A 57,077-nucleotide genomic window follows, 5' to 3' on the forward strand; every position below is an offset into this window, starting at 1 on the left:
GGGCACGGTGATCTCGAAGTCGTCGCGCATCGAGGCGTGCGAGGCGGTCAGCAGGGGGCCGGTGTCGCGTACCCGGCCGGCGCGTAGCAGCTCGACGGCGTCGAGCACCCGCTGGTTCTCGGTGACCACGTGCCGGACCCGCCGTCGGGTCTCGCCGTCGGGCAGTTTCCCCAGCGCCGCGTCGAGCTCGGCGACGGTCACGTCGCGCAGGGCGGGCACGCCGAGGATCCGCGCCGCCTCCTCGCAGGACGCGCGGCGGGCGGCGTACTCGCCGTCGGCGTGCCGGTGCGGGGCGCGGCTGTCGACGACCAGCACGGCCAGCCCGGCGCTGTCCAGGTCGAACGGGATCTGCTCGACCTCCTCGCTGCGGCAGTCGAGGAAGAGGGCGTGCCCCGCCCGCCCACGGATCACCGCGGACTGGTCCATGATCCCGGTGGGCGCGCCGACGTAGCCGTTCTCGGCGCGTTGGGCGAGCCGGGGCCACCGGTCGGTGGGCAGGTCCAGCCCGCCCAGCTCGACCAGGGCGGCGAGCACCGCCGCCTCGACGGCCGCCGATGAGGAGAGCCCGGAGCCGACCGGCACGTCGGAGGCGACGGCCAGCCGGGCGCCGGGGACGGCCTGCCCGGCGGCGCGCAGCGACCAGACCACCCCGGCCACGTAGGCGGCCCAGCCGGTGACCCGACCGGGCTCGTCGACCTCGGCCGGGCCGAACTCGACCGGGTCGCTGGATAGCTCCGACCAGACCGTCCAGCGTTCGTCGTCCCGCGGTGCCGCGGCGACCACGGTACGCAGTGGCAGCGCGAAGGGCAGCACGAAGCCGTCGTTGTAGTCGGTGTGCTCGCCGATCAGGTTGACCCGGCCGGGAGCCGCCCAGCGGCCCGCCGGCTGCACGCCGTACCGCTGCCGGAAGCCGGCGGTGGCGCGGGCCGCGACGTCGCCCGGCGTCGCGGTCGGCGTCGCGGTGGCCGCGGTCCGGCCGGTCACCGTTGCCCCAGCACGTGCTCGCGGTAGAAGGCCCAGGCGTCGCCGACCATGTCGTGCAGGGTGGGCTTCTCCGGCACCCAGCCCAGCTCCTTTCGGGCCAGCGCCGAGGAGGCGACCAGCTCGGCCGGGTCGCCCTCGCGGCGGGGGGCCACCTCGACCGGTACGGGGTGGCCGGTGACCTCGCGGACCACCTCGATCACCTGCCGGTTGGTGAAGCCGTTGCCGTTGCCGAGGTTGTAGATCCGGTGCCGGCCGGGTGTCGCGGTGGTGAGCGCCAGCAGGTGCGCCCGGGCCAGGTCCGCGACGTGGATGTAGTCGCGGACGCAGGTGCCGTCGACGGTCGGGTAGTCGTCGCCGAAGAGTTGGAGCTTGTCGCGCCGGCCGGCCGCCACGTCGAGGGCGAGCGGGATGAGGTGGGTCTCCGGGTCGTGCCGTTCGCCGATGGCCCGCCCGTCGTGCAGGTACGCCCCGGCGACGTTGAAGTAGCGCAGCGAGACGGCCGCGAGGTCGTGCGCGATCGCCTCGGAGGTGAGCGCCATGTCGACGGCCAGCTTGGTCGCCCCGTAGGTGTTGGTGGGGGCCTTGACGGCGGTCTCCGGGATGGGCACCTCGGTGGGGTTGCCGTAGACGGCGGCGGTGGAGGAGAAGACCAGCCGGGGCACCCGGGCGGCGCGTACCGCGTCGAGCAGGGCGAGTGAGCCGACGGTGTTGTTCTGCCAGTAGAGCTCCGGCTTGACCATCGACTCGCCGGCGGCGATCAGCGCGGCGAAGTGCAGCACGCCGTCGAAGCCGGCGTCGGGGGTGAGGACGCGGGCGGCCTCGTGCACCGGCAGGTCGACGTGGGTCGCCTCGGGGGCGAGGGCCGCGCGGTGGCCGGTGCGCAGGTCGTCCAGGACAATCACCTCGTGGCCGTGGTCCAGCAGCATCCGGGTCACCACGCTGCCGATGTAGCCGGCGCCGCCGGTGACGAGCAGTCTCACGTCGGATTCCTCCTGCCTGGCCGCGTCCTGCGGCGGCCGTCCGTGATCACCCTACGGCCGCCGGCTGTGCCGCGGCTGGCCATGACCCTCGGCGATTCAATCACGATCCATCATGACCGAACAGATGCGAACATGGGCCGGAGCGCTCGGCGTCCGCTGTCTACCATCCATTCATGGAGGCAGGCGGTCCCCGACTCCGGCGACGCCCGTCGGGGCGGCCGCGACGCGAACCGGGGCCGCTCGCCCGGACCGTGGCCCGGCTCGTGGTCCGCGCCGCCGACGGCGCCACCCGGCTGGTCACCGATCTGCTCGGCGCCAGCCCGGCGGCCGGCCGGGAGCGGATCAGCGAAGCCGAGCTGCGGGACCTGGTCGCGGCCAACACGGTGCTCGACCCGGACGAGCGGCGGATCATCGACGAGGTGCTGGCGGCCGGGGCACGCCTGGTCCGCGAGGTGATGGTGCCGCGTACCGAGGTGGTGTTCCTCTCCGCGGGGCTGACCGTCGTCGAGGCGGAGCGGCTGGTCCGGGCCGAGCCGCACACCCGCTATCCGGTCGTCGACGGCACCCACGACGACGTGGTCGGCTTCGTCCACCTGCGCGACGTGCTGCTCCGCCCCGAGCAGGAGAGCCGCGTCGGCGTCTGGGAGCTGACCCGCGAGGTGAAGCGGCTGCCCGGCAGCAAGCGGGTGCTGGCCGCGCTCACCGAGATGCGCCGGGAGGGGCACCACCTGGCGGTGGTGGTCGACGAGTACGGCGGCACCGCCGGCATCGTCACCTGCGAGGACCTGGTCGAGGAGCTGGTCGGGGAGATCCACGACGAGTACCACGCCCCGCCCGACCCGGCGCACGCCGGCCTGCCCGCCGTCGTCGACGGCCGGCTCAACCTGGTCGACTTCGCCGACCGCACCGGGGTGCCGCTGCCCGCCGGACCGTACGAGACGGTCGGCGGCTTCGTGATGGCCGCCCTGGGCCGGCTCCCGGTCGCCGGGGACGAGGTGCCGGTGACCCCCGCCCCGGAGGGCCCGGGCGGACCCGATCCGGATGACCCGCCGGGCGGCTGGCTGCTGCGGGTGCTCGCCCTGGAGGGGCGGCGGGTGTCCCGGCTTGCGGTCTCCGCCGCGCGCCTGCCTGAGCAGCGGCGCGAGGTCACCGCCCGGGTCACGGTCGCCGAGAACGGATCCACCGGCCCGTCATGACTTATCCGGGGCCGTGCTGACAGAATTGCCGGCATGTCAGACGTACCCGCCCGCCCCCGCGTCTTCTCCGGCATCCAGCCGACCGCCGACTCGTTCCACCTCGGCAACTATCTGGGCGCGGTACGGCACTGGGTGGCCCTCCAGGAGAGCCACGACGCGTTCTACTGCGTGGTCGATCTGCACGCGATCACCGCCGGCCACGACCCGAAGGTGCTCAAGCAGCGTTCCCGGGTCGCCGCCGCGCAGCTCCTCGCGGTCGGCATCGACCCGGAGCGCAGCACCCTCTTCGTCCAGTCCCAGGTGGCCGAGCACGCCCAGCTGGCCTGGGTGCTCGGCTGCATCACCGGCTTCGGCGAGGCCAGCCGGATGACCCAGTTCAAGGACAAGGCGCAGAAGCAGGGCAGTGAGCGGGCCAGCGTCGGCCTCTTCACCTACCCGGTCCTCATGGCCGCCGACATCCTCCTCTACCAGGCCAACGCGGTGCCGGTCGGCGAGGACCAGCGCCAGCACCTGGAGCTTTCCCGCGATCTGGCCCAGCGGTTCAACACGATTTTCGGGCCGACCTTCACCATGCCCGCGCCGCACATCGTCAAGGACACCGCGAAGATCACCGACCTGCAGGACCCGACCGCCAAGATGTCGAAGTCGTCCTCCTCGCCGGCCGGCATCATCGACCTGCTGGACGACCCGGCCCGCTCGGCCAAGAAGATCCGCTCCGCGGTCACCGACACCGGGCGCGAGATCGTCTTCGACGCGGTGGGCAAGCCGGGCATCGCCAACCTGCTGAGCATCTACTCGGCGCTCTCCGGCCGCGGCATCGACGACCTTGTCGCCGCCTACGACGGCAAGGGCTACGGCGATCTGAAGAAGGACCTCGCCGAGGTGGTCCGGGAGGCACTCACCCCGATCCAGGAGCGCACCCGCGTCTACCTGGACGACCCGGCCCAGCTCGACAAGCTGCTCGCGCAGGGCGCGGAAAAGGCCCGGGTGGTCGCCGCGGCGACGGTGCGGACCACGTACGACCGGATCGGCTTCTTCCCTCCGCTGCGGTCCGAGTAACGGCCCGGGCACGTCGGGAGAGGGTGTACACAGCCGGTGGCGGGAGGGGTGGCGGGGAGCGTGGATCGCAGGGACGGGGTGCCGGACACCGGCGACACCATCGAGATCGGGATCGCGGTGGACATCCCCGAGCCGTGGGGCGGGATGCTCACCCGTCGCCGGGTCGAGGCCGGTGACCCGCAGGTCGTCCCGGCCCACGTCACCCTGCTCGGGCCCACCGAGATCCCGCTGCGGGCGCTGCCCGCCGTCGAGGAGCACCTGGCCCGGGTGGCCGCCGCGCACCTGCCGTTCACCCTGCACCTGCGGGGCACCGGCACGTTCCGCCCGGTCACCCAGGTGGTCTTCGTGGCGGTGGCGGCCGGGATCAGCGAGTGCGAGCTGCTCGCCGCCGCGATCAACTCGGCGCCCGAGCTGCACCGGGAGGCCCGTTTCCCGTACCACCCGCATGTCACGGTGGCCCAGGACGTCCCGCCCGAGGCGCTCGACAAGGCGTACGAGGACCTGGCCGACTTCTCGGCGCTGTTCGAGGTCGAGGCGTTCACCCTCTTCTCGCACAGCGGCGCGACCCGGTGGCAGCCGCGCCGCGACTTCCGGTTGGGCGGTTGAGCTGAGTGCGCGACCGGCCTGCCCGGGTCCGGGCGGGGGAGCGGTGAGGACGACGTGCTGAACGTGTTCGGCCGGGTCGAGGCCGCGCTGGGCCGCCGGATCGACGCGGCCCGGGACCGGCTGCCGGTCTTCGACCACCTGTGGCGGGCCGGGACGCTCTACGCCGGGGTGCTCGGCGGCCGGCTCGCGGCGGCGATCGCCTACTACGGCTTCTTCGCGGTCTTCGCGCTCGCCCTGGTCGTGTACGCCGTCTTCGGCGCGGTCCTGGAGGACAACGACGAGGTCAGCCGGGCCGCCGCCGACTTCCTCGAGAAGAACCTGCCGTTCCTCGATCCGCAGCAGATCGCGCAGAGCAGCAACACCGTCGGGGTGGTCGGCCTGGTCATCCTGGTCTTCACCGGGATCGGCTGGGTGGAGGCGATCCGCTCCTCGCAGCGGCTGATGTACGGCCTCAACCAGCAGCCCGGCAATCTGGTGCTCCGTCGCCTGGTCGACCTGGGGGTGCTGGTCGCGGTCTTCCTGCTGCTCGGCGTCTCGGTGGCCGCCGTCGACGCGCTGGGGTCGGTGCTGCGGTTCCTGCTGCGCAGCACCGGGTCGGTCGGCCTGACCACGGTCAGCGCGCTGCTCAGCGTCCTGATCAACGTGGTGCTGGCCGCGGCGTTGCTGGTGGCGGTGCCCCGGCTGCGGATGAGCCGTCGCCGGCTGCGCCCGGTCGTGCTCGTGGTCGCGATCGGCATCACCCTGCTCAACACGGTGGGGCGCTACTACGTGGTCCGCACCGAGCGGAACCCGGCGTACGCGGTGGTCACCACCGCGGTCGGGCTGCTGCTCTACCTCTACCTGCTCAACCAACTGGTGCTGTTCGGGGCGGCGCTCTGCGCGACCAGCCGGTACGGCCGGGTGGTCGACCTGGCCGAGGGCGGCGCGGCCCGGGAGGTGGACGTGGAGGCCGACGAGGTGATCGAACCGGGCACGCCGGGCGGCGCGGGCTGACCACTCAGGTCAACGCCGTGGCCGGCGGACCACTCTTTCCGTGCAACAGTGCGGATCATGGGTACGGCCCGCGGCGGTGGTGACGATGATGAGCCGGTGGGCGCGCTTGTGACACTGGACCTGCCGGACGACTCGCCGATGCTCGGCCTGCCGTGGATCATCACCTTCGGCCCGCTCGGCGACGACGACGAGTGGGAACCGGTGGTCTGCGGCCCGTACGAGCGGCCGCACGCGCTCGCCCTGGCCGAGGCGGTGGTCGCCGAGGAGCAGTTGATGGCGGTGGTCGAGCCGCTGCTGCCGGCGCTGACGCCGGAGGAGATCCGTGGCGAGATCGCCGCGGCGCAGCTTGCCGCCGAGGACGAGGCGGCCCAAGTCGACCAGGCGGACCTCTACGGCGACTTCGAGGACACCATCGACGAGGAGCTGGAACTGGCCGCCGAGCGGGAGCCGGTGGCGGCGCCGAGGACCGCGCCGAGCCGGGACGAGGTGCGGGCGGGGTTCGCCCGGATCGCCGGACTGCTCACCAGCCGGGGCGCCTGAGCGGCCGTCCCAGATGGACGCCGGCACCTCGGGAAGCGGACTCCCCGAGGTGCCGGCGCCACCTCACCCCCCACCACAAGGGGTCGGTAGCCCAGCCGCCCGTCGGCGCGGGGCACAACGGACGACCAGGTCAATGGGTGGTTACCCGGCTCACCGCCGTTCGAACCACGCAGCTGAGTCCACCGGCAGGACGTGTCCGTCGCCCCGCTCGGTGAGGTCGGTGCTGGCGGCGATCGGCCGGCCGTGGCCGGCGATCGTGACCTCGGCGCCGCTGAGGTTGACCACGCAGGTCAGCTCGACGCCCTCGGCGGTGCGGCGGAAGGCCAGCACCCCGGGCTCGGTCTCCAACCAGGTGATGCCGGCGAGGCCGGCCAGCGCCGGGTGCTCGTGCCGGATCCGCAGGGCGGTCCGGTAGAGCTCCAGCGTCGAGCCGGGCACGCCGGTCTGGGCGGCCACCGAGAGGGCCCGCCAGGTCGCCGGGGCCGGCAGCCAGCTCAGCTCGCTGCCGGCCGGGCCGAACCCGTACGGGGGCAGCTCGCCGCCCCACGGGATCGGCACCCGGCAGCCGTCCCGGCTCTCGCCGGTGCGCAGGAACGCCGGGTCCTGGCGCAGTTCGTCGGGGAGGTCCAGCACCTCCGGCAGGCCCAGTTCCTCGCCCTGGTAGACGTACGCGCAGCCGGGCAGAGAGAGCATCAGCAGGGCGGCGGCCCGGGCGCGGCGCAGGCCGACCTCGCCGTCGCCGTACCGGGTGACGTGCCGCTGCCGGTCGTGGTTGGAGAGCACCCAGGTGGTCGGGGCGCCGACGATGGTCGACTCGGCGAGCGCGGTGTCGATCACCTTGCGGAACGAGTCGGCCGACCAGGTGGCGTCGAGGAAGTCGAAGCTGAACGCCTGGTGCAGCTCGTCCGGGCCGATGTAGCGGGCCAGCCGCTGCGGGGTCTCCGCCCACGCCTCGGCCACCGCCATCCGGCCGCCCGGGTAGCTGTCCAGGATCGGCCGCCAGGCGCGGTAGATGTCGTGCACCTCGTCCTGGTCGAAGTACGGCAACTGGCCCTTGCCCAGCAGCTCGGACTGGCGCCGCCCGGTGGTCATCGAGTTGAAGCCGACGTCCGGCAGCCCCTCGGCCTTGATCATTCCGTGCGCCACGTCGATCCGGAAGCCGTCCACGCCCCGGTCCAGCCAGAACCGCAGGACGTCCTCGAACTCGGCGCGTACCTCGGGGTGGCGCCAGTTCAGGTCGGGCTGGGCCGGGTCGAACAGGTGCAGGTACCACTGGCCGTCGGCGGTCCGCGTCCAGGCGGGGCCGCCGAAGATGCTCTCCCAGTCGTTCGGCGGCAGCTCACCCGCCTCGCCCTTGCCGTCGGCGAACAGGTAACGCTCGCGTTCGGGCGAGCCGGGTCCGGCGGCGAGGGCCGCCTGGAACCAGGGGTGCCGGCTGGACGTGTGGTTGGGGACCAGGTCCACGATGATGCGCAGGCCCAGGGCGTGCGCGTCGGTGATCATCGCGTCGAAGTCGGCGAGGTCGCCGAAGAGGGGGTCCACGTCCCGGTAGTCGGCCACGTCGTAGCCGGCGTCGACCTGGGGCGAGGTGTAGAAGGGGGTCAGCCAGAGGGCGTCCACCCCGAGGTCGCGCAGGTGGGGCAGGCGTTCCCGGATGCCCTGGAGGTCACCGACACCGTCGCCGTTCGCGTCCGCGAAGCTGCGGACGTAGACCTGGTAGACGACTGCGGATCGCCACCAGTCGTCGTCGGAGGTCAGCGGCGTGGGATGGGTGGCGGCGGTCATCGGTGACGATCCCCGTTTCTTCGGCGCGGGACGGCGGCACCCACGCCGGTGCGACGCGCGGGGGTGTCTGAGCAGAATGCCGCTGGAACGCTGCAAGAGTCAAGCAAACCTTGCGCAAGGAATGGTACCGACCAAGTCCGGTCGGGCCTCGCCCGCCTCCGGTTCGTCGATGTGGCGGTGTCGGAGCCGGGTGGATACCGCGACGTCGGCAATGTGGTCGTGCCCGGCGGTCAGGCCGGGACGGCGAACGAGGAGGGGGCCGGGCGCTGGGGCTTGGCGCCGGTGCCGCCCTGCCGGACCACCGCGGTGGAGCCGCGTACCACCAGCTCCGGCCGGAACAGGTACTCCGAGTGCGGGGCGGGGTGGCCGTTGATCTCGTCGACCAGGGCCCGGACCGCGGCCACCGCCATGGCGGTCACCGGCTGGCGCATCGTGGTCAGCGGCGGGTCGGTGAAGGCCATCAGCGGGGAGTCGTCGTAACCGACAACCGAGACGTCGCCGGGTACGGAGAGACCGCGCTGGCGGGCGGCCCGGATCGCGCCGAGCGCCATCAGGTCGGAGCCGCAGACGACGCCGGTGACCCCGCGTTCGATCAGCCGGCCGGCGGCGGCCTCGCCGCCCTCGACGCCGAACAGGGACAGCTCGGCCAGTTCCCCGACCTCCGCCTCGGTCGTGCCGACCAGCCGGGTCATCGCGGTCCGGAAGCCGGCCACCCGGCGCTGCACCGGTACGAACCGGTCCGGGCCGGTGATCAGGCCGATCCGCCGGTGGCCCAGGGCAACCAGGTGCGCGACGGCCAGTTCGGTGGCCTCGCCGTCGTCGCAGGAGACGAAGGGCGCGGCGATGCCGGGCGCGTACCCGTTGATCATGACGATCGGCAGCGGGCGGCCGATCAGCGCCCGGTACCGGTCGTGGTTGGCGGCGGTGTCGGCGTGCAGGCCGGAGACGAAGACGATCCCGGAGACCTGCCGGTCCAGCAGCATCTCGACGTACTCGTCCTCGGTGACCCCGCCGGGGGTCTGGGTGCACAGCACGGGGGTGAAGCCGCTCTGCGCCAGCGTCGACTCGATGACCTGGGCGAAGGCCGGGAAGATCGGGTTGTCCAACTCAGGCACCACCAGGCCGACCAGCCCGGCGCTGCGCTTGCGCAGCCGGGCGGGGCGCTCGTACCCGAGCACGTCGAGGGCGGTCAGGACGGCCTGCCGGGTCTCCGGGGCCACTCCGGGGCGGTCGTTGAGCACCCGCGACACCGTGGCCTCGCTGACTTCGGCCTGTTGGGCGATGTCGGACAGTCGAGCGCGCATGGCGGCACTTTAGCTCACGGGAAAGTTCTTGCGTACACTTCTGCAATACCTTCCATTCTCTGCAACGCCTTGCTAACGTCCCCGCAACACGCGAGAGCAGCGGCGCAACACCCAGCGCCGGTCAGCAAGAAATTTCAGAGGTTTCCACTGGCGGGCCGTCCCTCCCCCGGCGGGCCGCCATGACGACAGGAGTACCGATGCGCATCCGTACCGCGGGTGTGGTCGCTGTCCTCGGCCTGGCGCTCGCCGCCTCCGGCTGCGGTGGCAGTGGCAGCGACAAGCCGGCAGCCAAGGAATCCAGCAAGGCGACCGGCGGCAAGCTGGTCATCTGGGCCGACGACAAGCGGACCGCGGCCCTCAAGCCGTTCGCCGAGGCGTTCGGCAAGGAGAACGGCGTCACCGTCGAGGTCCAGGCCGTCTCCAAGGACCTGCAGACGAACTTCGTCACCGCCTCGCAGCAGGGCAGCGGGCCGGACGTCGTGGTCGGCGCGCACGACTGGATCGGCAACCTGGTCCAGAACGGCGCCATCGACCCGGTGCAGCTCGCCGCCGACCAGAAGAGCGCGTTCAACGAGGTCGCGATCAAGGCGGTGACCTTCAACGGCCAGCTCTACGGCGTCCCCTACGCCACCGAGAACGTCGCGCTGATCCGCAACACCGAGCTGGCCCCCGAGGCGCCGAAGACCATCGAGGAGCTGGTCGAGACCGGCAAGAAGCTCAAGGCCGAGAAGAAGGCCAGCGAGATCCTCTGCCTCCAGTCCGGCCAGAACGGCGACGCCTACCACATCTACCCGCTGTACACCTCCGGCGGCGGCTACCTGTTCGGCACCGCGGCCAACGGCGACTACGACCCGAAGGACCTGGGCGTGGGCAAGCCGGAGTCGATCGCGGCCTTCCAGAAGATCGCGAAGCTCGGTGAGAAGGGCGACGGCGCGCTGAAGCGCTCCATCACCGGCGAGAACTCCATCGCCACCTTCACCGGCAAGAAGTGCGCCTTCCTGGTCTCCGGCCCGTGGGCCATCGCCGACGCCAAGAAGGCCGACATCAAGTACGACATCTCCCCGGTCCCCGGTTTCGCCGGTGGCAAGGAGGCCCAGCCGTTCGTGGGCGTCCAGGCGTTCTACGTCGCCGCCAAGGGCCAGAACAAGGCGCTGGCCCAGGAGTTCGTCACCAACTACGTGACCAAGCCCGACCTGGCCGTCGCGCTCTACCAGGCCGAGCCGCGCCCGCCGGCGCTGACCGCCGCCTTTGACCAGGTGAAGGGCGAGGACCCGGACCTGGCCAAGTTCCAGGAGGCCGGCAAGAACGGCCAGGTGCTCCCGGCGATCCCGGCCATGGCCGCGATCTGGGACCCGTTCGGCAAGGCGGAGGCCGCCATCATCGGTGGCGCCGACCCGGCCACCACCATCACCGCCGCCGGCAAGACCATCGCCGGCCAGATCAAGTAATGAGCACGCCGCTGCCCGGCCCGGGGTCTGCCACGCAGACCCCGGGCCGGGAGCCCGTTCGGAGCGGGCTCCCGGGCAAGTCCCGTACCGCGCGGCACCACGCGCCGATCACCGCGACCGGTCTGGTCGTCAAGGTGGTCCTGCTCGGCCTGGCGGCCGGGATCGCGATCTGGGCGGCGTTCCCGCTCGTCGAGGCCGGGCACTGGATCGGGCTGGCCATCCTGGCGGCCACCACCGCCGGCCTGTTCTACCTCTATCTCACCCGCCGGCACATCCCGGCCAAGTACCTGGTCCCCGGCACGCTCTTCCTGATCGCCTTCCAGGTCTTTCCGGTGCTCTACACCGCGAGCACCGCCTTCACGAACTTCGGCGACGGCCACCGCGGCAGCAAGGACGACGCGATCGTCGCCATCCAGACCTCCTCGGTCAAGCAGGTCCCCGGCTCGACCGAGTACTCCCTCTCCATCGCCACCAAGGGCGACCCGGCCACCGGCCCGCTGGTCTTCCTGCTCAGCGACCCGAAGACCCGGGAGGTCTCCGCCGGTGACGCGGACGGGCTGCACCGGCTCGACCCCGGTCAGGTCACGGTCAGCCCGACCGGCAAGGTCACCGCCGCCGACGGCTACACCGTGCTCAACTTCGGCGAGGCCAGCGTACGGAGCAAGGAGATCACCGACCTGATCGTGCCGACCTCCGGCGGTGCCATCCGGTCCAACGGCCTGTCCCGCGCCTACGAGGGCACGGCCCTCCGGGCGTACGACGCGGGCTGCGACTGCGTCAAGGACAGCGAGACCGGCAAGACCTGGACCGCCGACGCCACGACCGGCTCCTTCGTCGCCGCCGACGGCGAACGGCTCGCCCAGGGCTGGAAGGTCAACGTCGGGCTGAAGAACTTCAGCCGGGTGTTGACCGATCCGGACATCTCCGGCCCGTTCTTCGGCACGCTGCTCTGGAACTTCGCCTTCGCGATCGGCTCGACCGGGCTCACCTTCCTGCTCGGCATGGCCATCGCGCTCGCCCTGCACTCGCCCCGGATGCGGGGCACCAACTTCTACCGGGTGCTGCTGATCCTGCCGTACGCCATGCCGTCGTTCGCGATGCTGCTGGTCTGGCGGGACATGTTCAACACCGACTTCGGCCTGGTCAACAACCTGTTCGGGCTGGGCGTCGACTGGTTCGGCCAGACCTGGTCCGCCCGGGCCGCGGTGCTGCTGGTGCAGCTCTGGCTCGGCTACCCGTACATGTTCCTGGTGGCCACCGGCGCGCTCCAGGCGATCCCGAGCGAGCTGACCGAGGCCACCTCGGTCGACGGGGCGACGCCGTGGCAGTCGTTCCGGGCGGTCACCCTGCCGCTGCTGCTGGTCGCGCTCTCGCCGCTGCTGATCGCGTCGTTCGCGTACAACTTCAACAACGTCAACGCGATCCTGTTCACCACCGAGGGTGGCCCGTTCGCGCCCGACAACCCGACCAACGGCGCGACCGACCTGCTGATCACCTACACCTACCGGCTCGCCTTCGGCGCCCAGGGCGCCGAGTACGGCATGGCCGCCGCGGTCTCGATCTTCATCTTCGCGATCGTGGCCACGGTGTCGGCGATCAGCTTCTCGCGGACCCGCAAGCAGGAGGAGGTGTACTCGTGACCACCTACGCGGACGCCCCGGTCGCCAACCGCAACTCCGCCAGGAAGTCGAGGAGCCGCTGGTTTGCCCAGGTGGGCTGGCGGCATGTCGTCGGGGTGCTGGCCGTCGCGTTCAGCCTCTTCCCGATCCTGTTCGTGATCTCGGCGGCGCTGAACCCGCTCGGCACGCTCTCCTCGACCGAGCTGCTGCCCACCGGCGCCTCGCTGGAGAACTTCAGCAACCTCTTCCGCAAGACCGCCTTCGCCCACTGGTTCCTCAACTCGCTGCTGCTGGCGGGGGTGGCCAGCTTCGCGTCGATCTTCCTGTCGTCGCTCGCGGCGTACGCGTTCTCCCGGATGCGCTTCGCCGGCCGGCGGGTCGGCCTGCTCGCGCTGCTGCTGATCCAGATGTTCCCGCAGTTCCTGGCCATCGTGGCGATCTTCCTGATCTTCACGACGATCACCGACCTGTACCCGGCGATCGGCTTCAACACCCCGTGGGGCCTGTTCCTGCTCTACATGGGTGGTGCGCTGGGCGCGAACACCTGGCTGATGAAGGGCTTCTTCGACACCCTGCCCAAGGAGCTGGACGAGTCGGCCACCATGGACGGCGCCTCGCACGCGCAGGTCTTCTTCCGGATCATGCTGCCACTGGTGGCGCCGATCCTGGCGGTGACCGGGCTGCTCGCCTTCATCGGCTCGATCAACGAGTTCATCATCGCCAACGTGTTCCTCACCAACACCGAGTCGAAGACCCTCGCGGTCGGCATGTTCGGCCTGGTGGCCGGTGAGCGGAACAACAACTTCGGGATGTTCGCGGCGGGCACGCTGCTCACCGCGATCCCCACGGTGCTGGTGTTCCAACTGCTCCAGCGCTACATCGTCTCCGGCCTCACGGCGGGAGCGGTCAAGGGATAGGTCCCGGAAATCACGCTGCGGCAAGGGCGTCGGGTCGACGTACACCGGAGCAGTCACGGGCTGACCGCCGCGGCCGGGAGACCGGCCGCGGCGGGCGACCCCTCCTCTCCTCGTCCGATCGACGAAAGGTTCCCCATGTCCCTGCAGCCGCACCACGACGGATCCGCCACCTACGTGCCCGAACAGGAGCCCGCGCTCGGGCAGCGGGTCCCGGTCTTCGTCCGGGTGCCGGCCGGCGCCGACGTACGCCAGGTGCACGTGCGCACCACCGGCGACGGCGAGCCGCGCTTCGCCGAGGCCGTGGTCGACCGCACCGAGGGCGGTGACGTGTGGTGGCGGGCCGACGTCGAGGTCCGCAACCCGGTCAGCAACTACCGCTTCATGCTCGACGGGCGTGCGGGCTGCCGCTGGCTCAACGCCGCCGGCCTGGTCGACCACGACGTGCCCGACCACGGGGACTTCAAGCTGGTCAGCTACGCCCCGCCGCCGGCCTGGGCCCGGGACGCGGTGATCTACCAGATCTTCCCGGACCGGTTCGCCCGCTCCGCCGCCGCCGACGGCCGGACCGCGCCGGACTGGGCCATCCCCTGCGACTGGGACACGCCGGTGATCGGGCGCGGCCCGGAGACGCCGCACCAGTTCTACGGCGGCGACCTGGACGGCGTCACCGAGCACCTGGACCACCTGGACCGGCTCGGGGTGAACACCGTCTACCTCACCCCGGTCTTCCCGGCCCGGTCCAACCACCGGTACGACGCGGCCAGCTTCGACACCGTCGACCCGCTGCTGGGCGGGGACGCCGCCCTCGCCCGGCTGGCCGACGCGGTGCACGCCCGGGGCTGGCGGCTGCTCGGCGACATCACCAGCAACCACACCGGCGACGCCCACCAGTGGTTCACCGCTGCCGCCTCCGACGTCACCGCACCCGAGCGGGACCTGTACTACTTCGACCTGGCCGGCGGGGAGTACGAGTCCTGGAACGGCGTCAAGTCGCTGCCCAAGCTCAACTGGGGCAGCGCCGAGCTGCGCCGTCGCTTCGCCACCGCCGAGGACTCGCTGCTGCGCCGCTGGCTGCGCCCGCCGTACGGGTTGGACGGCTGGCGGGTGGACGTGGCGAACATGACCGGCCGGCGGGGCGCGGACGCGTACACCCACGAGGTGGCGCGGCTGCTGCGCGAGGTGGTCGCCGACACCCGCGCCGACGGGCTGCTGCTCGCCGAGCACGGCCACGACCACACCGGTGACCTGGACCGGGACGGCTGGCACGGGACCATGAACTACGTCGGCTTCACCGATCCGGTCTGGTCCTGGCTGCGCCACGGCGACGACCCGCTGCCCAACTTCCTCGGCACCCCGGGCGGGGCGCGCCGGCGGGACGCGGGCGCGGTGCTCGCCACCATGAACACCTACCGGTCGCTGATCTCGTGGCGGTCGTACGTGCACTCGTGGCAGCTCCTCGGCTCGCACGACTCGGCCCGGATCCGCACCGTGGTCGGCGACGCCGCCCGGCAGGAGGTGGCCGCCGGCCTGCTCGCCACCATGCCGGGGACCCCGGTGGTCTTCGCCGGGGACGAGCTGGGGCTGACCGGCACGAACGGGGAGGGGTCGCGTACCCCGATGCCGTGGCACCGGCCGGAGAGCTGGGACCGGCGCATGTTCGAGGCGTACCGGTCGCTGCTGGCGCTGCGCCGCGCGGAGCCGGCGCTGCGGCACGGCGGCCTGCGCTGGGTGCACGCGGACACGGACACGCTGGTCTTCCTGCGCGAGGCGCCGACCGGCACGGTGCTGGTGCTGGCCCGCCGCGCGCCCGGCACCCCGGTCCGGTTCGCCGGTCTGCCGGCGGGCGAGAACCTGTACGGCGGCGCCCCGGCGCTGCGCCCCGACGCCGACGGCGCGGTGACCCTCCCCGCCGCCGGCCCCACCTTCCAGGTCTGGCGGATGTGAGGTAGGCAGGGCCCCCTGTCAACGGATTCGATTGCGCAGGGGGCCTCGCCGACCGGTCACCCGGCGAGCAGCGTGCGGACGCCCGCGAGGTAGCTGGCGCGGTTGGGGGAGCCGGTCAGGATGCGTTGCATGAAATAGCCGGGGACCAGGCCGAACAGGGCCGTCCCGACCGCCGCCGGGTCGGCCTCCGGGGGCAGCTCACCGGCGTCGCGGGCGCGCCGGGCCATCGCCACGAAGTGCTCCCGGAAACCGGTGTACGTCGTCCGGACGAACTCGGCGAGCGCGGGATCGCGCAGCGACTCGCTCCAGACCTGGATCGCCAGCCGGAGTACGCCGTCCTCGCCGGTCTGGCTGTCCACGTAGGTCAGGGCCCGCTCCAGCACCTCGCTGAGGGGTAGCGGTGGCTCGTGCCGGGCCAGCTCGGCGAAGATCTCGTCCGCGCCGCCGATCACCGTCTGGGCGATCGAGGTGATCAGGTCGTTCTTGCTCGGGAAGTAGCGGTAGACCGCGCCCACCGACAGCCCCGCCTCGGCGATCACGTCCTGCATCGAGGTGTTGTGGAAGCCGTCGCGCAGGAAGCATCGCCGGGCCGCGTCGAGGATCTGCTGACGGCGGGCCGCGAGGTGTTCGTCCGATACGCGCGGCATGACGCCCAGCATAAAACGAGCGTTCGTTCTTGACCGGGGGCCGGTCCGGGGCGCACTCTCACCCTAAGAGAACGAACGTTCGTTTTAGGAGGCGGAGATGTCCGCTCACCCGTTCCGGGTCCGCTCGCCCTGGCTGCTCGCCGTCCTGCTCGCCGCCCTGGCGGTGGCGGTGCAGGCGCTGCTCGTACCGCTCTTCGCCGCGCCGGCGGCGAACCTGGCACCGCGCGACCTGCCGGTCGCCGTGGCCGGGCCGCCGCCCGCGGCGACCGAACTGGCCGATCGGCTCGCCGCCGCCCGGCCCGGCGCGTTCGAGGTGACCACGCTGCCCGACGCGGCGGCCGCCGACCGGGCGCTGCGCGACCGGAAGGTGTACGCGGCCTTCGTCGCCGGCCCGGACGGGATCGCCCTGCACACCGCCCCGGCCGCCAGCCCCACCGTCGCCGCGCTGCTCGCCGAGGCCGCCGCCCAGCTCTCCGCCGGCCGTCCGGTGCCCGTGGTGCAGGTCGTGCCGGCCGCCCCGGACGACCCGCGCGGCGCCGGTTTCGCCGCCGGCTTCCTGCCGTTGGCGCTGACCAGCATGCTGGCCGGGGCGCTGCTCACCTTCCTGGTCGCCGGTCGCGGCGCCCGGCTGCTGGGGCTGCTCGGCTACGCGGTCCTGGCCGGCCTGGCCGGGGCGGCGGTGCTGCACGGGTGGCTCGGCGTCCTGACCGGCGACCCCGTACGCGAGGCGGGCGCGATCGCCCTCTTCGCGCTGGCCGCCGCCGGCCTCGTGGCCGGGCTCGGGGCGTTGCTCGGCGCCCCCGGCGTCGGCCTCGGCGCGCTGCTGGTGTTCCTGGTCGGCAACCCGCTCTCGGCGGTGAGCGCCGCCCCCGAACTGCTGCCGCAGCCGTGGGGGCTGGTCGGGCAGTTCCTCCCGGTCGGGGCCGGCGGCACGCTGCTGCGCTCGACGGCGTACTTCGACGGCGCGGGCGCGTACCGGCCCCTCGCCGTGCTGGCCGGCTACGCCCTGCTCGGCCTGCTGCTGGTGCTGGCCGGTCGGTTCCGCACGGGCGGGGCCGCCGCCCCGGTGGCGGACCCGGGCCGACCTGCGGAGATCACGATATGACGGCAGCTCGGCGCGCGGGCTACTACGAGTCGTCGTTGATGAGGGAGGATGGGCCCCGTGGAAGCTCTTCGGCTGGTACTTCTCTACGTCCATCTGATCGGGTTCGCGATGCTGCTCGGCGGCTCGATCGCCCAGTACGTCAGTGGCCGGCTGCGGATCAACGCGGCGATGCTCTGGGGCTCGGTGATCGGGCTGCTGACCGGCTTCGGTCTGGCCGCGCCGCTGCGTAACGGGCACGAGCCGGACCCGGCGAAACTTGTTACCAAGTTGGTGCTCGCGCTGCTGATCTTCGTCATGGTCTTCTTCTCCCGGAAACGGGAGTCGGTCAACCGTGGTCACTTCCTCGCCATCATCGGGTTGACCCTGGTCAACGCGGCCGTGGCGGTCTTCTGGCGGTAGCACCGGCAGCAGCGGAAACGCCACGGGAAACGGACGTTCGCGACACCGGAGCGGAAGCGTACCGGCGGCCAAAGTGATTTGCCCCACGCAACGGTTACGTAGGGGTAACGGACGCTCAACAGTCGTGCACGATTGTCGGCCGGTGGGTGGGCGCGGGCGTACGCTCCCGTCCGTAACGTGGGACGCCGGCGGCACACCGCAGGCCGGCGCAAGGGCTGCCACCGCGCACGACGCGGTGTGCAATGGGAAGGAGACGTCTTGCGCTCTGTGCGTGGGATGCGGATCGCCTCCGCCTTCGTGGCGGGTGGCCTCGTGCTTGGCGCCGCCGCGTGTGGTGAGGCCCCCAAGGACGACAACGCCGGTGGCACCGGCGCCAAGAAGTACAGCGCCTGCATGGTGACCGACGTCGGCGGCATCGACGACAAGTCGTTCAACACCTCTGCCTGGGCCGGCCTCCAGGAGGCCAAGAAGGCCAACGACAACATCGACATCAAGTACGTCGCGTCGAAGGCCGAGGCGGACTACGAGGTCAACCTGACCGGTTTCGTCAACCAGAAGTGCGACTTCATCCTGGCCGTCGGTGGCCTGATGTCCGACGCCACCAAGAAGGCCGCCGAGGCGAACCCGAAGCAGCAGTTCGGCATCGTGGACGCCAACCCGGGTGTTGACAACATCTACCCGATGCAGTTCGACACCGCTCAGGCCGCCTTCCAGGCCGGTTACCTGGCCGCCGGGATGAGCAAGAACGGCAAGGTGGGCACCTACGGCGCGATTCCGATCCCGCCGGTGACCATCTTCATGGACGGCTTCGCCGACGGCGTGGCCTACTACAACCAGGCCAAGGGCAAGAGCGTCCAGCTCCTCGGTTGGGACAAGGCGACCCAGAAGGGCTCCTTCTCCAACTCCTTCGACAAGCAGGACGACGGCAAGAAGGTCTCCGACGCGCTGGTCGCCCAGGGTGCGGACATCATCATGCCGGTCGCCGGTGGCGCGGGCCTCGGCACCACCGCCGCCGCCCAGGCCTCCGGTGGCAAGTACTCGGCGATCTGGGTCGACTCGGACGGCTGCGAGAGCACCCCGAACTGCCCGGCGCTGCTGACCACGGTCGTCAAGAACATCCGGGACGCCGTCAAGGAGGCCGTGCTCAAGGCCGCCGGTGGCGAGCAGCTCCCGGCGACGCCGGGCTTCGTCGGCACCCTGGCCAACAACGGCGTGTCGCTCGCCCCGTACCACGACTTCGACAGCAAGGTCCCGGCCGAGCTGAAGGGCGAGGTCGACAAGATCAAGGCGGACATCGCCGCCGGCACCATCAAGGTCACCTCGAAGGCCCAGCCGACCACGGAGTGACCGGTCCGCCGGCCGCCGTACCGAGGGCATCGGTGGCGGAGGCCGGCGGCCCACCAGCACCACAGACCGGCCGCCTCGACGTACGCGGGCAGATGACCCACGGCGTCGGGGCGGCCGGTGACCTTACCCCGAGGAACCGCTCCGGCTCGATGGCCGGCGCGGCAGCAGCTACGCTGCACCATCGCTCGCACTCCAGGAGGTTGCGCTGAGACTCGAACTGCGCGGCATCACCAAACGGTTCGGTGATCTGGTCGCCAACGACCACATCGACCTGACGGTGGAGCCTGGAGAGATCCACGCCCTGCTCGGTGAGAACGGCGCCGGCAAGTCGACCCTGATGAACGTGCTCTACGGGCTCTATCAGCCCGACGAGGGCGAGATCCTGGTCGACGGTCAGCCGCTGAAGCTGAAGGGCCCGTCGGACGCCATCGCCGCCGGGATCGGCATGGTGCACCAGCACTTCATGCTGGTGCCGGTGTTCACCGTGGCCGAGAACGTCATGCTCGGCGCCGAGCAGGTCAAGGGTGGCTTCACCGGCTTCCTCGACCGCCGGCGTGCCCGCCGTGAGGTGGCCGAGGTCTCCGAGCGGTACAACCTCCGGGTCGACCCGGACGCGGTGATCGAGGACCTGCCGGTCGGCATCCAGCAGCGGGTGGAGATCGTCAAGGCGCTCACCCGCGACGTCGACCTGCTGATCCTCGACGAGCCGACCGCGGTGCTCACCCCGCAGGAGACCGAGGAACTGCTCGCCGTGATGCGGTCGCTCAAGGCCGCCGGCAAGTCGATCGTCTTCATCACCCACAAGCTGGGCGAGGTGAAGGCCATCGCGGACCGGATCACGGTCATCCGGCGCGGGAAGACGGTCGGCACCGCCGAGCCGAGTGCCAGCCGGGACGAGTTGGCCGCGCTGATGGTGGGCCGCAGCGTCCGGCTGACCGTCGACAAGCAGCCGGCCACCCCGGGCGAGCCGATCCTCGAGGTCTCCGGCCTGGTCGTCGACGACGACCGGCAGGTACGCGCGGTCGACGGCGTCGACCTGACCGTGCACGCCGGTGAGGTGCTCGGCATCGCGGGCGTGCAGGGCAACGGCCAGACCGAGCTGATCGAGGCGATCATGGGCCTGCGGCCCGCGCTCGCCGGCACCGTCACCCTCGACGGCGAGGCCGTGCACGGCTGGCCGACCAAGAAGGTGCTCCGCGCCGGCGTCGGCTACGTGCCGGAGGACCGCAGCGTCGACGGCCTGGTCAAGGAGTTCTCCGTCGCGGAGAACCTGGTGCTGGACATCTACGACCAGCCGCCCTTCGGCAAGGGTCTGTCGCTCAAGCCGGACGCCATCGCGAAGTCGGCGAAGGAGCGGATCGAGCAGTTCGACGTCCGTACCTCCTCGGCGGACACGCCGGTGGGCACCCTGTCCGGCGGTAACCAGCAGAAGGTGATCGTGGCCCGGGAGCTTTCCCGGCCGCTGAAGCTCTTCATCGCCGCGCAGCCCACCCGGGGCGTCGACGTCGGCTCGATCGAGTTCATCCACAGCCGGGTGATCCGCGAACGGGACATCGGCACCGCCGTCATGGTGGTCTCCAGCGAACTGGACGAGGTGATCGGCCTGGCCGACCGGATCGCGGTGATGTACCGCGGCCGGATCATCGGCGTGGTCGGCCCGGACACCCCACGCGAGGAGATCGGCCTGCTGATGGCCGGCATCACCCCGGACAGCGCCACGGCGACCGACGGCACCGGCGGCGCGGCGGCCCCCGCCCCCGACGGCCCTGGCAACGAGGAAAAGGCATGAGCAACCCCAACCCGGTGTCGGGCTCCCCGGACAAGGAACCGGCGACCGAGACGCAGGAGGCGCGGAGCGAGGCGCGGGCCAACCCGACCGCGCCCGCCGGCGACGCCGAGCGTGCCGTGACCGCCACCGCGACCAAGGAGCCCCCCGCCGAGCCTCGCCCGTCGCTGGGCCGGCTGTTCCTGGAGAACCTCTGGGCGGCGAACACGGTCACCGTGACGGTGCTCGCCGTGCTGCTGGCGATGCTGGTCGGCGCGGTGCTGATCATCATCTCCGACCCGGAGGTGCTGGCGACCTACAGCTACATCACCGCCCGGCCGTCGGACGCGCTCAACTCGAGCTGGACCGTGGTCAGCGAGGCGTACGCGAACCTGTTCAAGGGTGCCGTCTTCGACCCGGACGCCACCGGCTTCACCGCCGCGCTGAGCCCGATCTCGGAGACGCTCACCTACACCGCGCCGCTGGTCTTCACCGGCCTGGCGGTGGCGCTCGCCTTCCGGGGCGGCCTGTTCAACATCGGCGCCCAGGGCCAGGCGACGATCGGTGTCATCCTCGCCGCCGCCGCCGGCTTCGCGCTGCCGCTGCCGCCGGGGCTGCACCTGCTCGTCGCGCTGCTCGCCGGCGCGGCCGGCGGCGCGCTCTGGGGCTTCATCCCGGGCATCCTCAAGGCGCGGACCGGCGCCCACGAGGTGATCAACACGATCATGCTCAACTACGTGGCGGTCTACTTCCTGGCCTGGATCATCATCCAGGACGGCGTGCAGAACCCGCGGCGCGCCGACGCGATCAGCAAGCCGGTCGACGCCTCCGCCCAACTGCCCCGGCTGCTCGGCGACAACCTGCGGGTGCACGCCGGCATCCTGCTCGCCGTGCTGGCCGCCGCGTTCGTCGCCTGGCTGCTGAACCGCTCGACGCTCGGCTTCGAGCTGCGCGCGGTCGGCGCGAACCCGGACGCCGCCCGGACCGCGGGCATCAGCGTCACGAAGACGTACGTGCTGGTCATGGTGATCGCCGGCGTGCTGGCCGGCCTCGGCGGCTCGAACATGGTGCTCGGCTCGACGGCGGACTCGCTCACCCCGCAGGTGGTCGCGCAGATCGGTTTCGACGGCATCCTGGTCGCACTGCTCGGCCGGGTGAAACCGTGGGGCGTGCTGATGGCCGCGCTGCTGTTCGGCGCGCTCCAGGCCGGCGGCAACCGGATGCAGTCGTACTCCGGGATCTCGCTGGAGCTGGTCACCGTGCTCCAGGCGCTCATCGTCATCTTCATCGCCGCGCCGGCCCTGGTGAAGGCGATCTTCCAGCTCCGGGCGGCCCGCGCGGCCCGGCTGCAGACGAGCCTCGCGAAGGGCTGGTGAGGCATGTCCACCATGGCTGTCCCCGAGGTCGCCGTCACCGCGGTCGACGAGGGTTTCTGGACGCGCGCCCGCAAGACCGGAACGGTCCTGCTGGGGCTGGGCGTGCTCGCGGCGGTGCTCTTCGGCGCGCTCGCCACCGGCCAGCAGGCCCGGTTCACGCTCAGCGAGACCGAGGGCGGTGCCGCCCTGGCGATCCAGGGCACGACCGGCGCGATCCTGTTCGGGATCATCGCCGCCGGGGCTGGCGGCGCCCTGCTCGCCGGGGTGCCGAAGCGCTGGTTCACCCTGCTGCTCGGCGTCGGGCTGGTCGCCTTCGTGGTGAGCTTCCTGTGCTGGCAGGTCTCCGCCGCTCCCGACGGTCGCAACTTCATGCCGCTGGTCAACGTCGTCCGCGGCACGTTCCTGCTGGCCCTGCCGCTGATCTTCGGTGCGCTGGCCGGGGTGCTCTGTGAGCGGTCCGGCGTGGTCAACGTGGCGATCGAGGGCCAGCTGCTGATGGGCGCCTTCTCCGGCGCGCTCTTCGGCAGCCTCTCCGGCAACGTCTGGGTCGGGCTGGTCGCCGCCGCGATCGGCGGCGCGTTCATCTCGCTGCTGCTCGCCGTCTTCGCCATCCGCTACCTGGTCGACCAGGTGGTCATGGGCATCGTGCTCAACCTGCTGGCGGTCGGCGTGACCGGCTTCCTCTACGAGCGGCTGATGCAGCGGGACGCGACGAAGTACAACAGCGCTCCCCGGTTCAGCAACTGGGAGATCCCGCTGCTCAAGGACATCCCGCTGATCGGTCCGGCGCTGTTCCGGGGCAACATCTTCCTCTACCTCGGCCTGCTGCTGGTGCTGGTCATCCACATCGCGCTGTTCCGTACCCGGTGGGGCCTGCGGACCCGGTCGGTGGGTGAGCACCCGACCGCTGCCGACACCCTGGGCGTGAAGGTGCTGCGGCTGCGCTACCGCAACGTCATCATGGCGGGGCTGGTGGCCGGCGTGGGTGGTGCCTCGTACACCCTGGCGCTGTACTCGTTCACCAAGAACATGATCGGCGGTAAGGGCTTCATCGCCCTCGCCGCGCTGATCTTCGGCCGGTGGAGTCCGACCGGGGCGCTGCTCGCGGCGCTCTTCTTCGGCTTCGCCGACCAGCTTGCGACGTATCTCGGCGCGATCGGCAGCAGCATCCCCAGCCAGTTCCTGGCGATGCTGCCGTACCTGGCGACGATCCTGGCCGTGGCCGGGCTGGTCGGCCGGGTGCGGGCCCCGGCGGCCGACGGCAAGCCGTACATCAAGGGCTGATGTGACGACGGTCGGGTGGCCTGGTCGACAGCGCTAGGCCACCCGGCTGTGCCCCGAAAGGCGCTCGACGGCGGAGCCCGCGCGGCTTGGTAGGAGTGAATAGGCCGCGTGAATGTGGGACACGGCCTCTTGAAGATGGCGTAGCAGATCCCACTCCTGGCTCGTCGCATCGGTGGGGTGCCGTCGGACCGACACGAGAGTCATCAGGTCGCGGTCGGTTCGAGCCGGCGAGTCTCCTGCGGTGGGCGGCAGGCCGTCGTCGCGCAGCGCCTCGTGAATCCGCCGCTCCGCAGCTCGCGCCGCAGGGCCCGGACGGGTGCCGAGCTCGTCCGCCAGGCTCCTCGCGAAGTCGCGATAGGCGGCCAGGGCCTCCGGGTGCCGGTGGCACAGCAGCAGGGCGTCCACCAGAAGCACCATGAATCGTTCGCCCGTCGGATTCAAACGGGTCAGACACCGCAAGTCGGCCACTGCCTCGTCCAGCCGCCCGAGCTCGATCTGCGTCTCGATCAGCCGTTCGGTAGCGGCCGCCCGGAGCTCGTCGAGGCGGTGTGCGTGGGCTCGAAGCTCGACTCCGTCCAGACCGTCGAGTGCGGGGCCGCTCCACAGCGCGAGAGCGTCACGATAGGTCGCCACCCCCGCTTCCGGCTGGCCCGCGGCGAGGTGTTCGGCGGCGGCACGCACATCCCGTTCGAAGCAGTGGGCGTCAATCTCGCTCGGATCGGCATTGAGCTGGTAGCCTCGCCCGCTTCGGCTGATGGTGACACCGTTCGCCCCGCCGAAACCCCGCCGAAGCATCGACACGCAGTTTTGGACCTGCTCACGAGCGGTGACGGGTGGACGCTTCTCCCAAACGGCGTCGACCAAGCGGTCCACCGAGACGCTCTTGTTGACGTTGGCCACCAGCATCGCCGCCAGCATGCTGGTGCGGCGTCCGCTCACCCCGGGAGCGTCCTCGATGCGTAGTGTGCCCAAGATTCTGAAACGCATGGCCTTACCCCCGTCTCGTACCGGCCCATGCATAGCCGGACTGGAGTCATCCTGCGGGCGCCCCTACCGGCTGTCAAGATTCATTTACGGGGGGAAATGCGGCCTGGGAGAGCGGCTCCATGCGGCCTGACCGGCGGATGGAGGGTGGCCGGGCGAAAACTGGCCGCGCTCGACCAAGCGATCCGCCTGGCGAGGCTCGCGTCAGGTCGACGTCGGCCGGCGGGGTGGCGGTCCGACCAGAGGGCGACGGCGGTGCCGGAGCGCTGGGCTCGACTCGTACGAGGTTGAAGCCTGGCGATTTGTCCGGTGCGCGCGGGCCTGCGGGGCCTGGCTGTAGCCACGCGGATAGGGTGAATTCCGCCAGCGGCCGTTGTGCTGGGAGACGGGGAGCGGCGGTCGTTCAATTGATATGTCGAACTCACCCATTTCTGGGATTCCAAACCTCGGCGAATGCCATCGGAGGCGATGCCGAATGACACGGTCGGACGAACCGCCCCTCCACTGCGCCGCAATCAAAACGCCATCGCTCCCGACTGAGGCGGAAGTTAGCGTTGCGATGGCTGTTCGATGGGCAGCGTTCCTACCTTGTTCCGGACGACGAGACGTCGATCTCAGCGGCAAGGAGGAAAGATGAAGAAGGCAATGTTTGGTCGGCGCGTGGCCAGCGCTCTTCTGGTGGTCGGGGCGATCGTAGGGTTCACCGTGGTGGCGGCACCGGCCACTCCGGCCTCGGCGGCCTGCAGCAGCGTGGTCGACGCGAAGTACGTGACGTTGAACGGCTCGATCATCAAGGGGTGGAAGCTCGCCCAGAGCACCGACTGCAACCAGCGCTGGGGGCAGATCGTCATCGACTACGTGGCGTCGGCGTTCGACACCCCGCTCGCCATCAAGATCGAGCGACAGATCAAGTCCCCCTACGGCTACTTCCTCGACGAGGCGAGCACCAAGACGAAGCTCTCGGCGCAGGGCCTGGAGGGCACCTGGAACACCACTCACATCACCAACTCTTCGGGCGACGCTGACAAGCACCGTATCTGCTACGGCTACGGGGTGAAGAGCGGCACCAGCTGGGTGCTCCCCTCGACCTGGGACGGCTGCACCAGTTGGGTGTACTGACCCGATAGGGCGTACTGGCCCGATCCACCGCGTTGGTCGGCCGGGGCTGCCCGGTCGGCCAACGCGTGTCGTGGGCGGCGCACGGAACGCCCCGTGCCAGCGAGAATCGGCATTCGGCAGAATGGCAGGATGACCGAGATTGACTGGGAGCGGCTGCGGGCCGCCGCCGTTGAGGTGATGCGGCACGCGTACGTGCCGTACTCGAAGTTCCCGGTCGGGGCGGCCGCCCTGGTCGACGACGGCCGGGTGGTGGTCGGCTGCAACGTGGAGAACGCCGCGTACGGCGTGGTGCTCTGCGCCGAGTGCGGGGTGGTCTCCTCGCTGCACGCCACCGGCGGTGGCCGGATCGTCGCCCTTTCCTGCGTCGACGCCACCGGTGAGCCGCTGATGCCCTGCGGCCGGTGCCGCCAGCTGCTGTGGGAGCAGGGCGGCCCGGAGTGCCTGATCGAGGCCAAGGGCGGCCCGCTGCGGATGGCCGAGCTGCTGCCGCACGCGTTCGACGTGGCCGACCTCGACGCGGTGACCGGCGAGCACCCGGTGCCCGTGGTGCCGGACCGGCTGGCCGCCTGGCGGGGGCGGGGCACGGTCTTCGTGCACCCGGACCTCTCCGCCGGGCAGCAGGTCTGGACGGCGTACTGGGAGCGGTCGGCCGGGGACAGTGAGGGCGCCGAGACCGGCGTGCTGGAGGAGGGCCCGACCTGGGACGACCCGGCCGAGGCGATCACCTGGGGGTTGGCTCGGACACCGCGTGTGGTGGTGGTTGACGCGTCGGGCACCATCTTCTGGGCCGGTGAGGGTGAGCCTCCGCTGGAGATTCCGGTCCGCTGGGGTTGAGCTTGGGGGATGGGGCCGACCGCGCCCGGCTCCGGGCGGTCAGGCTTGATCCCTCCGCCGGTCACGGTCGGCCCCCTCGGTGGTCGCGGTACGCGGATCGGTTTCGCAACGACTAGGAAAGATCATCTGATGAGTGCTTTTACGGCGGTTGACGTCATCCGGGCCAAGCGGGACGGGGGTGTGCTGAGCGACGGGCAGATCGACTGGGTCGTCGACGCGTACACCAAGGGGCTGGTGGCCGACGAGCAGATGTCGGCGCTGGCCATGGCGATCCTGCTGCGCGGCATGACCGGGCCGGAGATCGCCCGGTGGACCGCCGCGATGATCGCCAGCGGGGAGCGGCTGGACCTTTCGTCGGTGACCCGGCCGACCGTGGACAAGCACTCCACCGGCGGTGTCGGCGACAAGATCACCCTGCCGCTCACCCCGCTCGTCGCCGCCTGCGGCGCGGCGGTACCGCAGCTTTCCGGTCGGGGCCTCGGCCACACCGGCGGCACGCTGGACAAGCTGGAGTCGATTCCCGGCTGGCGGGCCGCGCTGAGCAACGCGGAGTTCATCGCCCAGCTCCGCGACGTCGGCGCGGTGATCTGCGCGGCCGGCGACGGGCTGGCCCCGGCCGACCGCAAGCTGTACGCGCTGCGCGACGTCACCGGCACGGTGGAGGCGATCCCGCTGATCGCCAGCTCGATCATGAGCAAGAAGATCGCCGAGGGGACCGGCGCGCTGGTGCTCGACGTGAAGGTGGGCTCCGGCGCCTTCATGAAGACCGTCGACGACGCCCGCGAGCTGGCCCGGACCATGGTGGAGCTGGGCAAGGCGCACGGGGTGCGGACGGCGGCCCTGCTCACCGACATGTCCACCCCGCTCGGCCTGGCCATCGGCAACGCGGTCGAGGTGACCGAGTCGGTCGAGGTGCTCGCCGGTGGCGGCCCGGCCGACGTGGTGGAGCTGACCCTGGCGCTGGCCCGGGAGATGCTCGACGCCGCGGGCCTGCCGGACGCCGACCCGGCGGCGGCGCTGCGCGACGGCCGGGCGATGGACTCCTGGCGGGCGATGATCCGGGCACAGGGCGGCGACCCGGACGCCCCGATGCCCACGGCGAACGAGGTCGAGGTGGTCCACGCCGACGCCGACGGCTACGTCGCCGGGATCGACGCGTACGCCATCGGAGTGGCCGCCTGGCGGCTCGGCGCCGGCCGGGCCCGCAAGGAGGACCCGGTGAGCATCCCGTCCGGCGTGGTGTTGCACAAGCGCCCCGGCGACCCGGTACGCGCCGGCGAACCCCTGTACGAGCTGCGCGCCGAGCACGCGGAGCGCATTCCGGCCGCGCTGGCCGAGGCGCGGCAGGCGGTCCGGATCGCCCCGGACGCTCCGGCCGCGCCACCGCTGGTGATCGAGCGGATCGGCTGATCGTTTCCGTTCGGTTCCGGCCGTGGTGCTGGCCTCGTCGACCGGCTATTCTCCCTGGCCAGGGGGACCCGATCGGCGATGAGCCGACGCGAGCAGACAGGGACCTGAGCCGTGCGCGTATCCGCCCCGGATCCCCGGGCCGTCCGTGAGGCGAGCCTCGACGAGTTGTCCCGGCTGGGTCTGCCGCTGCCCCCGGCGCAGTTCCCGCTCGTGTGGGAGCCGGGGGACGAGGTCGAGCTGCGTCCCACCGCCGAGATCGAGGCGCGGATCGCGGTGCTGCACCTGATCCTGGCCCGGTGCTTCGGGATGCCCGCGCAGGCGGCGATGAGCTGGCTGCTGGAGTCGCACCTGGTCGACACGGTGACTCCGCCCGAGTGGCAGTTCGTCATGGGCGGCAAGGGCGACCACCGCTCCTTCGTACTGCACCACGACGCGCTCTTCTCGCTGGCCTGGGTGCTGGGGCTGGCCAAGGAGCTGGACCCGACGGTGCCGGTCGACGAGCGGCTGGTCGAGCGGATGCCGAACCTGGTCGCCCGGGAGACCTTCCCGCAGTGGCGGGCCCGCATCCTGGCCGCGCCGCAGCATCCCGTCGACGCCGCCGCGCTGCTCGACCTGCACTACTGCCTGGACTGGGCGTACCTGGAGTCGGAGCACACCGGCCGGGCGCTGCCCGGGCTGGTGGACGCGAACGCGATCGGGCAGCGCCGGTGGGCGCTGGAGTGGGCGGTGGTGCTGCGTGGGCCGTACCACGACGAGCCGCCCGGCTGGGAAGAGGTCGACCTGTCCACCTGAGCGTGGTCCGCCGCTCGGGCGCGGCTCCGGAGCGCGGTCAGCGCGGCCGGTGCACGCCGAGCCGGACGGCGAGGGTCACCGGCACCGGCTCGGGCAGCGCGCCGATGCGCTCGGCCAGCCGGGCCGGGTCGGTGTGCCAGGCGCTCGGGCCCATCCCCACCAGGGTCGCCACCTCGGCGCGGCGCAGCGCCAGCCGGGCCCGGTGCTCGGTGGCCGACTCCTCGGTGAAGTGCGTGCCCAGGCTGCCGGCCACCCGGTCCGCCTTGGCCGGGTCCACCCGGAGCAGGTCGAGCGCGTCGACCAACTCGGCGAGGTGGTCTGCGGCCGGGGTGAGCACCAGCAGCGCGCCGGCCGGGTCGAGCACCCGGTGGAACTCCGGGCCGTTGCGCGGCGCGAAGACGTTCAGCAGCAGGGCGGCGGAGTGGTCGGCCAGGGGCAGCCGCTGCCAGGTGTCGGCGAGCGCCGCCGCCGCACGCGGGTGCGCCCGGGCCGCCCGGCGCAGCGCCGGCTTGGCGACGTCCAGGGCCAGGCCGACGGCGTCCGGCAGCGCCGCCAGCACCGCCGCGAGATACCAGCCGGTCCCGGCCCCGGCGTCCACCACCAGGGGGTACGCGGTCCCCGCCGCGCCGATCTCAGCCTGGCCGGGCGGCATGTCGGTGCGGCGCGGCCCGGCCGCCCGTACCCCGTCGACCACCTCGGCCGCGGTGGCGGCGAGCGCGGCGGCGACGGTGTCGTAGTGGCCGGCGGCGAGGAAGTCGGCGCGCGCGGCGACCATCTCGGCGCTGTCCCCGCTGTGCGGGGCGCGGCCGGCGAGCAGGTTGACGTACCCCTGGCGGGCGATGTCGAAGCTGTGCCGGCGCGGGCAGCGCAGCGCGCGGGCGGTGCCGGCGGTGGTCTCGGCAAGCGGCTCGGCGCAGACCGGGCAGCGCAGCCGGTCGAGGATCCGGGGGTCCACGTCAGAACTCCGGCGGACCTGCGGTTGATGACATGTCGACCAGTCTGCCGGCTCGGCCGGTCCGGTTCCCGCTCGGGCTGGCCCGCGTCGGCGCCGGCGTGGCGTTGCCGCTCCGCACGGACCCGGCTGGCGGTCCCGGGCCAGGGCCGGTCCAGTTTCGGGGCCGGACCGCCGGTGACTAGTGTCTGAGCATGGTCGCTATCCGTTACGAGGACATCGTCAAGGTCCCGAAGGCGCTGCTGCACGATCACCTCGACGGCGGTCTGCGGCCCGCGACGATCGTCGAGCTGGCCGCCGAGGTCGGCCACGAGCTGCCCGCCACCGATCCGGAGGCGCTCGGTCGCTGGTTCGTCGAGGCGGCGAACTCAGGCTCGCTGGAGCGTTACCTGGAGACGTTCGCGCACACCGTGGCGGTCATGCAGACCGCGCCCGCGCTGCGCCGGGTCGCCCGCGAGTGCGCGCTCGACCTGGCCGCCGACGGCGTGGTGTACGCGGAGGTCCGGTTCGCCCCGGAGCAGCACCTGGAAAAGAACCTGACCCTGGACGAGGTGGTCGAGGCCGTGGTGGCCGGCTTCGCGGAGGGCAGCGCCCTGGCCGCCGAGGCGGGCACCCCGATCCGGATCGGCACCCTGCTCACCGCGATGCGGCACGCCGCCCGCTCGCAGGAGATCGCCGAGCTGGCCGTCCGGCACCGGGACACCGGCGTGGTCGGCTTCGACATCGCCGGCGCGGAGGCGGGCTTCCCGCCCACCCGGCACCTGGACGCCTTCGAGTACCTCCAGCGGGAGAACTTCCACTTCACCATCCACGCAGGCGAGGCGTTCGGGCTGCCGTCGATCTGGCAGGCGATCCAGTGGTGCGGCGCTGACCGGCTCGGCCACGGCGTCCGGATCGTCGACGACATCACCCCGGGGCCGCCGCCGGTGCTGGGCCGGCTGGCCGCGTACGTCCGGGACAAGCGGATCCCGCTGGAGCTGTGCCCGTCGTCGAACGTGCAGACCGGGGCGGCGCCGTCGATCGCCGAGCACCCGATCGGGCTGCTGCGCGACCTGCGTTTCCGGGTGACCGTCAACACCGACAACCGGTTGATGAGCGGCACCTCGATGTCCCGGGAGATGGCGCTGCTGGTGGAGGCCTTCGGCTACGGCTGGAAGGAACTCCAGTGGTTCACGATCAACGCGATGAAGAGCGCCTTCATCCCGTTCGACGAACGACTGAAGATCATCGACGAGGTGATCAAGCCGGCGTACGCCAAGCTGCTCGGCTGATCACGGCTGCGCGTGCGGGTGGCCGGCGAGCAGGGCGGCCACCCGGCGCAGCACCTCACCGGCCCGGGCCGCCTCGGCGCCCAGTCCGGTCTGCCGGCGCAGCACGGCCGGCTCGCTACGCAGCAGCGTGATTCCGCGCCGGATCAGCAACCGGGGTGCCTTGCGCTGCTCGGACAGGTCGCGGGCGAGCCGGCGGACGAAGGTCGCCCCGCGCGGCCGGCGCAGCGCGTACGCCCCGGCGAGCAGGCCGCGGCGGCGGCACTCCTCGACGATCTCGGCGGCGAAGATCCCTTCGGCCACGAACAGTGGCGATCCGGCGAGATCGAATGGCCGGGTGGACACCCTGCGGTCCGCGCCGATCGCATAAACCGGCACTTCGGCCTTGCCGTCCTGGACCAGTCGGGCAATGGTTTCCACCGCTGCGGCCGCATCCCAGGACAGTGGTGACTCCCAGTCCACCTGTCCGTTTCGGAGTGGGCACGTAGGGTCATCGCCGTCCTTGTAGAAGTCGTCCAAGCACAGCACTGGAAGTCCGGTTCGTTGTGCGATGTACGACTTTCCGGAGCCGGAGGGGCCAGCAAGGAGGACGACGTGATGAGGGTGCTTCATTACCTTGGGTTACTCCGGACAGACGGATTGCTATCAAATTGCATCAACATCTCATCACACCTCCGGTGAGGGACAACCTGGGCTTTCTCTTTGCGGGGCGGCGTGATGGAATCTCGGAGGTCCGACCCGCCGGGTCGGTCGCTCGGCGTTGCCCACAGGCAACGTCCGGACGCGGTAATGCGAGGGCGGTGACGTGAGCAAACGGCCAAAGACGGCGGGCTCCTTCCTGTCGCGTCTACGCCGGCCGGCCAGCCGGCTTCGCGACATGCCGATCTGGTCCAAGCTCGGGCTGATCATGATCGTGCCGACCATCGCCACGGTCGTGGTCGGCACCAGCGGTCTGGTCGACCACCTGGGCACTCTCAACGATGCCAACCGGGCCGGCAACCTGGCCAACCTGATCGGCTACTCGGGTGACCTGGTCGACACCCTGCAGGACGAGCGGGTCACGGCCGTGCTCTTCCTCAACGCGGATCGCCCGGGCCAGACCGAGGCCGAGCGGGTCCAGACCAGGGCCCAGTACCAGGAGGCCTACAGTCGGGCCAACTCCCGGGTCGACCAGCGGAAGGGGCCCTACTCCCGGCAGCGGACCTCGATCAACGGCCTGCCGAAGAACTTCGAGGTTCTGCTCGACCGGATCGACCAGAACCTCTCCGACCTGCCGGGCACCCGCAGCCAGGTCTTCAACGGCAAGCTCACCATCACCGCCGTGGAGAAGGCGTACGAGGGTCTGATCAACGACCTGCTCGCGATCCGCGACTCGGCCACCCAGATGGCCGGCGACAACGACCTGAGTGACCGCATGCGCGCCGCCGCCGCGGTCGCCCGGCAGCGGGAATACCTCTCCCAGCGCCGCGTGGTCGTGCACCAGGCCCTGGTGGGCAAGCGCCTCACCCCGAATCTGCGCGAGCAGTTCATCGCCAGCGAAACCGGCCAGTCGCAGGCGTTGCAGAGCTTCAAGGCGGTCGCCACCACGGCCGACGCCGACTACTACGACCAGGTCGTGGCCGGCCCAGACCTGCGCCAGTTGACCAACTACTCCTCCCAGGTCAACGAGTACCAGGATGGCAGCCTGGCCCGCGTGACGTTCGGACCGGACCAGTGGGACGCCACGGTGGTGGCCAACACCGGTTTGATCCGGACGGTCGAGGCGAAGCTCGACGACAACGTGGTACGCCAGGCCGACCAGCTCCGCTCGGACACGCAGCGCCAGGTGCTCCTGGAGAGCGGCCTGCTGTTCGCCATGCTGGTGCTGTCCATCCTCTTCGCCTACCTGGTCGCCCGGTCGATGGCCCGGTCGCTGCGCGAGCTGCGGCAGGGCGCCCTCTCGGTGGCCCAGTACGGCCTGCCGCAGGCGGTGGCCCGACTGCGCGATCCGCAGGTCACCGGCCAGCTCTCTCCGATCCAGCTGGCCAACCAGATCGCCGAGCCGCTGCCGGTCCGCAGCAAGGACGAGTTCGGTCAGGTGACCGAGGCGTTCAACGCCGTCCACCTGGAGGCCGTCCGGACCGCCGCCGAGCAGGCCGCCCTCCGGGCGTCCGTCGCGACGATGTTCGTCAACCTGGCCCGCCGATCGCAGATCCTGGTCGACCGGCTGATCGGCCACCTCGACCGGCTGGAGCGCGGCGAGGAGGACCCGGACCGGCTGGCCGAGCTGTTCCAGCTCGACCACCTGGCCACCCGGATGCGCCGCAACGACGAGAACCTGCTGGTCCTCGCCGGTGCGGACTCCACCCGCGTGCAGCGCGAGCCGGCCGCCCTCATCGACGTGCTCCGCGCCGCCCAGTCCGAGGTCGAGCACTACACCCGGATCGAGTTCGGCGTGATCGACCGGGACATCGAGGTCGCGGCCCACGCGGTCAACGACATGGTGCACCTGGTCGCCGAGCTGTTCGACAACGCCACCGCCTTCTCCCCGCCGGACTCGCACGTCATGGTGGAGGCCCGGCGGGTGGGCGACCGCGCCTCGCTCTACGTCGAGGACCGGGGCATCGGCATCAGCGGCGAACAGCTGCGTGAGCTGAACGACCGGCTCGCCACGCCGCCGCAGGTGGACGTCGCGGTCTCCCGGATGATGGGTCTGGTCGTGGTCGCCCGACTGGCGTCCCGGCACGGGGTCAAGGTCGAGCTGCGGCCCGGTGCCGACCGGGGCACGGTGGCGGACGTCACACTGCCTACCTCGGTCCTGGTGCCGCGGGCCCTCTCCGGCCGGGGGCAGCAGGTGGCCGCCCTCCCGGCTGCGGCGAGCAGCCAGCAGCAGGCCGGCGGCCCGGCCCCGGCGTTCGGTGCCCTCGCCGCCTTCGGCAGCGGCCCGAACACCCCGCCGGCCCCGCGCCCCAGCGCGTCCGGCAACCAGGTGACGCTGGGCGGCCGCTCCTTCGATCCGACGCCGTCCAACGGCTCCGGCATTCCGGCCGCCGCCAGCGGTGGGCGGTCGATGCCGGCCTGGTCCGACCTCACCGGGGCGACCGGCGGGAGCGGCTTCGCCGGCGGCGAGGCGTTCGCCCCGCGGACGCCTAACGGCCAGCCGATCGACCCGCTGCCGCAGCGGCGCAGCCCGTCCGAGAGCGACCCGACCGGCACCGGCCAGCAGCCGGCCATCCCGCGCCAGCTGCCGAGCAGCCCCGAGGCTCGCCCGTACAGCCCGCCGCCGGTCTCCGCGCCGCCGCTGCCGCCGATCTCCGGGGTACCCGTCTCCGCCTCGCCGGTCTCGGGCCAGCCCGTCTCCGCCGCGCCGGTCTCCGTGCCGCCGCGTCCGGCCCCGCCGGCCCCCGCGCCGAGCTTCGGCGCCCCGCCGGCCTGGCCACCGGTCGCCGCGCCCGATCCGGCCGCCGCCCCACCGGTGCCGGAGCGTCTCGCCGCCGGCCTCGACATGACCACCGAGCTGCCCCGGGTCGCCCGCCCGGAGATGCCGCCGGCCGTCAACCGGCCGATGCCGGCGCCGGCGGCTCCGCAGCCGGCTACCCCGCAGCAGGGGGCCAACCGCCAGCGGTACGCGGACGAGACGATGGAGCTGCCGATCTTCCGCGAGCTCGAGTCGAACTGGTTCCGTACCCGCCGGCCGGGGCCGGAGGAGTCGGCCGCGGCACCTACCCCGGCGGCGAGCGGTGCCCCGACCCAGCAGTTCGCCAGGGTCGACGCCGCCGGCCGGGCCGTCCAGCAGACAACACCCGGGACGACAGGTAACACGCCGATGGCACACACTCCGACGGCCGGCGGAGCGCCGTACGACAACGGACCGGCGAGCGGGGGCGGGCGTCCCGGTTATGCCGAGGAACTGCCGAACCGGCGGGTGCCACAGCAGTCCGCTGGCTGGCAGACGGCGGCGGACGACGGTTGGCGGGCCGCCTCGGCTGCCACCGAGGTGCCGGTCGCCGAGACCACCCAGAAGGGCCTGCCCAAGCGGGTGCCGATGGCGCAGCTCGTCCCCGGTGGCGTCGAGAAGCCGAGCACGTCGGTGCAGCGCCGGACGCCGGAGGGTGTTCGGGGTCTGCTCTCGGCCTACCATCGGGGCGTACAGCGGGGGCGTAACCACCCGTCCGACAGCAACTCGGCCGGCCCGGAGGCGACTCTGGGCGGGCAGCAGTCTTCGCAGTCTGGCTCAGGCCCGGTGGCCGGGAGCGGGCAGAAGGAGCAACAACGATGACTAGTACGCAGGATCTCGGATGGCTGCTCGCCAACTTCGCCGACCGGGTGCCCGGTGTGGCGCACGCGGTCGCGGTCTCGGCCGACGGCCTGCTCCTCGCTTCGTCCCGTGACCTTCCGCGGGACCGTGCGGACCAGCTCGCGGCCATCGCGTCCGGCCTGGTCAGCCTGACGCAGGGCGCGGCCCGTTGCTTCGAGGGCGGGGCGGTGCTGCAGACAGTCGTCGAGATGGACAACGGCTTTCTGTTTCTCATGTCCATTTCGGACGGTTCCTCGTTCGCGGTGCTCGCCGCGCGGAGTTCCGACGTCGGCCAGGTCGGTTACGAGATGGCTCTGCTCGTCGACCGGGTGGGCGACGCCCTGACCCCGCAGCCGCGTTCGGCTGTCGGGATGATGGGCTGATCGACGCGCTGACCAGTGGGTCAGGAGCGGCAACAACTACGACAACGACGGGTGTCACCGGAACGAGCCGGTACCGGATACGAAGGAGGTGAGCGGCGACATGGTCGATCGTGACGAGCCGACCGGCGCGTTGGTCCGTCCATACGCCGTGACCCGAGGTCGTACCCGTCCCCGACTCGAGATCGCCTTGGAGGCGCTCGTCGAGACGACGGTGCGCGGCCGGGCCATTGCCACTGGCAATGGCGGCCAGAGCCGTGAGCACCAGTACATCGCCGCGCTGTGTGACGGACGCGTGCAATCGCTCGCCGAGATCGCGGCGCGGATGCAGCTTCCGCTGGGCGTGGCCCGGGTGCTCATCGCCGACATGGCGACGGACGGCCTGGTCGCGGTGCACGAGCCGACCATTTTGGACGACTCCGACGACGCGGTGGGCACTGAACTGCTGGAGAGGGTGCTGAGTGGACTTCGCAGGCTCTGACATGTCGCACCGGCCGCCGGCCCAGAGCGGGCGCGTGACGTCGGCGAAGATCGTTATCGCCGGTGGATTCGGCGTTGGCAAGACGACGCTGGTCGGCTCGGTCTCGGAGATCACGCCGCTGACCACCGAGGCGATCATGACTTCCGCCGGCGTGGGCGTCGACGACACCCGGCAGGTGCCGGGCAAGACGACGACCACGGTGGCGATGGACTTCGGTCGTATCTCGATAGACCGTGATCTGATCCTGTACCTTTTCGGTACGCCGGGTCAGACCCGGTTCTGGTTCATGTGGGACGAGTTGGTCCGCGGTGCCATCGGCGCCGTGGTGCTGGTCGACACCCGTCGACTGGCCGACTGCTTCGCCGCCATCGACTTCTTCGAGCACCGGCGGCTGCCGTACCTGGTGGCCATCAACTGCTTCGACGGCATGCAGTACCACAACCCGCAGGACGTCCGGGACGCGCTGGCCATCTCCAGCGACGTGCCGGTGGTGGCGTGCGACGCCCGGAACCGGGAGTCGACCAAGCACGTGCTGATCTCGCTGGTCGAGTACGTGCTCACCATGCGGCGTTCGCGGGCGGTCGCACCCGCCTGACCGGCGTGCCGAAGCGCCCGGTGACCTCGCTGGTCACCGGGCGCTGAGTGCTGCCCGCAGAACGCCGGCCGGGCCCGGAGGACGGGGTGGTGTCGGGCTCGGCGCCGGCCGGATCGGACGGTCAGGAGTACCGGCTCCAGGCGGCCCGGCTGACCACGTAGACGGCGAGCGAGTCCCGTTCCATGCCGCCGTGGCGGATCGGGGCGAAGGCGTACCCGCCGGCGATGCCCTCGGTCACCTGGGTCTGGAGGTACGCCCGCAGCCGGCCACGGTCGACGCTGCTCGCCGATCGGGCCGCCGCGGCGAGCAACTGGACCGCGTCCGAGCCGTACGGGGCGAAGCCGCTGAAGCTGCCGTGCCGCTGGATGTAGCGGTAGGTGAAGTCCCGTCGGGCCAGTTCCGCGGTGGTGGTCGCGGTCAGCGTGCTGGCGGCGAGGCAGGACGGGTGCACGGCGTACGCCCCTTCGACGGCGGCGGCGTTGGCCCCGGAGAGGGTGTCCTCGGCGACCGCGCCCGGGTCGAAGAAGATCGGACCCCGGTGGCCGGCCCGTCGCAGTTCCCGGGCCGCGGCACCGGAGTCCGGGGCGGTGCCCCAGACGATGATCCCGTCCGGCTCGCCGGCCGTCGTCCGACGGGCGACGGAGGTGAAGCTCCGGCCCGAGGCGGGCAACCGGACGGTGCGTACCAGTGCCACGTCGACGTCGCGCAGCGCGCTGCGCACCGCCTGCACGCCCGAGTCGCCGTGCAGCCCGGCGGCGGCCAGCACGGCGACCCGCCGGATCCCCAGTGACTCGATCAGGCGGGCCATCCGGCGGGCCACGTCGCCCGCGTCCGGGGTGAGCTTGTAGATGTACGTGCGCTGAGCCAGCGGAAGTACGATGTCGTCCCCGGCGGCCAGCGACACGAACGGCACCTGGAGCTTCTGGGCGACCTCGACGATGGCCATGGAGTTCTCCGTGGAGGTGCCGCCGACCAGCGCGTGCACCTGGGTCCGCCGGGTCAGCTCGGTGGCCTGCCGGGCCGCCTCCTGGGGGTCGCTGCGGTTGTCCCGGAACTCCACCCGGACCGTACGCCGCAGGTTGCCGACCGGGATGCCGGTGAGGTTCAGCTCCTCCACGGTGATCTCCATGGCCCGTTGCTGAAGTACGCCGAGAGCCGCCCCCTTGCCGGTCAGCTCCAGGCTGGCGCCGATCACCAACTCGTGGCTGTTGGGCGCGGAGTTGTCGCCGGTCCGGCCGTCGTCCGATTGCTGCCCGCACCCGGCCAGCAGCAGGCTGCCGGCTGCGGCGGCGAGGACGCCCCGACGGGTAAGCACGGAGGAGTCGAATGCCGGTGTCGCCATTGGAATCGCCTTCCCACCCCGGCGACGTCCGCCGCCGGCTGTTCCGCCGGTATGCTCCCGGCCGGCCCAACCCGGCGTCAAATTATCCGGGTGTGGGCAGAAACACGCAGGTGGGTAGGGCGATTCCGATCAGGACCGGTAGCCGGCGGAACGGTACTCGTATTCCCGCTCGTCGTCGCGGTCGCCGGTGTCGCGGCTGAAGTCCCAGCCACCGGCGGCCTCCCGCCCCGGACGACCGCCGACGGCGAAGCCGCCGATCTCCTGGCCGCGACGCCAACCGCGGAAGTAGCCCGTGGTGTTCTCGGCGAGGCTGGCCGCGTTCCGCACGATCCGCAGTGGCCGCTCGTCGCGCAGCGGCGAGCCCGGCACCAGGTTGGCCTGCGGGACGCGCTTCGGCAGGCCGGCCTTGGTCTCCGAGCCCACCGCCGGGCGGGCCGCCTGCTCGGCGGCCTGCCAGCCGGTGTCGGCGGTGCTCGACCAGTCCAGATCGGCGTCGTCGCCGTGCCCGACGAACCAGGCGGACTTCGCCTGGGCGAAGATCAACAGGTCGCCGTCGCCCTCGTCGGAGACCGGCGGCGGCCGGTGCTCCTTCGGCGCGGGCGGCTGCTCCTGGTCGCGGCGCGGCGCCAGACGTGCCGAGTTGGCGTGGTCGAGGCGCTCCGGCGCGGCGGGCAGGTCGGCGCGGGGTGCGGGCCGGCCGGACCGGTCGGCCCGCTGCTGGTCGACCAGCCGCAGCGACCGGGCGTCCAGACCTGGGTCGGTCGGCGGGTCCAACTCCGCACGCAGCGCCCGGTCGGCCAGCGGTGGTGGCTCCACCAGCCGCAGCATCGGTGGCTCCTGGGGCAGGTCGTCGGCGAGCCACGGCGGGGTGACCCGGCTGGTGCCGGGATCGCTCGGCGCGTCCACGCTCCGGTCGCCGTACGGGTAGCCGGCCGGCGCCTCCACGGCGCGATCGTCCTGCTCGTTGTTGACCAGCGGCCAGTTGGCGCGGGAACCCGGGGGAGCGGCCTCCTGCCCGGGGCGCGGCGTCGGCACCGGGACGTTCAGATCGGTGGCACTGAAGCCGCCGGTCGGTGGCTCCTGGGTGGTCTTGGGGCGCGGTGGGATGACCGTGCGCTGGCGCTCGGCGCGGGCCTTGTTGATCGCCGCGGTGGTCAGCGTCGGGCGGAACGGCTCGCCGGCCTCGGCCGGCGGCACCTTGCTCCGCTGCGCCGGGGCGATCGGGGTGATCCCGGGGGGCGGGGGAGGCGGCGCGGAGATCGGCCGGTTGGTAGGTCCGTCCACGCGCTGGGGCATCGGCGCGCCGGTCGGCTCGGGACGCGACGGCGGAGCCGAGGTCGGCCGGCCGGCCGCGGCGGCCGGGACGACCGGCGCGGGGGCGACGGGCGGCGGTGCGACCGGTGGCGGGGCGACCGGAGGCGGGCCGAGCGGCCGAGGCGACGCCGGTGCGGCCGGCCCGGAGACCGGCTCGGGGCGGCCGCGTCGGCCCACCGGCTCGGGCTCCGTCGGCCGGACCGACCGCAGACCGGCGCCGGCGTTGGTGGTCTCGGGTCGCTCCTCGACCGACTCGCCGCGCCGGGCGGCGGCCCGGCGGCCGGGTGCCGGGGCGGGCGTGCCGACCCGGGCGCTGAGCGCACCCACCAGGGCCTCGCAGCCGGCGTCGCAGGCCCGTACGGAGGAGACCGCCTGCCGCACCGTCTCGGCGACGGCGGCGGTGAGCGCCCGGTTGACGGTGGCCCGCCGGGGCGTCTCGGCGATGGCGACCCGCAGCGCGGTCACCGCGTCGTTGATGGTGTCGGCGTCGGCGACGCCCTCGGCCGCCAGGTGCGCGGCGACGGCGTCCGCGGCGACCGACACCTCGCGGCCCCGGGCCACCGTGCCGCTGAGCATGCCCGGCTCCGGCAGCGCGTCGAGGACGGCCAGGGAGACCGGCTCGGCCGGGTCCGGGTAGGCCCGGAGGGCGGCCGGGTAGAGCTCGCGGAGCACCTCGCGCAGCGCCACGGCGGCGGAGTGCCGCCCGCTGGCCAGCGCGGCGTGCGCGGCGAGGACCTGCTTGAAGCCGGCCAGGTCGCGGGGCGCCGGCAGGGTGACCGCGGAGAGGGCGCCGGCCTGCAACGCCCGGGCCAGCCCGACCGCCCGCCGCTCGGCGGGCGGGGACTGCATCTCCTCCAGCGAGTCGTCGTCGGCGAAGCGCTCGGCGAAGTCGTCGACGGAGTCGTCGTCGGCGATCGCCAGCGGCCGGCCGGCCGCGCTGAGCAGCGAGGTGACCGTGTGGTCGTCACTGTCGGCAGCGATGGCCGCACCGCTCGGCCCGCCCGACCGCTCCACGAGCAGCGCGACCAGCTGGGCGTAGCCAGCGGGGTCGTCGCCGATCTCGCAGACATGCAGCAGACGGCCTGCGTCGTCGACCACAGCGGACGTCAGCGCCGAACCGGCCGAAGCCGGCTGGTCGGCCGGATCCGCCGAGGCCAGACCGCAGTACACGCGCACGAGCGCCACGGCGTCGTCCTCCTCCCGGACACAGGGCTTGCTCTGCCAGAGACTGATGCTCCCCGCTACGGGTCAGTCGCGCCAGTCCACAACAGCAGAGATCTTGCCGACAATGGTGCGCCAACCCAAACTTGCGGTCTGTGCCCCGATTTTCTTCAGTCGGCGTCGACCCAGGAAACCGCCGATCCCGCCGTTGGTCGTCGCCCGCAGGGCCTCGTCCAGGTCGTCGAGGCTGGAGCCGGCGGAGAGCATGTCCAGTACGGCTGGTAGCCGCAGCCCGTACGCCACGTCACGGGCGATCTCGCCGGCCTCGATGAGGAGCGTGGCATCCCAGGCGTCGTGGCCGCCGCGGAGGTTCTCCACCACGAGGTCGAGCTCGTAGGTGTCCTCGTCCAGCGGCGCGATGTCGGCCGGCTCCACCCGTTCGGACAGTTCATTCCAACTGTCCAGTTGAGACAGGTCGTTGGGCGCACCGGAACGGACGAAACTGACCAGGGACTCCGGGGTCTTGAACAGCAGCAGCCGGCCACGGTGGCTGAGGAAGATCGGGACCTCCTCGTCGCCGGCGTCGTCTGCCTCGTCCTCGTCCTCTTCGCCGTCCTCGTCCGCAGCCTCGTCGTCCTCGTCGGCGTCCGTGGCCTCGGCCCCGGCGCGCCGGCGTCCCTTCGGCCGCCCCTTCCCGGCCTCCTCGTCCTCCTCGGCGGAGAGCGCGGCGAACTCCTCGTCGAGGATCACCACCTCCTCGTCGTCCTCGGTCTCGACGACCTGGCGACGGGCGAGGAAGGGGTCCTCCTGGTCGCGTTCGGCAACGTCCGTCGGCGTCAGCTCCCGCGCCGGCCGGTACGCCCGGAGGGTGAAGCCGGTGCCGGCGGGCAGGGCGATCTCCACCGGGTCGATCCGCAGCTCATCCCAGAGCGTGCGGTCCGGGGCCGGGCGATCGGCCTCGACCTCGTCTTCGGCGGCCGACGCGGTGGTGTCGTCGAGCTCGGGCTCGTCGGCGTCGGGCCGTTGGGGCGACTGGCGGGCCACGCTGACCTCCGTGTGCTTCGGGTTGCCCACCCGGCGACGCCTCCGGCCGCCGAGTGACTCTGCGCACATACCCTAGTGGGCGACCCGGTGGGCCGGGAGTCCACCCCGGTGGCGTCCCGGCCAGCAGACAAGTAGCCTTGCTACGTATGAAGGCGCAGGCGCTGCACGGACACCTGGACGCGCTGCTGCTGGCGGTGCTGGAGCAGGGCGCCCTGCACGGCTACGCGATCATCGAGGCGCTCCGGGCACGCAGCGGGGGCAGCCTGGACCTGCCCACCGGCACCATCTACCCGGCACTGCGCCGCCTGGAGCGCGCCGGCTACGTGGCCAGCTCGTGGAGCACGGTCAACGGTCGGGAACGACGCACCTACCAGCTCACCGAGGCCGGCGGCCGGGCGCTGGCCGGCGAGCGGGCCGGCTGGCGCGAGTTCAGCGCGACGGTGGGCCGCTTCCTCGGCGCCGACGAGCCGCCCGCCACGCCGGCCTGACCGCACCCGCCCGATCGGGCCGGGACCCGCCCCCGCCCCCGGGTCTGTCCGCATCCGCCCAGGTCTGCCCGCATCCGCCCGCCGCAGGACTGCCCGGCGGGGACCGTCAGCAGGCGCTCAGCAACCAGCAGCGGGTCGCCCGGGCGAGCGCGAACCAGCCGGTGCCGACCAGCATCGCGCCGATGATCATCGGTGGCCAGGTCAGGGCCGCCTCCCAGAGGCCGACCGACCAGCCGAACAGGGCGGTGCCGGCGAGCGCACCGCCCGCCAACCCGCCGGTCAGCCCGTAGCCCACCGCGCGGGCCAGCCGGTTGAGGCGGGACGACCCGTACCGGGCGGCCAGGAAACCGAGCAGCAGCCCGGCCACCGCCAGGCCGGCGACCAGCACCCAGATCCCGTTCAGCGAGGCGTGGAGCACCAGGTAGCCCGCCGGTGGCCGGGGTCCCTCGCTCCAGCTCGATCCGCGCCAGGTCAGGTCGCCGCCGGCCATCAGCGCCACCGCCACCACCAGCGCCCGCAGCGCCAGCCCGCGCAGCGCGCCCGCCGCCAGCTCGGCCTGGTAGCCGGGGACCAGCTGGGTCGGGCTGCCGAACTCGGCCACCGCCCGCCGCTCGGCCTCCGCCGGCGACAGGCCACCCTCCCGGTACGCCTCGACGGCGTCCAGCAACGCGTGTCGCGCCTCGGTGAGCAGGTCGGCCTTGAGGCGGGCCGGGCCGCGTAACCGGCCGGCCAGCTCGCCCAGCCGCTGCTCCACGAGCACGTCCTGGTAGCCCCGCATGCCACCACCCTGCCATCCGGCGGCGGTGGCCGCGTCCGGGGATTTCCCGGACCGCGCTCAGGGGGCGAGGGCCAGATAGCCGCGCTCGGCCGCCGCCTGGAGCAGCCACTGGTCGCGGTACCAGCCCGGCTGCGCCACCAGTTCGTCGTGCCGGCCGCGCTGCACCACTCGGCCGGCGTCGAGCACCACGATCTCGTCGAGCCCGGCCAGGCCGCTGAGCCGATGGCTGATCAGCAGGACGGAGTGACCGGTCGGGGTGGCGGCCAGCGCCGAGGCGAGCACGGCGTCCGCGGCGGCCGGGTCGAGGCCCTCCATCGGCTCGTCCAGCACCAGTACGGCCGGGGCGGCCAGCAGCGCCCGGGCCAGCGCGAGGCGCTGCCGCTGGCCGCCGGAGAGCTGCCCGCCCTGCTCGCCGACCACGGTGTCCCAGCCGTCGGGCTGGGCGCGTACCCAGTCCAGCAGGCCGGCCGCCCGGGCGGCGGCGGTCAGCTCCTCCTCGTCGGCCCGCGGCCGGCCGAGCAGCAGGTTGTCCCGTACCGAGGCGTGGAAGACGTACGCCTCGGCGAGCAGGCCGCCGACCATCCGGGGCAGTTCCTCGGCCGGGTACGCGGACACGTCCACCCCGTCGAGGGTGACCCGACCGGCATCGGGGCGTACCGCGCCGGTGAGCACGGCGGCCAGGGTGCTCTTGCCGGCGCCGCTCGGCCCGACCACGGCCACCCGGCGACCCGCGGGCAGGTCCAGGTCGACCCCGTCGAGGGCGGGTGCCGCCCCCTCCCGGTACCGCACGGTCACCCCGGCGAACCGCAGGTCGTGCCCGGCGGTCGCCGGGGTGCCCCCGGGGCCGGGACCCGGGCCGGGAGCGGGTGTCGGCGCGGAAGCGGGCGACGGGCCCGGAGCGGAGGCCGGGGCGGGAGTGGACGGCGGGACGGGCGCGGTCAGGAGGGCGGCCACCCGGGCCAGGCCGGCCCGGAGCTGGGTGCGCTGCCGGGCGGCCCCGACGAGGGCGAGGGCGATCTCGACGGCGGCCAGGGTGCCGACGGCCAGGACGCCGACCAGCACCCCGCCGACACCCGCGCGCAGCGCCACCACGACCACGGCCGCGGCGGTCAGCCCGCTCACCAGTACCCCGGTCGCGTCGACCGCGAAGCCGGTCGCGGCGAGCCGGCGTTCCAGCCGGGCGAGCCGGCGGGCCCGCCCCTCGGCGGCGGTCAGCGCGGTGGCGGTGGCACCGAACGCGGCCAGGTCGGCGGCGCCGTGGGTCAGGTCGACCGCGTCCACGGCGAGCGCGCCGCGCAGCGGGGCCACCTCGTCGGCGGCACGCCGGGTGAGCGCGGTGGCCAGCGCGGGCAGCCCCACCCCGGCGACCAGCAGCCCGACGGCGAGCACCCCGGCCGCGGCCGGCGAGATCAGTGCGGCGCCCCCGACGGCGAGCAGGCTGACCAGCGCGGCGGCCGCCCCCGGGACGAGCACCCGGAGCAGCAGGTCCTGCACCGCCTCCACGTCGGAGACGAGCCGGCTCAGCGCGTCCCCGGTCCGCCGGGCGGCGGTGTCCCGCCGGGTGGTCAGGGTGGCGAAGACCCGGGCCCGGACGTCGGTGATCATGCGGAGCACCGCGTCGTGCCCGGCGAGTCGTTCGGTGTAGCGGAACACGCCCCGGCTGACGGCGAGGGCCCGGACCGCGACGATGGCGACGGTCAGCCGGTCCAGCGTCGGCCGCCCGGCGGCGGTCATCAGCAGCCAGGTGGCGGTGGCCATCAGGGCCAGCCCGGCGAACTCGGTGGCCGCGGCGAGCAGCCCGGCCCCCAGCAGCCGGCCCAGGTACGGTCGCGCCAGCCGCAGCACCGCCCGCTCGGCCCGCGCCCGGCGGTCGCGGGCGGCACCGGCGCGCAGGCCGGTCGGGGCCAGCTCGGACGGGTTCGGCTCGGCGGCGGTCGGCGCGCCCGAGTCGCGGGCGGCCGGGCTCACCCCGTCCCGGGAGACGCCCCCCGGCACGGCCCGCACCGGCTGGTCGGGGCGCCCCGGCACGACCTCGCCGCCGGAGACGACCTCCGGCTGCGCGGGCCGCCCGGGTGCCGGACCGTCCCCGGGCTGGTCGGAGCCTCGGCTCATCCCGCCACCTTTCCCGCCGGCACCGGGCTCAGCTCGGTCACCCGGCCGTCCTCGACCCGCAGGATCCGGTCGGCGTCCTCCAGCAGCGCAGGCCGGTGCGCGACCAGCAGCGCGGTACGCCCGGCGACCAGCCGCCGGGTTGCCGCCAGCACGACCGCCTCGCTGGCGGTGTCCAGCCGGGCGGTCGGCTCGTCGAGGAGCACCAGCGGGGCGTCCCGGACGAACGCGCGGGCCAGCGCCACCCGCTGCCGCTGCCCGCTGGACAGGCCGTGCCCGCGCTCGCCGAGCGTGGTGGCCAGCCCGTCGGGCAGGGCGGCGACCACCTCGTCCAGCGCCGCGTCGGTGACCGCGCGGGCGAGCGCGGCGTCCGGGGTGTCGGGCGCGCCGAGGCGGATGTTGTCGGCCAGCGAGCCGGCGAAGAGGTGGGCTCGCTGCGGCACCCAGGCCACCTGGCGCCGCCAGGCGTCGAGGTCGACGTCGGCGAGGTCCACCCCGTCGACGGTGACCCGGCCGGCGGTCGGGGTGACGAACCCGAGCAGCAGGCCGAGCAGGGTGCTCTTGCCGGCGCCGCTGGGCCCGATGACGGCGACCCGCTCGCCGGGGCGGATGGTGAGGGTCACGTCCCGCAGCGCGGTGGTCCGCTCGTACTCGACGGTGACGCCCTCGAAACGGATCTCGCCGGACCCGGCCGGGGCCGGCCGCCGCCCGCCGGTCGGCGCGGTGGGCGCCGGCCCGGCGGAGACGCTGAGCGCCTCGTCCAGCGCGGTCAGCCCCTCCATGCTGGCGTGGAACCGGCTCCCCGCCGCCCGCAGCGGCAGGTACGCCTCCGGCGTGAGCAGCAGCACCAGCAGTGCGGTGGAGAGGGTGATCCCGCCGCCGAGCAGCCGGATGCCCACCGGCACCGCGACCAGCGCCACCGAGAGGGTGGCGACCAGTTCGAGGACCAGCGCGGAGAGGAATGCGATCCGCAGCGTCTTCATGGTGGCCTGGCGGTGCCCGTCGGCCATCCGGCGTACCACGTCGACCTGGGCCCGGGCCCGGCCGAACGCGCGCAGCGTGGGCAGCCCGGCCACCATGTCGAGGAAGTGCCCGCCGAGCAGCGACAGCCGCCGCCACTGCCGCTCGGTGGCGGCCTGCGCCTGCCAGCCGAGCAGGGCGCCGAAGATCGGGATGAGCGGGATGGTCAGCGCGATGATCACCGCCGAACTCCAGTCGGCGAGGACGATCCGGGCCAGCACGGCCAGCGGCACGGTCACGCTCAGCACGAGCTGCGGCAGGTAGCCGGTGAAGTAGGGGTCGAGCGCGTCCAGCCCGCGCCCGGCGAGGGTGGCGAGCTGCCCGGCCCGCTGGCCGGCCACCCAGGTGGGCCCGTGCCGGCCGACCGCGCCGAGCAGGTCGGCGCGGAGCGTGGCCTTCACCGTCGCCGCCGCCCGGGCCGCCACCGTGCCCTGCGCCCAGCTCACCAGCGCCCGGCCGGCGACCGCCGCCACGAAGCCGGCCAGCGCCGGCCGGTGCAGCCGCCCGTCGACCGCCGCCGCCAGCAGCGTGGCCAGCGCGGTGGCCTGCGCGACCACCAGCAGCGCGGTCAACCCGCCCGACACCGCGAGCATGGCGAGGTCGCGCCGGGCCGCGGGGACCCGGCGCAGCAGCCGCGGGTCGAACGGACGGCGGTTCACCAGTACACCGGTGCCCTGCCGTCGGTCCGTCCCCGGAACACCCACCAGCACATCGCCTGAAAGCCTAGTAGGGCCGGCAGCAGCGGCAGCACGAGCCAGCCGAGCAGGGACAGCGTGGGCCCGCTCGCCGCGGCGTCGGCGACGGTCAACGAGATGCCCGGGTCGCCGGTGGAGACCAGCACCCGGGGCCAGAGGGCGGCGCCGACCAGCACCACCGGCAGCGCCAGCGCGGCGCTGCTCGCCGCGAAGGACACCCCGGGTCGGCCCCGGCCGAGCGCCGCACGGGCCACCAGCAGCGCCGCGACCAGCGCCAACGGCAGGAGTACGGCGACCGCCGGCCGCGCCACGGCGGCGCGTACCCGATCGGAGAGCAGGCCCAGGACGGTGGCCGTGGCGACCGCGGCGAGCGCCGCCGGCACCAGGCCGCGGGCCAGCCGGGCGACCGGCGGTACGTCGGCGGCCGGCAGCCGGAGGGTGAGGAAGGTCGCACCGTGCACGGCGATCAGCGCCAGCATCGCGAGCGCGGTGGCGGCCACGAACGGGGTGAAGAGGTGGGCCACCCCGGCGACGTGCCCGTCGGATCGCAGCGGTACCCCTTGCAGCAGCCCGCCGAGCAGGGCACCCCAGCCGAGGGCGGCGAGCGCGCTGCCGGCCACCACCGTCCGGTCCCAGCCGGCGCGGGCCGACTCGGCGCGTGGCCGGCTGCGCAGTTGCACCCCGGCGGTCACCAGCACCACCCCGGTGACCGCGCCGAGCACGGCCGGGTAGAAGCCGGCGAGCAGTTCGCCCTCCAGCGTCGGGAAAGCGCCGAAAAGGATGCCGACGGCGGCCACCAGCCAGACCTCGTTGCCGAGGAAGAACGGCCCGACGGCGGTGAGTGCGGCGCGTCGGGCGGCCGGGGCCGCGCCGCGGGCGAGCAGCAGCCCGACACCGTAGTCGTAGCCGCCGAGGACGAGGTAGCCGGCGAAGAAGAGGCCGAGCAGGGCGTACCAGGCGAGTTCCACGGCGGGCTCCTCAGGCGAACACGGGGTCGGGGCGGTGGTCGGTGTCCGGCGCGGGCGGCCGGCCGAGGGCCGGGTCGTGTGCGCCCCGGGCGGCGTGCCGGGCCAGCAGCACCCAGTTGCCGACGGCGAGGGCGCCGAGCAGCAGGCTGAAGCCGATCAGCGAGGTGAGCATCAGGCCGGCGCCGACCGGTGAGACGGCCTGCCCGGTCGGCAGCAGCCCGTACGCGGCCCAGGGCTGGCGGCCGACCTCGCGGGCGATCCAGCCGAGGATCACCGCGACGAAGGGCAGCGGCAGGGCGAGCAGGACCAGCCAGAGCGGGAAGCGCAGCCGGATGATCCAGTCCCGCCAGAGCAGTGGCACCACCAGGATGCCGAAGAAGAGCGCCATTCCGATGAGGATCATGAAGCCGAGCCCGTCGTTGGACAGCGCCGGCGGGGCGTAGTCGCCCGGACCGAACCTCGTCGTCCACTCGGCGACCAGCGCGTCCCGGTCCGCACCCCCGCCGAACTTGGTGGGCTGGACCTGCCCGACCGAACCGAACTGGGCGAAGCCGAACCCGATCAGGAAGACCACCGCGACCGCGAAGGTGAGCAGCCCGAGCCGCAGCGACTTGCGGAAGAGCGCGAAGTCCGGGGTACGCCGGATCAGGTGCCAGGCGCTGACCGCCGCCATCAGCATCCCGCCGGTGACCAGGCTCGCCGAGACCACGTGCCCGAACGCGAAGCCGAGGGTGGGGTTGGTGAGCAGCGCGCCGAAGTCGGTGAGGTGCGCCACGCCGTCGCGGAGTTCGTAGCCGACCGGGTGCTGGAGCCAGGAGTTGGCGACCATGATCCAGAACGCCGAGGCGTACGCGGTGAGCGCGACGCCCCAGAGCAGCGCGAGGTGGACGCCCCGACGCAGCCGGTGCCAACCGAAGATCCACATGCCGAGGAACGTGGACTCCAGGAAGAAGGCGACCAGCGTCTCGATGGCCAGTGGTGCGCCGAAGACGTTGCCGACGTAGCGCGACAGGCCGCTCCAGTTCAGCCCGAACTGGAACTCCATCACGATTCCGGTGGCGATGCCGAGCACGTAGTTGATTACGTAGAGCTGGCCCCAGAACCGGGTCAGTCGCTCGTACACCGGTTTGCCGGTGACGAAGCCGGCGGTCTGCAACCCGACCAGCAGGGTGACCAGGCCGAGGGTGACCACCACGAACAGGAAATGGATCGAGGTGGTGGTGGCGAACTGAAGGCGGGCGAGGAGCAGGGGGTCCATGCCGTTCTCCCACGGACGGGTTGACTCGCTTGTCATAGGGAGCCTACACGTAGCCTGCCTACCTATTGGCGCGCCACCATGGCGAGTCCGCGAACCAGGGGACGGTCAGCTCAGGAAGAGGGAGATCGGCAGGCCGGCCACGGTGGTCGCGACGGCCAGCGCGGTGGCGCCGAGCAGCCGGGGCGTCCGGTCCGGGACCAGCAGCCGCTGCACCCGTACGTCGAGGTCGCGGTCGCCGAGGCCGAGCGCGCCGGCCGGGGTGATCCGGTGCCCGGCGGCGGCGAACCGGCGCAACGCCCCGGCCAGCGGCGCCTCGGCGTGCAGCTCGCGGGCCTTGTCGTCGGCCCGCATCTCGACCAGCAGCGCCACCCGCTCGTGTGCGTGGCGCACCCAGCCGAACCAGGGCAGGGCCCGGCAGAGCGCCGTGAACGGCAGCAGCACCAGGTCGTGCCGCTCCTCGGCGTGCGCCCGCTCGTGGGTGAGCACCGCGGCCAGCTCGGCGCGGTCCAACAGGCTGAGCGTGCCGGCGCTGACCACCACCCGGGGCCGCACCCCCGGCAGGCAGTACGCGGCCGCGCTCGGGTGGTCGAGCACCAGCGCGCCCGGCACGGTCGGGTCCCGCCGGGCGACCAGGCTGAGCAGCTCCCGGTGCCGGCGCTGGGCGCGGATGGTGCCGTGAATGCTGCGGACCGTGGTGGTGAGCAGCACCGCGCCGATGCCGAAGCCGACCCCGACCAGGCCGAGGTGGACCACCCCGACCCCGGCCGGCAGGCTGCCGTGGGCCAGGTCGGTGGCGAGCGCGAGCAGCGCGCTCCCGGTCGGCCGGTCGTAGGCGGTCAGGCCGAGCGCCATCGGCAGGCCCATCGCGGAGAGACCGAGCGCCAGTCCGATCGCCTGCCAGCAGACGATCGCCACGCGCGGGGCCTGCCAGGTCCACTTCGAAACGGCGAGGACCTGCGCGGTCAACCAGCAGGCCAGGATGCTCGCGGCGAAGTGCACGGCGTACGCCACGGCCGCCGCCCTACCGGTCCGTCGCCTCGTCGGCCAGCGCCGGCCGCCCGGCCCGCGGGTCCTCGACCCGGTCCGTCAGCCCGGCCTCGGCGCTCAGCGCCGCGCGCAGCACCTCCGCCTCGGTGCCGGTCACGGAGCGGGCGAAGCGCACCAGCGCGGCGTCCCGGCTGCCGCCGAGATCGAGGGCGTCGAGCATGAGCTGGGCGATGTGCGCCTCCCGGCTGGCCGCGGCCCGGTAACGCCAGGCCCGCCCCTCCCGCCGGCGCTGCACCATGCCCTTGCCGGCGAGCCGGTCCAGCACGGTCATCACCGTGGTGTACGCCAGCTCCCGCCCGTCCAGGGCATCGGCCACCTCGCGCACGGTCACCCCGTCCGACGTGCCCGGGTCCATGTCCCACAGCACGTCCATCACCGCACGCTCAAGATCGCCCAGCCGAGTCACCCCCCAATCCTACCCCCCGTAGTAGATTCCCTCGGCCGGTAGGTACGGAGGGCCCTCAGATACGGAAAGAGTGGCCATCCGACGTGCGGCGGCCACTCTTTCCGTGAGCTGGTGCAGATCTTGGACCTCGGGCGGCCCGCCCGGGTCAGACGCCCTTGGGGTGCCAGACGGTCTTGGTCTCCAGGAGGGCGGTCATCCGGGTGACGCCCGGATCGGTGGACCAGTCCTGGTCGGCCGGGGCCGGCCGGAGCACCCGCTTGAGATTCTCCGCCGCCTTGGCCTCCAGCTCCGCCGCCAGCTCGGCGTCGGCCACCCCGGTCAGGTCGATCGCGTTGACGTCCATGTGCCCGGCCAGCGTCGGCACCGTCTCGGTGATCCGGCCGGTGAGGATGTTGACCACCCCGCCCGGCAGGTCGGACGTGGCCAGCACCTCGGCCAGGGTCACCGCGGCCAGCGGCGCGGCCGGCGAGGCCGCCACCACGACGGTGTTGCCGGTGACGATCGCCGGGGCGATCACGCTGACCAGGCCGAGCAGCGCCGGCGCCTCGGGGGCCACCACGGCCACCACGCCGGTCGGCTCGGGCGCCGACAGGTTGAAGTACGGCCCGGCCACCGGGTTCGCGCCCCCGTACACCTGGGGGAGCTTGTCCGACCAGCCGGCGTACCAGACCCAGCGGTCGATCGCCGCGTCCACCTCGTCGGCCGGTACGCCGAGCGCGACGAACTGCTCGCGGCGGCCCTCCAGCATCTCGGCGACCCGGTAGAGGATCTGACCCCGGTTGTACGCGGTCGCCCCGGCCCAGCCCTTCACCGCGGCCCGGGCGGCGACGACCGCGTCCCGGGCGTCCTTGCGGGAGGCCAGGGAGACGTTGGAGTCCTGCACGATGTACGACCGTCCCGACTCGCTGCGCGGGAACTTCCCGCCGATGAAGAGCTTGTACGTCTTGCGTACCGCGACCCGCTCAGACATTGAGGTACGCCTCCAGCCCGTGCCGGCCGCCCTCGCGACCGTAGCCCGACTCCTTGTAGCCGCCGAACGGCGAGGTCGGGTCGAACTTGTTGAACGTGTTGGCCCAGACCACGCCGGCGCGGAGCCGGTCGGCCATCCACAGGATCCGGGAACCCTTGTCGGTCCAGATCCCGGCCGACAGCCCGTACGGGGTGTTGTTCGCCTTCTCCACCGCCTCGGCCGGGGTGCGGAAGGTCAGCACGGACAGCACCGGGCCGAAGATCTCCTCGCGGGCGATCCGGTGCGCCTGGGTGACCCCGGTGAAGATCGTCGGGGCGAACCAGAAGCCGCGCTCGGGCAGCTCGCACGGCGGCGACCAGCGCTCGGCGCCCTCGGCGGCCCCGGCCTCGGACAGCTCCCGGATCCGGTCGAGCTGGGCGGCCGAGTTGATCGCGCCGATGTCGGTGTTCTTGTCCAGCGGGTCACCGACCCGGAGCTGGGCCATCCGGCGCTTGAGCGACTCCAGCACCCGGTCGGCGACCGACTCCTGAACCAGCAGCCGCGAGCCGGCGCAGCAGACGTGTCCCTGGTTGAAGAAGATGCCGTTGACGATGCCCTCGACGGCCTGGTCGACCGGGGCGTCGTCGAAGACGATGTTGGCGGCCTTGCCGCCCAGCTCCAGGGTGAGCTTCTTGCGGGTGCCGGCGACCGCGCGGGCGATGGCCTTGCCGACGTCGGTGGAGCCGGTGAACGCGACCTTGTCGACGCCCGGGTGCTCGACCAGCGCCCGGCCGGTCTCGCCGGCGCCGGTGACGATGTTGACCACGCCGGCCGGCAGGTCGGCCTGCTGGCAGATCTCGGCGAAGAGCAGCGCGGTCAGCGGGGTGGTCTCCGCCGGCTTCAGCACCACCGTGTTGCCGGCGGCGAGCGCCGGGGCGATCTTCCAGGCCAGCATGAGCAGCGGGAAGTTCCACGGGATGACCTGGGCGGCCACGCCGAGCGGCTGCGGGTTCGGCCCGAAGCCCGCGTGGGGCAGCTTGTCGGCCCAGCCGGCGTAGTAGAAGAAGTGCGCGGCGACCAGCGGTACGTCGACGTCCCGGGATTCCTTGATCGGCTTGCCGTTGTCCAGCGACTCCAGCACGGCCAGCTCGCGGGAGCGCTCCTGGACGATCCGGGCGATCCGGAACAGGTACTTGGCCCGGTCGCGGCCCGGCATCGGGCCCCAGACCTTCTGGTACGCCTTGCGGGCGGCGCGGACCGCGCGGTCCACGTCCTCGTTGCCGGCCTCGGCGATCTCGGCGAGGACCTCCTCCGAGGCCGGGTTGATCGACTTGAAGCTGCCGCCGTCGACCGGGTCGACGAACTTTCCGTCGACGAAGAGCCCGTACGAGGGCTTGATGTCCACCACCGAGCGCGACTCGGGGGCGGGGGCGTATTCGAACATCGCGCTCAGTCCAGGGTGAAGTAGTCGGGACCGGAGTAGACCCCGGTCTTCAGCTTGGTGCGCTGCATGAGGAGGTCGTTGAGCAGGCTGGACGCGCCGAACCGGAACCAGTCCGGGTCCAGCCAGTCCGCGCCGACGGTCTCGTTGACCATGACCAGGTACTTGATCGCGTCCTTGGTGGTCTTGATACCGCCGGCCGGCTTCACGCCGATCTGCCGCCCGGTGGCGGCGCGGAAGTCGCGGACCGCCTCCAGCATGACCAGGGTCACCGGCAGGGTGGCCGCGACCGGGACCTTGCCGGTGGAGGTCTTGATGAAGTCGGCGCCGGCCAGCATGGCCAGCCAGGAGGCCCGCCGCACGTTGTCGTACGTGGTCAGCTCGCCGGTCTCCAGGATCACCTTGAGGTGGGCGTCCCCGCACGCCTCCTTGGTGGCGACGATCTCGTCGTACACCGCCTGGTAGCGGCCGGCCAGGAAGTCGCCCCGGTTGATCACCATGTCGATCTCGTCGGCCCCGGCCGCGACCGCCGCCCGGGTGTCGGCGAGCTTGACGTCCAGCGGGGCCTGGCCCGACGGGAAGGCGGTCGCCACGCTGGCCAGGTGCACGCCACTGCCGCGCAGCACCTCGGCCACGTACGGGACCATGGAGGGATAGACGCAGACGGCGCCGACGTGCGGGCAGGACGGGTCGGCCGGGTCGGGGCGCAGCGCCTTGGTGGCCAGCGCCCGCACCTTGCCGGGGGTGTCGGCCCCTTCGAGGGTGGTCAGGTCGACCATCCGGATCGCCAGGTCGATCGCCTGGGCCTTGGCGGTGGTCTTGATGGATCGGGTGCCGAGTTGTGCCGCCCGCTGCTCCGCGCCGACCTGGTCCACGCCGGGTAGGCCGTGGAGGAAGGTCCGCAGAGCGGTCTCGGATCGTCCCAGCTCGGAGAGGTCCGACCGGGCCGACGTCGCTGTCGCCGTCATGGCGTGAATAGTACGCATCCCGCCGGGGTGTGATCTTGGTCACGGCGGCCTGGTTGTGGGTGCCACACGTGAGCGAGGTCGCTGGCCAGCCGGCGCGTGCGGTGCGCGGCGAGGCCGCCCGGTAGGTTGAGCGTTCGTGGACGTACACGTCATTGACCACCCGCTCGCCCAGGCGCGGCTGACCGCCATGCGGGACGCCCGGACCGACTCGCCGTCGTTCCGGGCCGCGCTGCGCGAACTCACCACCATGCTGGTGTACGAGGCCGCGCGCTCGTTCCCCGTCGAGAAGTACCCGATCCAGACCCCGGTCACCGCCACCGAGGGCACCCGGCTGGCCAACCCGCCGCTGCTCGTGCCGGTCCTGCGGGCCGGTCTCGGCATGGCCGACGCCGCGCTCGGTCTGCTGCCCGAGTCGTCCATGGGCTTCGTCGGCCTGGCCCGCGACGAGGAGACGTTCGAGCCGCGCGCCTACATGGAGTCGCTGCCCCGCGTCCTGACCGGCCTGCCGGTGCTGGTGCTCGACCCGATGCTGGCCACCGGCGGTTCGCTGGAGCACTGCTGCCGGCTGCTCGCCGACCGCGGCTGCACCGACATCACGGTGCTCTGCGTCCTCGCCGCGCCGGTCGGCATCGAGCGGCTGGAGCGCTCCGGCCTCCCCCTGCGCCTGGTCACCGCCTCCATCGACGAGGGCCTCAACGACCGGATGTTCATCGTCCCGGGCCTCGGCGACGCCGGCGACCGCCAGTTCGGCGGCATGCCCCGCTTCTGACCCCGCAGCCGGCGTCGATCATGGAGTTGTGGCGGCGGACGAGGGCCACAAAAGCCGGAAAACCGTCGCCACCCGCCCATGATCGACACGCTGCGGCGCGTTGGCGCCTCGGGGGCGGGGAGAGGCGTTAGCGTTCCGGGCCATGACTGGTGTTGCGCTCGCCGAAGAGCTGCTGCTCCTCGCGTACGACGACGAGACCGGCAAGGCGACCATGCCCCGGATCAGTCTTGATCTCGGGATGGCCGCCGCGGTGCTGGTCGAGCTGGCCCTGGCCGGCCGGATCGCGTACGCGGATGGCTCCCTGGCGGTGATCGACCCGTCGCCGACCGGCGAGCCGATCGCCGACGAGGTCCTCGTCCGGATCGCCGCCGACACCCCGCACACCCCGTCGTCGTGGGTGCAGCGGCTGCGGCACGGCCTGCGCGACCGGATCCTCGGCGACCTGTGCGGCCGGGGCGTGGTCCGGGACGTCGACGAGACCGAGCTGGGCTTCATCCACGTGCACCGGTACCCGGTCGTCGACGCCTCGGTGGAGGCGGACTCCCGCCGCCGGCTGGCCGAGGCGCTGGCCGCCGGCCAACTCCCCGACGAGCGGACCGCGGCGCTGGCCACCCTGATGGCGGTGCTGCGGATGGAACCGGCGCTCGGCCTGACCGGCGAGGGCGCCCGGGACGCCCACCGCCGGCTGGAGGAGATCGCCGGGGTCGCCGGCTTCTCCGGCACCGTCGGCCTGGACGACAGCGTCGTCCGCCCCTCCGTCAGCCTGGTGGTCGCCGCCCTCGCCCAGGCCGTCGACGCCGCGCTCGGCAAGCGCGAGCCGTGAGCCCCTGTCGACGCCTCCGGTGAGCACGGGCCCCTTGTCGACAGGGGCCCGTGCTCAGCGCTAGAGGCCGAGGACGGTGGCCACCTCGGTGCGCAGGGCCGCCACCGCGGCCGTCGCGCGGGCGCGGGCCGCGGGCACGTCGCCGTCCGCGACCGGCTCCACCACCTCCAGGTACGCCTTCAGCTTCGGCTCGGTGCCGGACGGGCGGATCACCACCCGGGCCGTGTCGGTACGCAGGATCACCACGTCCGCGCCGGGCATCAGGTCGGACGCCTCGGTCACCGGGTGACCGAGCAGCGAGGTCGGGGTGGCCGCCCGGAGTCGCGTCATCATCTGCGCGATCAACCGCAGGTCGTCCACCCGCACCGAGAGCTGGTCGGTGTGGTGCACGCCGAACTCGGCGGCCAGCTCGTCCAGCCGGTCGGTGAGCGTACGGCCCCCGGCCTTGAGGCCGGCCGCCAGTTCGGCGACGGTCAGCGCGGCGGTGATGCCGTCCTTGTCGCGTACGTGCTCCGGCGCGACGCAGTAGCCGAGCGCCTCCTCGTACCCGAAGACCAGCGGCTGGCTCCCGCCACCGCCCCGGACGATCCACTTGAACCCGGTCAGCGTCTCGTCGTAGGGCAGGTTCCGGGCCGTGCACATCGCCCGCAGCAGGGACGACGACACGATGGTGGTGGCGTAGAGCCCGGTGACCCCGCGACGCATCAGGTGGTCGGCGAGCAGCGCACCCACCTCGTCCCCGCGCAGCATCCGCCAGGTGCCGCCCTCCGGTACCGCCACCGCGCAGCGGTCCGCGTCCGGGTCGTTGGCGATGGCGAGGTCCGCGCCGGTCGAGTCGGCCAGCGCGACCAGCTTGTCCACCGCGCCCGGCTCCTCCGGGTTGGGGAAGTTCACCGTCGGGAACGCCGGATCCGGTTCGGCCTGGTCGGGCACCACGCCGGGGGTCGGGAACCCGGCCCGGGCGAACGCGGCGGTCAGCACCGTGGCGCCCACCCCGTGCAGCGGCGTGTACGCCACCTTCAGGTCGCGCGGTCCGGCCGGGTCGACCACCGCGGCGGCCCGTTCCACGTACGCGGCGACCAGGTCGTCGCCGAGCACCTCGCCGGCCGGGCCGAGCGGCACCTTCGCCAGCGGGCCGACCGCCCGGATGGCCGCCTCGATGCCGGCGTCGGCCGGCGGCACGATCTGCGCGCCCGCGCCGAGTTCCCCGCCGAGCTGCGCGCCGAGGTAGACCTTGTAGCCGTTGTCCTGCGGCGGATTGTGGCTGGCGGTGACCATGACGCCGGCCACCCCGCCGAGGTGCCGCACCGCGTACGCCAGCACGGGGGTGGGCAGCGGGCGGGGCAGCACCAGGGCCGGGCGACCCGCGCCGGTGGCGACCTGTGCGGTGCGCTCCGCGAAGGCCCGCGAGCCGTGCCGGGCGTCGTACCCGATGACCAGCGGACCCGTGCCGCCCTGCTGGGCGAGCCAGGCGACCAGCCCGGCGGCGGCCTGGGTGACCACCGCGAGGTTCATGCCGTTCGGGCCGGCGCGCAGCGGGCCGCGCAGCCCGGCGGTGCCGAAGGTCAGTGGCCCGGCGAACCGGTCGGCCAGTTCCGGCGCGCTGCCCGGCAGCCCGTCCAGGACAGCGCGCAGCTCGTCCCGGCTGGCCGGGTCGGGGTCGTCGTCGAGCCACCGGAGGGCTCGCTCGCGAAGTTCGTCAAGGTCAGTGGTATCCGCCGCCATTGCCCCTTGATAGCACGGCGGCGGATCACCACTCTCCGTCGGCCTCGGCTCAGTTGCCCCCGGCAATCTGGAACGACTGGACCATCGCGTCGAAGATCGGCTTGCTCTCGGCGAATCTGGCATCGGTGGAGGAGAGGTAGAACGAGTAGACCTTGCCGTTCTTCACCGCGCCACGCCATACCCCGTGGCGCATGCTGTCGCCCTCACCGCAGGTGTATTCCAGCTCGCCCGCCGGCTCGCCGGCCAGCTTCTGCTCGGTCACCGACACCTCGGCGTACGGCGCCGGGCAGGTCTTGCTCTCGGCGGCCTTCTTCCGGAGATTCCGCGAGGCGAACTCCGCCCAGCTGATCGAGTTCCCTTTCCAGTCCTCCGCGAGGACGCGG

The 57,077-nt window shown here is 72.8% G+C and carries 50 protein-coding genes (2 of these 50 only partly in view); 27 read left to right on the forward strand and 23 right to left on the reverse strand.

The window, feature by feature from the left end:
• Window positions 1–984: the 5' portion of a galactokinase gene (gene galK, locus GA0070621_RS26930; protein WP_091200987.1), read on the reverse strand. 216 nt of this gene lie to the left of the window's left edge; 984 of the gene's 1,200 nt are visible here — the first part of the coding sequence; its start codon is at window positions 982–984; the stop codon falls past the left edge of the window.
• Window positions 981–1,964, reverse strand: coding sequence for a UDP-glucose 4-epimerase GalE (galE, locus tag GA0070621_RS26935; RefSeq protein WP_091200989.1), 984 nt, complete (start codon window positions 1,962–1,964; stop codon window positions 981–983). Before galE ends, galK begins: the two co-directional genes overlap by 4 nt.
• 173 nt (window positions 1,965–2,137) lie before the next feature.
• On the opposite strand from galE, the gene GA0070621_RS26940 reads away from it, so the two are divergent.
• From GA0070621_RS26940 to GA0070621_RS26960, 5 genes are all read left to right on the forward strand, one after another.
• Window positions 2,138–3,160 carry a hemolysin family protein gene (locus GA0070621_RS26940; RefSeq protein ID WP_091200990.1) on the forward strand — a complete coding sequence of 341 codons (1,023 nt, stop codon included), beginning with the start codon at window positions 2,138–2,140 and terminating at the stop codon, window positions 3,158–3,160.
• A gap of 33 nt (window positions 3,161–3,193) precedes the next feature.
• A complete protein-coding gene (trpS, locus tag GA0070621_RS26945) occupies window positions 3,194–4,219 on the forward strand; it encodes a tryptophan--tRNA ligase (protein ID WP_091200992.1) in 1,026 nt (341 codons plus the stop codon).
• Between the two features lie 60 nt (window positions 4,220–4,279).
• Window positions 4,280–4,825: a 2'-5' RNA ligase family protein gene (locus GA0070621_RS26950; RefSeq protein WP_167667458.1), complete on the forward strand. Its 546-nt coding sequence runs from the start codon at window positions 4,280–4,282 to the stop codon at window positions 4,823–4,825.
• A 57-nt stretch (window positions 4,826–4,882) separates the two neighbouring features.
• Window positions 4,883–5,818 (forward strand): YhjD/YihY/BrkB family envelope integrity protein, encoded by a 936-nt coding sequence (locus GA0070621_RS26955; protein ID WP_091202891.1) that lies wholly within the window; start codon window positions 4,883–4,885, stop codon window positions 5,816–5,818.
• 96 nt (window positions 5,819–5,914) lie between these two features.
• Entirely contained in the window at window positions 5,915–6,358 is a 444-nt protein-coding gene (locus tag GA0070621_RS26960; RefSeq protein WP_091200996.1) for a hypothetical protein, read from the forward strand.
• Between the two features lie 150 nt (window positions 6,359–6,508).
• Here GA0070621_RS26960 and GA0070621_RS26965 read toward each other — a convergent pair whose 3' ends face one another.
• Complete coding sequence (locus GA0070621_RS26965) at window positions 6,509–8,143, reverse strand: glycoside hydrolase family 13 protein (protein WP_091200998.1); 1,635 nt, start codon at window positions 8,141–8,143, stop codon at window positions 6,509–6,511.
• A gap of 230 nt (window positions 8,144–8,373) precedes the next feature.
• Window positions 8,374–9,447, reverse strand: coding sequence for a LacI family DNA-binding transcriptional regulator (locus GA0070621_RS26970; protein ID WP_091201000.1), 1,074 nt, complete (start codon window positions 9,445–9,447; stop codon window positions 8,374–8,376).
• 197 nt (window positions 9,448–9,644) lie between these two features.
• Between GA0070621_RS26970 and GA0070621_RS26975 the strand changes: the two genes are divergently transcribed.
• From GA0070621_RS26975 to GA0070621_RS26990, 4 genes are all read left to right on the forward strand, one after another.
• Entirely contained in the window at window positions 9,645–10,895 is a 1,251-nt protein-coding gene (locus tag GA0070621_RS26975) for a sugar ABC transporter substrate-binding protein (RefSeq protein ID WP_091201002.1), read from the forward strand.
• The gene (locus GA0070621_RS26980; RefSeq protein ID WP_091201004.1) at window positions 10,895–12,535 is read left to right on the forward strand and encodes an ABC transporter permease subunit; all 1,641 of its coding nucleotides are present in this window, start codon (window positions 10,895–10,897) and stop codon (window positions 12,533–12,535) included. The genes GA0070621_RS26975 and GA0070621_RS26980 overlap by 1 nt, the downstream gene beginning before the upstream one ends.
• Entirely contained in the window at window positions 12,532–13,431 is a 900-nt protein-coding gene (locus GA0070621_RS26985) for a sugar ABC transporter permease (protein ID WP_091201006.1), read from the forward strand. Before GA0070621_RS26980 ends, GA0070621_RS26985 begins: the two co-directional genes overlap by 4 nt.
• 135 nt (window positions 13,432–13,566) lie before the next feature.
• Window positions 13,567–15,375 carry a glycoside hydrolase family 13 protein gene (locus GA0070621_RS26990; protein ID WP_091201008.1) on the forward strand — a complete coding sequence of 603 codons (1,809 nt, stop codon included), beginning with the start codon at window positions 13,567–13,569 and terminating at the stop codon, window positions 15,373–15,375.
• A gap of 56 nt (window positions 15,376–15,431) precedes the next feature.
• Here GA0070621_RS26990 and GA0070621_RS26995 read toward each other — a convergent pair whose 3' ends face one another.
• Window positions 15,432–16,022 (reverse strand): TetR/AcrR family transcriptional regulator, encoded by a 591-nt coding sequence (locus GA0070621_RS26995; RefSeq protein WP_167667462.1) that lies wholly within the window; start codon window positions 16,020–16,022, stop codon window positions 15,432–15,434.
• Between the two features lie 97 nt (window positions 16,023–16,119).
• Between GA0070621_RS26995 and GA0070621_RS27000 the strand changes: the two genes are divergently transcribed.
• The 6 genes from GA0070621_RS27000 to GA0070621_RS27025 all read left to right on the forward strand — a co-directional run bounded on the left by GA0070621_RS27000 (window position 16,120) and on the right by GA0070621_RS27025 (window position 23,298).
• Window positions 16,120–17,127 carry a hypothetical protein gene (locus GA0070621_RS27000; RefSeq protein WP_091201011.1) on the forward strand — a complete coding sequence of 336 codons (1,008 nt, stop codon included), beginning with the start codon at window positions 16,120–16,122 and terminating at the stop codon, window positions 17,125–17,127.
• A 57-nt stretch (window positions 17,128–17,184) separates the two neighbouring features.
• Complete coding sequence (locus GA0070621_RS27005; protein WP_091201013.1) at window positions 17,185–17,526, forward strand: hypothetical protein; 342 nt, start codon at window positions 17,185–17,187, stop codon at window positions 17,524–17,526.
• Between the two features lie 276 nt (window positions 17,527–17,802).
• Entirely contained in the window at window positions 17,803–18,873 is a 1,071-nt protein-coding gene (locus tag GA0070621_RS27010; protein WP_091201014.1) for a BMP family lipoprotein, read from the forward strand.
• Between the two features lie 265 nt (window positions 18,874–19,138).
• Window positions 19,139–20,662: an ABC transporter ATP-binding protein gene (locus GA0070621_RS27015; RefSeq protein WP_331715223.1), complete on the forward strand. Its 1,524-nt coding sequence runs from the start codon at window positions 19,139–19,141 to the stop codon at window positions 20,660–20,662.
• Window positions 20,659–22,014 (forward strand): ABC transporter permease, encoded by a 1,356-nt coding sequence (locus GA0070621_RS27020; RefSeq protein WP_091201019.1) that lies wholly within the window; start codon window positions 20,659–20,661, stop codon window positions 22,012–22,014. Before GA0070621_RS27015 ends, GA0070621_RS27020 begins: the two co-directional genes overlap by 4 nt.
• A 3-nt stretch (window positions 22,015–22,017) precedes the next feature.
• Window positions 22,018–23,298 (forward strand): ABC transporter permease, encoded by a 1,281-nt coding sequence (locus tag GA0070621_RS27025; protein ID WP_091201021.1) that lies wholly within the window; start codon window positions 22,018–22,020, stop codon window positions 23,296–23,298.
• 33 nt (window positions 23,299–23,331) lie between these two features.
• On the opposite strand, the gene GA0070621_RS27030 is transcribed toward GA0070621_RS27025, so the two are convergent.
• The gene (locus tag GA0070621_RS27030; protein WP_167667466.1) at window positions 23,332–24,285 is read right to left on the reverse strand and encodes an AfsR/SARP family transcriptional regulator; all 954 of its coding nucleotides are present in this window, start codon (window positions 24,283–24,285) and stop codon (window positions 23,332–23,334) included.
• A 657-nt stretch (window positions 24,286–24,942) separates the two neighbouring features.
• Between GA0070621_RS27030 and GA0070621_RS27035 the strand changes: the two genes are divergently transcribed.
• The 4 genes from GA0070621_RS27035 to GA0070621_RS27050 all read left to right on the forward strand — a co-directional run bounded on the left by GA0070621_RS27035 (window position 24,943) and on the right by GA0070621_RS27050 (window position 28,437).
• Window positions 24,943–25,401 carry a hypothetical protein gene (locus GA0070621_RS27035; RefSeq protein ID WP_091201025.1) on the forward strand — a complete coding sequence of 153 codons (459 nt, stop codon included), beginning with the start codon at window positions 24,943–24,945 and terminating at the stop codon, window positions 25,399–25,401.
• Between the two features lie 129 nt (window positions 25,402–25,530).
• Window positions 25,531–26,235 carry a cytidine deaminase gene (locus GA0070621_RS27040; protein WP_091201027.1) on the forward strand — a complete coding sequence of 235 codons (705 nt, stop codon included), beginning with the start codon at window positions 25,531–25,533 and terminating at the stop codon, window positions 26,233–26,235.
• A 129-nt stretch (window positions 26,236–26,364) separates the two neighbouring features.
• Window positions 26,365–27,645: a thymidine phosphorylase gene (locus tag GA0070621_RS27045; protein WP_091201029.1), complete on the forward strand. Its 1,281-nt coding sequence runs from the start codon at window positions 26,365–26,367 to the stop codon at window positions 27,643–27,645.
• A gap of 111 nt (window positions 27,646–27,756) precedes the next feature.
• Window positions 27,757–28,437, forward strand: a complete 681-nt coding sequence (locus tag GA0070621_RS27050; RefSeq protein WP_091201031.1) for a DUF4272 domain-containing protein — start codon at window positions 27,757–27,759, stop codon at window positions 28,435–28,437.
• Window positions 28,438–28,474: 37 nt separating this feature from the next.
• On the opposite strand, the gene GA0070621_RS27055 is transcribed toward GA0070621_RS27050, so the two are convergent.
• The gene (locus tag GA0070621_RS27055) at window positions 28,475–29,392 is read right to left on the reverse strand and encodes a putative RNA methyltransferase (RefSeq protein ID WP_091201033.1); all 918 of its coding nucleotides are present in this window, start codon (window positions 29,390–29,392) and stop codon (window positions 28,475–28,477) included.
• 191 nt (window positions 29,393–29,583) lie between these two features.
• On the opposite strand from GA0070621_RS27055, the gene GA0070621_RS27060 reads away from it, so the two are divergent.
• Window positions 29,584–30,660: an adenosine deaminase gene (locus GA0070621_RS27060; protein ID WP_091201035.1), complete on the forward strand. Its 1,077-nt coding sequence runs from the start codon at window positions 29,584–29,586 to the stop codon at window positions 30,658–30,660.
• On the opposite strand, the gene GA0070621_RS31025 is transcribed toward GA0070621_RS27060, so the two are convergent.
• The gene (locus tag GA0070621_RS31025) at window positions 30,661–31,002 is read right to left on the reverse strand and encodes a hypothetical protein (RefSeq protein WP_231920973.1); all 342 of its coding nucleotides are present in this window, start codon (window positions 31,000–31,002) and stop codon (window positions 30,661–30,663) included.
• Window positions 31,003–31,462: 460 nt separating this feature from the next.
• On the opposite strand from GA0070621_RS31025, the gene GA0070621_RS27070 reads away from it, so the two are divergent.
• The 4 genes from GA0070621_RS27070 to GA0070621_RS27085 all read left to right on the forward strand — a co-directional run bounded on the left by GA0070621_RS27070 (window position 31,463) and on the right by GA0070621_RS27085 (window position 36,389).
• Window positions 31,463–34,915, forward strand: a complete 3,453-nt coding sequence (locus GA0070621_RS27070) for a sensor histidine kinase (protein ID WP_091201039.1) — start codon at window positions 31,463–31,465, stop codon at window positions 34,913–34,915.
• Window positions 34,912–35,316 (forward strand): roadblock/LC7 domain-containing protein, encoded by a 405-nt coding sequence (locus tag GA0070621_RS27075; protein ID WP_091201041.1) that lies wholly within the window; start codon window positions 34,912–34,914, stop codon window positions 35,314–35,316. The genes GA0070621_RS27070 and GA0070621_RS27075 overlap by 4 nt, the downstream gene beginning before the upstream one ends.
• 100 nt (window positions 35,317–35,416) lie before the next feature.
• Complete coding sequence (locus GA0070621_RS27080; protein ID WP_091202895.1) at window positions 35,417–35,794, forward strand: DUF742 domain-containing protein; 378 nt, start codon at window positions 35,417–35,419, stop codon at window positions 35,792–35,794.
• A gap of 1 nt (window position 35,795) precedes the next feature.
• Window positions 35,796–36,389 carry a GTP-binding protein gene (locus tag GA0070621_RS27085; RefSeq protein WP_091201043.1) on the forward strand — a complete coding sequence of 198 codons (594 nt, stop codon included), beginning with the start codon at window positions 35,796–35,798 and terminating at the stop codon, window positions 36,387–36,389.
• Between the two features lie 121 nt (window positions 36,390–36,510).
• On the opposite strand, the gene GA0070621_RS27090 is transcribed toward GA0070621_RS27085, so the two are convergent.
• From GA0070621_RS27090 to GA0070621_RS27100, 3 genes are all read right to left on the reverse strand, one after another.
• Window positions 36,511–37,731, reverse strand: a complete 1,221-nt coding sequence (locus GA0070621_RS27090) for an ABC transporter substrate-binding protein (RefSeq protein WP_091201045.1) — start codon at window positions 37,729–37,731, stop codon at window positions 36,511–36,513.
• Between the two features lie 129 nt (window positions 37,732–37,860).
• Window positions 37,861–40,230: a transposase gene (locus GA0070621_RS27095; RefSeq protein WP_167667474.1), complete on the reverse strand. Its 2,370-nt coding sequence runs from the start codon at window positions 40,228–40,230 to the stop codon at window positions 37,861–37,863.
• 63 nt (window positions 40,231–40,293) lie between these two features.
• The gene (locus GA0070621_RS27100) at window positions 40,294–41,280 is read right to left on the reverse strand and encodes a DNA primase (RefSeq protein WP_091201049.1); all 987 of its coding nucleotides are present in this window, start codon (window positions 41,278–41,280) and stop codon (window positions 40,294–40,296) included.
• Window positions 41,281–41,396: 116 nt separating this feature from the next.
• Between GA0070621_RS27100 and GA0070621_RS27105 the strand changes: the two genes are divergently transcribed.
• Window positions 41,397–41,738 carry a PadR family transcriptional regulator gene (locus tag GA0070621_RS27105; protein ID WP_091201051.1) on the forward strand — a complete coding sequence of 114 codons (342 nt, stop codon included), beginning with the start codon at window positions 41,397–41,399 and terminating at the stop codon, window positions 41,736–41,738.
• A gap of 106 nt (window positions 41,739–41,844) precedes the next feature.
• Here GA0070621_RS27105 and GA0070621_RS27110 read toward each other — a convergent pair whose 3' ends face one another.
• The 10 genes from GA0070621_RS27110 to deoC form a co-directional block, all read right to left on the reverse strand.
• Window positions 41,845–42,516: a permease prefix domain 1-containing protein gene (locus GA0070621_RS27110; RefSeq protein ID WP_091201053.1), complete on the reverse strand. Its 672-nt coding sequence runs from the start codon at window positions 42,514–42,516 to the stop codon at window positions 41,845–41,847.
• A 57-nt stretch (window positions 42,517–42,573) separates the two neighbouring features.
• The gene (gene cydC, locus GA0070621_RS27115; protein ID WP_167667476.1) at window positions 42,574–44,628 is read right to left on the reverse strand and encodes a thiol reductant ABC exporter subunit CydC; all 2,055 of its coding nucleotides are present in this window, start codon (window positions 44,626–44,628) and stop codon (window positions 42,574–42,576) included.
• A complete protein-coding gene (gene cydD, locus GA0070621_RS27120; RefSeq protein ID WP_091202898.1) occupies window positions 44,625–46,304 on the reverse strand; it encodes a thiol reductant ABC exporter subunit CydD in 1,680 nt (559 codons plus the stop codon). Before cydD ends, cydC begins: the two co-directional genes overlap by 4 nt.
• Window positions 46,301–47,308 (reverse strand): cytochrome d ubiquinol oxidase subunit II, encoded by a 1,008-nt coding sequence (locus GA0070621_RS27125; RefSeq protein WP_091201055.1) that lies wholly within the window; start codon window positions 47,306–47,308, stop codon window positions 46,301–46,303. The genes cydD and GA0070621_RS27125 overlap by 4 nt, the downstream gene beginning before the upstream one ends.
• 10 nt (window positions 47,309–47,318) lie before the next feature.
• The gene (locus GA0070621_RS27130; RefSeq protein ID WP_091201057.1) at window positions 47,319–48,566 is read right to left on the reverse strand and encodes a cytochrome ubiquinol oxidase subunit I; all 1,248 of its coding nucleotides are present in this window, start codon (window positions 48,564–48,566) and stop codon (window positions 47,319–47,321) included.
• Window positions 48,567–48,671: 105 nt separating this feature from the next.
• Window positions 48,672–49,577, reverse strand: coding sequence for a M56 family metallopeptidase (locus GA0070621_RS27135; RefSeq protein ID WP_091201059.1), 906 nt, complete (start codon window positions 49,575–49,577; stop codon window positions 48,672–48,674).
• Window positions 49,578–49,587: 10 nt separating this feature from the next.
• Window positions 49,588–50,019: a BlaI/MecI/CopY family transcriptional regulator gene (locus GA0070621_RS27140; protein WP_091201061.1), complete on the reverse strand. Its 432-nt coding sequence runs from the start codon at window positions 50,017–50,019 to the stop codon at window positions 49,588–49,590.
• Window positions 50,020–50,164: 145 nt separating this feature from the next.
• Complete coding sequence (locus GA0070621_RS27145; protein WP_091201063.1) at window positions 50,165–50,989, reverse strand: aldehyde dehydrogenase family protein; 825 nt, start codon at window positions 50,987–50,989, stop codon at window positions 50,165–50,167.
• Window positions 50,982–52,412, reverse strand: coding sequence for an aldehyde dehydrogenase family protein (locus tag GA0070621_RS27150; RefSeq protein WP_091201065.1), 1,431 nt, complete (start codon window positions 52,410–52,412; stop codon window positions 50,982–50,984). Before GA0070621_RS27150 ends, GA0070621_RS27145 begins: the two co-directional genes overlap by 8 nt.
• 5 nt (window positions 52,413–52,417) lie before the next feature.
• Window positions 52,418–53,377, reverse strand: a complete 960-nt coding sequence (gene deoC, locus GA0070621_RS27155) for a deoxyribose-phosphate aldolase (protein ID WP_091201067.1) — start codon at window positions 53,375–53,377, stop codon at window positions 52,418–52,420.
• Window positions 53,378–53,513: 136 nt separating this feature from the next.
• Here deoC and upp point away from each other — a divergent pair, with 136 nt between their 5' ends.
• Together upp and GA0070621_RS27165 are read left to right on the forward strand one after the other, a co-directional pair.
• On the forward strand, window positions 53,514–54,146 hold the full coding sequence (gene upp, locus GA0070621_RS27160) for a uracil phosphoribosyltransferase (protein ID WP_091201070.1): 633 nt from the start codon (window positions 53,514–53,516) through the stop codon (window positions 54,144–54,146).
• 142 nt (window positions 54,147–54,288) lie between these two features.
• Window positions 54,289–54,969 carry a GOLPH3/VPS74 family protein gene (locus GA0070621_RS27165; RefSeq protein ID WP_091201072.1) on the forward strand — a complete coding sequence of 227 codons (681 nt, stop codon included), beginning with the start codon at window positions 54,289–54,291 and terminating at the stop codon, window positions 54,967–54,969.
• A gap of 60 nt (window positions 54,970–55,029) precedes the next feature.
• On the opposite strand, the gene GA0070621_RS27170 is transcribed toward GA0070621_RS27165, so the two are convergent.
• Together GA0070621_RS27170 and GA0070621_RS27175 are read right to left on the reverse strand one after the other, a co-directional pair.
• Window positions 55,030–56,694, reverse strand: coding sequence for a phospho-sugar mutase (locus tag GA0070621_RS27170; RefSeq protein ID WP_091201073.1), 1,665 nt, complete (start codon window positions 56,692–56,694; stop codon window positions 55,030–55,032).
• A 49-nt stretch (window positions 56,695–56,743) separates the two neighbouring features.
• On the reverse strand, window positions 56,744–57,077 hold the final stretch of the coding sequence (locus tag GA0070621_RS27175) for a serine/threonine-protein kinase (RefSeq protein ID WP_091201074.1). The gene runs 1,766 nt beyond the window's last position; only the last 334 of its 2,100 coding nucleotides appear in the window; the start codon falls outside the window, past its right edge; its stop codon occupies window positions 56,744–56,746.

This window comes from Micromonospora narathiwatensis (assembly GCF_900089605.1).
GTDB classification, from domain to species: Bacteria; Actinomycetota; Actinomycetes; order Mycobacteriales; family Micromonosporaceae; genus Micromonospora; species Micromonospora narathiwatensis.

Bases quoted from the DNA above. Each gene is read 5' to 3' on its own strand.
- GA0070621_RS26940 (WP_091200990.1), top strand. From the start codon at position 2,138: ATGGAGGCAGGCGGTCCCCGACTCCGGCGACGCCCGTCGGGGCGGCCG.
- trpS (WP_091200992.1), top strand. From the start codon at position 3,194: ATGTCAGACGTACCCGCCCGCCCCCGCGTCTTCTCCGGCATCCAGCCG.
- GA0070621_RS26965 (WP_091200998.1), bottom strand. From the start codon at position 8,143: ATGACCGCCGCCACCCATCCCACGCCGCTGACCTCCGACGACGACTGG.
- GA0070621_RS26970 (WP_091201000.1), bottom strand. From the start codon at position 9,447: ATGCGCGCTCGACTGTCCGACATCGCCCAACAGGCCGAAGTCAGCGAG.
- GA0070621_RS26975 (WP_091201002.1), top strand. From the start codon at position 9,645: ATGCGCATCCGTACCGCGGGTGTGGTCGCTGTCCTCGGCCTGGCGCTC.
- GA0070621_RS26980 (WP_091201004.1), top strand. From the start codon at position 10,895: ATGAGCACGCCGCTGCCCGGCCCGGGGTCTGCCACGCAGACCCCGGGC.
- GA0070621_RS26990 (WP_091201008.1), top strand. From the start codon at position 13,567: ATGTCCCTGCAGCCGCACCACGACGGATCCGCCACCTACGTGCCCGAA.
- GA0070621_RS26995 (WP_167667462.1), bottom strand. From the start codon at position 16,022: ATGCCGCGCGTATCGGACGAACACCTCGCGGCCCGCCGTCAGCAGATC.
- GA0070621_RS27000 (WP_091201011.1), top strand. From the start codon at position 16,120: ATGTCCGCTCACCCGTTCCGGGTCCGCTCGCCCTGGCTGCTCGCCGTC.
- GA0070621_RS27010 (WP_091201014.1), top strand. From the start codon at position 17,803: ATGCGGATCGCCTCCGCCTTCGTGGCGGGTGGCCTCGTGCTTGGCGCC.
- GA0070621_RS27020 (WP_091201019.1), top strand. From the start codon at position 20,659: ATGAGCAACCCCAACCCGGTGTCGGGCTCCCCGGACAAGGAACCGGCG.
- GA0070621_RS27025 (WP_091201021.1), top strand. From the start codon at position 22,018: ATGTCCACCATGGCTGTCCCCGAGGTCGCCGTCACCGCGGTCGACGAG.
- GA0070621_RS27030 (WP_167667466.1), bottom strand. From the start codon at position 24,285: ATGCGTTTCAGAATCTTGGGCACACTACGCATCGAGGACGCTCCCGGG.
- GA0070621_RS27040 (WP_091201027.1), top strand. From the start codon at position 25,531: ATGACCGAGATTGACTGGGAGCGGCTGCGGGCCGCCGCCGTTGAGGTG.
- GA0070621_RS27045 (WP_091201029.1), top strand. From the start codon at position 26,365: ATGAGTGCTTTTACGGCGGTTGACGTCATCCGGGCCAAGCGGGACGGG.
- GA0070621_RS27060 (WP_091201035.1), top strand. From the start codon at position 29,584: ATGGTCGCTATCCGTTACGAGGACATCGTCAAGGTCCCGAAGGCGCTG.
- GA0070621_RS27075 (WP_091201041.1), top strand. From the start codon at position 34,912: ATGACTAGTACGCAGGATCTCGGATGGCTGCTCGCCAACTTCGCCGAC.
- GA0070621_RS27080 (WP_091202895.1), top strand. From the start codon at position 35,417: ATGGTCGATCGTGACGAGCCGACCGGCGCGTTGGTCCGTCCATACGCC.
- GA0070621_RS27085 (WP_091201043.1), top strand. From the start codon at position 35,796: ATGTCGCACCGGCCGCCGGCCCAGAGCGGGCGCGTGACGTCGGCGAAG.
- GA0070621_RS27090 (WP_091201045.1), bottom strand. From the start codon at position 37,731: ATGGCGACACCGGCATTCGACTCCTCCGTGCTTACCCGTCGGGGCGTC.
- GA0070621_RS27105 (WP_091201051.1), top strand. From the start codon at position 41,397: ATGAAGGCGCAGGCGCTGCACGGACACCTGGACGCGCTGCTGCTGGCG.
- GA0070621_RS27110 (WP_091201053.1), bottom strand. From the start codon at position 42,516: ATGCGGGGCTACCAGGACGTGCTCGTGGAGCAGCGGCTGGGCGAGCTG.
- cydC (WP_167667476.1), bottom strand. From the start codon at position 44,628: ATGAGCCGAGGCTCCGACCAGCCCGGGGACGGTCCGGCACCCGGGCGG.
- GA0070621_RS27130 (WP_091201057.1), bottom strand. From the start codon at position 48,566: ATGGACCCCCTGCTCCTCGCCCGCCTTCAGTTCGCCACCACCACCTCG.
- GA0070621_RS27145 (WP_091201063.1), bottom strand. From the start codon at position 50,989: ATGTCTGAGCGGGTCGCGGTACGCAAGACGTACAAGCTCTTCATCGGC.
- GA0070621_RS27150 (WP_091201065.1), bottom strand. From the start codon at position 52,412: ATGTTCGAATACGCCCCCGCCCCCGAGTCGCGCTCGGTGGTGGACATC.
- deoC (WP_091201067.1), bottom strand. From the start codon at position 53,377: ATGACGGCGACAGCGACGTCGGCCCGGTCGGACCTCTCCGAGCTGGGA.
- GA0070621_RS27165 (WP_091201072.1), top strand. From the start codon at position 54,289: ATGACTGGTGTTGCGCTCGCCGAAGAGCTGCTGCTCCTCGCGTACGAC.
- GA0070621_RS27170 (WP_091201073.1), bottom strand. From the start codon at position 56,694: ATGGCGGCGGATACCACTGACCTTGACGAACTTCGCGAGCGAGCCCTC.